General features: G+C 68.5%; 55 protein-coding genes and 2 pseudogenes (2 of these 57 running past the window's edge). 35 read left to right on the forward strand and 22 right to left on the reverse strand.

What is annotated here, in order from left to right:
• From CFB82_RS06700 to CFB82_RS06715, 3 genes are all read right to left on the reverse strand, one after another.
• On the reverse strand, positions 1-727 hold the 5' portion of the coding sequence (locus CFB82_RS06700; protein ID WP_089483680.1) for an ABC transporter substrate-binding protein. It extends 302 nt beyond the left edge of the window; the window shows 727 of its 1029 coding nt (coding positions 1-727); its start codon is at positions 725-727; the stop codon falls past the left edge of the window.
• 75 nt (positions 728-802) lie between these two features.
• Positions 803-1828 (reverse strand): LacI family DNA-binding transcriptional regulator, encoded by a 1026-nt coding sequence (locus tag CFB82_RS06705; protein ID WP_089483681.1) that lies wholly within the window; start codon positions 1826-1828, stop codon positions 803-805.
• Positions 1829-2851: 1023 nt separating this feature from the next.
• On the reverse strand, positions 2852-4324 hold the full coding sequence (locus tag CFB82_RS06715; protein WP_089483682.1) for an HD domain-containing phosphohydrolase: 1473 nt from the start codon (positions 4322-4324) through the stop codon (positions 2852-2854).
• A 248-nt stretch (positions 4325-4572) separates the two neighbouring features.
• On the opposite strand from CFB82_RS06715, the gene CFB82_RS06720 reads away from it, so the two are divergent.
• The gene (locus tag CFB82_RS06720) at positions 4573-5067 is read left to right on the forward strand and encodes a hypothetical protein (protein WP_089483683.1); all 495 of its coding nucleotides are present in this window, start codon (positions 4573-4575) and stop codon (positions 5065-5067) included.
• Positions 5068-5095: 28 nt separating this feature from the next.
• Here CFB82_RS06720 and CFB82_RS06725 read toward each other — a convergent pair whose 3' ends face one another.
• The gene (locus CFB82_RS06725) at positions 5096-6049 is read right to left on the reverse strand and encodes a LysR family transcriptional regulator (RefSeq protein ID WP_089483684.1); all 954 of its coding nucleotides are present in this window, start codon (positions 6047-6049) and stop codon (positions 5096-5098) included.
• Between the two features lie 84 nt (positions 6050-6133).
• Here CFB82_RS06725 and CFB82_RS06730 point away from each other — a divergent pair, with 84 nt between their 5' ends.
• The 7 genes and pseudogenes from CFB82_RS06730 to CFB82_RS06755 all read left to right on the forward strand — a co-directional run bounded on the left by CFB82_RS06730 (position 6134) and on the right by CFB82_RS06755 (position 13719).
• On the forward strand, positions 6134-7165 hold the full coding sequence (locus CFB82_RS06730) for an alcohol dehydrogenase catalytic domain-containing protein (protein WP_179255379.1): 1032 nt from the start codon (positions 6134-6136) through the stop codon (positions 7163-7165).
• 483 nt (positions 7166-7648) lie between these two features.
• The gene (locus tag CFB82_RS06735; RefSeq protein WP_089455926.1) at positions 7649-8881 is read left to right on the forward strand and encodes a 3-methyl-2-oxobutanoate dehydrogenase (2-methylpropanoyl-transferring) subunit alpha; all 1233 of its coding nucleotides are present in this window, start codon (positions 7649-7651) and stop codon (positions 8879-8881) included.
• A 2-nt stretch (positions 8882-8883) separates the two neighbouring features.
• Positions 8884-9924: an alpha-ketoacid dehydrogenase subunit beta gene (locus CFB82_RS06740; protein ID WP_089483685.1), complete on the forward strand. Its 1041-nt coding sequence runs from the start codon at positions 8884-8886 to the stop codon at positions 9922-9924.
• Position 9925: 1 nt separating this feature from the next.
• On the forward strand, positions 9926-11263 hold the full coding sequence (locus CFB82_RS06745; RefSeq protein ID WP_089483686.1) for a dihydrolipoamide acetyltransferase family protein: 1338 nt from the start codon (positions 9926-9928) through the stop codon (positions 11261-11263).
• A 5-nt stretch (positions 11264-11268) separates the two neighbouring features.
• The gene (lpdA, locus tag CFB82_RS06750) at positions 11269-12660 is read left to right on the forward strand and encodes a dihydrolipoyl dehydrogenase (RefSeq protein ID WP_089483687.1); all 1392 of its coding nucleotides are present in this window, start codon (positions 11269-11271) and stop codon (positions 12658-12660) included.
• 111 nt (positions 12661-12771) lie between these two features.
• Positions 12772-12918, forward strand: a pseudogene (locus CFB82_RS44530) (helix-turn-helix domain-containing protein); the annotation flags it as partial.
• Positions 12919-13089: 171 nt separating this feature from the next.
• Positions 13090-13719 carry an NAD-dependent epimerase/dehydratase family protein gene (locus CFB82_RS06755; RefSeq protein WP_089483732.1) on the forward strand — a complete coding sequence of 210 codons (630 nt, stop codon included), beginning with the start codon at positions 13090-13092 and terminating at the stop codon, positions 13717-13719.
• Between the two features lie 24 nt (positions 13720-13743).
• On the opposite strand, the pseudogene CFB82_RS06760 reads toward CFB82_RS06755, so the two are convergent.
• Positions 13744-13986, reverse strand: a pseudogene (locus tag CFB82_RS06760) (LysR substrate-binding domain-containing protein); the annotation flags it as partial.
• A 48-nt stretch (positions 13987-14034) separates the two neighbouring features.
• Here CFB82_RS06760 and CFB82_RS06765 point away from each other — a divergent pair.
• The 4 genes from CFB82_RS06765 (at position 14035) to CFB82_RS06785 (ending at position 18271) form a co-directional block, all read left to right on the forward strand.
• Complete coding sequence (locus CFB82_RS06765) at positions 14035-14487, forward strand: GNAT family N-acetyltransferase (protein ID WP_089483688.1); 453 nt, start codon at positions 14035-14037, stop codon at positions 14485-14487.
• A 141-nt stretch (positions 14488-14628) separates the two neighbouring features.
• A complete protein-coding gene (locus tag CFB82_RS06770) occupies positions 14629-15306 on the forward strand; it encodes an SOS response-associated peptidase family protein (RefSeq protein WP_089483689.1) in 678 nt (225 codons plus the stop codon).
• A gap of 303 nt (positions 15307-15609) precedes the next feature.
• Entirely contained in the window at positions 15610-17040 is a 1431-nt protein-coding gene (locus CFB82_RS06780; protein WP_089483690.1) for a purine-cytosine permease family protein, read from the forward strand.
• Between the two features lie 160 nt (positions 17041-17200).
• Positions 17201-18271 carry a porin gene (locus CFB82_RS06785; RefSeq protein ID WP_089483691.1) on the forward strand — a complete coding sequence of 357 codons (1071 nt, stop codon included), beginning with the start codon at positions 17201-17203 and terminating at the stop codon, positions 18269-18271.
• 58 nt (positions 18272-18329) lie between these two features.
• Here CFB82_RS06785 and CFB82_RS06790 read toward each other — a convergent pair whose 3' ends face one another.
• Positions 18330-19286 (reverse strand): LysR family transcriptional regulator, encoded by a 957-nt coding sequence (locus CFB82_RS06790; protein ID WP_047850454.1) that lies wholly within the window; start codon positions 19284-19286, stop codon positions 18330-18332.
• Between the two features lie 190 nt (positions 19287-19476).
• Here CFB82_RS06790 and CFB82_RS06795 point away from each other — a divergent pair, with 190 nt between their 5' ends.
• From CFB82_RS06795 to CFB82_RS06810, 4 genes are all read left to right on the forward strand, one after another.
• On the forward strand, positions 19477-20787 hold the full coding sequence (locus CFB82_RS06795) for an MFS transporter (protein ID WP_089483692.1): 1311 nt from the start codon (positions 19477-19479) through the stop codon (positions 20785-20787).
• Between the two features lie 31 nt (positions 20788-20818).
• Positions 20819-22090 (forward strand): Zn-dependent hydrolase, encoded by a 1272-nt coding sequence (locus CFB82_RS06800; RefSeq protein ID WP_089483693.1) that lies wholly within the window; start codon positions 20819-20821, stop codon positions 22088-22090.
• A 49-nt stretch (positions 22091-22139) separates the two neighbouring features.
• Positions 22140-23162, forward strand: coding sequence for a histone deacetylase family protein (locus CFB82_RS06805; RefSeq protein ID WP_089483694.1), 1023 nt, complete (start codon positions 22140-22142; stop codon positions 23160-23162).
• Positions 23163-23266: 104 nt separating this feature from the next.
• Positions 23267-23563 (forward strand): hypothetical protein, encoded by a 297-nt coding sequence (locus tag CFB82_RS06810; protein ID WP_143750879.1) that lies wholly within the window; start codon positions 23267-23269, stop codon positions 23561-23563.
• 41 nt (positions 23564-23604) lie between these two features.
• Here the strand turns inward: CFB82_RS06810 and CFB82_RS06815 are convergent, their stop codons facing one another.
• The 6 genes from CFB82_RS06815 to CFB82_RS06840 all read right to left on the reverse strand — a co-directional run bounded on the left by CFB82_RS06815 (position 23605) and on the right by CFB82_RS06840 (position 31620).
• Positions 23605-24567 (reverse strand): Csu type fimbrial protein, encoded by a 963-nt coding sequence (locus tag CFB82_RS06815; protein WP_089483696.1) that lies wholly within the window; start codon positions 24565-24567, stop codon positions 23605-23607.
• Complete coding sequence (locus CFB82_RS06820) at positions 24564-26948, reverse strand: fimbria/pilus outer membrane usher protein (RefSeq protein WP_089483697.1); 2385 nt, start codon at positions 26946-26948, stop codon at positions 24564-24566. Before CFB82_RS06820 ends, CFB82_RS06815 begins: the two co-directional genes overlap by 4 nt.
• A 7-nt stretch (positions 26949-26955) precedes the next feature.
• Positions 26956-27675, reverse strand: coding sequence for a fimbrial biogenesis chaperone (locus tag CFB82_RS06825; protein WP_089483698.1), 720 nt, complete (start codon positions 27673-27675; stop codon positions 26956-26958).
• A gap of 15 nt (positions 27676-27690) precedes the next feature.
• Positions 27691-28194: a Csu type fimbrial protein gene (locus CFB82_RS06830; RefSeq protein ID WP_089483699.1), complete on the reverse strand. Its 504-nt coding sequence runs from the start codon at positions 28192-28194 to the stop codon at positions 27691-27693.
• A 574-nt stretch (positions 28195-28768) separates the two neighbouring features.
• A complete protein-coding gene (locus CFB82_RS06835; RefSeq protein ID WP_089483700.1) occupies positions 28769-29974 on the reverse strand; it encodes an MFS transporter in 1206 nt (401 codons plus the stop codon).
• A 725-nt stretch (positions 29975-30699) separates the two neighbouring features.
• A complete protein-coding gene (locus CFB82_RS06840) occupies positions 30700-31620 on the reverse strand; it encodes a LysR family transcriptional regulator (RefSeq protein WP_089483733.1) in 921 nt (306 codons plus the stop codon).
• A gap of 157 nt (positions 31621-31777) precedes the next feature.
• Between CFB82_RS06840 and CFB82_RS06845 the strand changes: the two genes are divergently transcribed.
• Both CFB82_RS06845 and CFB82_RS06850 read left to right on the forward strand, forming a co-directional pair.
• The gene (locus CFB82_RS06845) at positions 31778-32698 is read left to right on the forward strand and encodes a pyridoxal-phosphate dependent enzyme (RefSeq protein WP_089483701.1); all 921 of its coding nucleotides are present in this window, start codon (positions 31778-31780) and stop codon (positions 32696-32698) included.
• A 52-nt stretch (positions 32699-32750) separates the two neighbouring features.
• On the forward strand, positions 32751-32990 hold the full coding sequence (locus CFB82_RS06850) for a hypothetical protein (protein WP_089483702.1): 240 nt from the start codon (positions 32751-32753) through the stop codon (positions 32988-32990).
• Between the two features lie 65 nt (positions 32991-33055).
• Here CFB82_RS06850 and CFB82_RS06855 read toward each other — a convergent pair whose 3' ends face one another.
• Both CFB82_RS06855 and CFB82_RS06860 read right to left on the reverse strand, forming a co-directional pair.
• Positions 33056-34150 (reverse strand): DUF2242 domain-containing protein, encoded by a 1095-nt coding sequence (locus CFB82_RS06855; RefSeq protein ID WP_089483734.1) that lies wholly within the window; start codon positions 34148-34150, stop codon positions 33056-33058.
• A gap of 115 nt (positions 34151-34265) precedes the next feature.
• Positions 34266-35159, reverse strand: coding sequence for a LysR family transcriptional regulator (locus tag CFB82_RS06860; RefSeq protein ID WP_089483703.1), 894 nt, complete (start codon positions 35157-35159; stop codon positions 34266-34268).
• 108 nt (positions 35160-35267) lie between these two features.
• On the opposite strand from CFB82_RS06860, the gene CFB82_RS06865 reads away from it, so the two are divergent.
• Together CFB82_RS06865 and CFB82_RS06870 are read left to right on the forward strand one after the other, a co-directional pair.
• Complete coding sequence (locus CFB82_RS06865; protein WP_089483704.1) at positions 35268-36023, forward strand: TerC family protein; 756 nt, start codon at positions 35268-35270, stop codon at positions 36021-36023.
• A gap of 93 nt (positions 36024-36116) precedes the next feature.
• Positions 36117-36452, forward strand: a complete 336-nt coding sequence (locus CFB82_RS06870) for a TFIIB-type zinc ribbon-containing protein (RefSeq protein ID WP_089483705.1) — start codon at positions 36117-36119, stop codon at positions 36450-36452.
• An 86-nt stretch (positions 36453-36538) separates the two neighbouring features.
• Here CFB82_RS06870 and CFB82_RS06875 read toward each other — a convergent pair whose 3' ends face one another.
• Both CFB82_RS06875 and CFB82_RS06880 read right to left on the reverse strand, forming a co-directional pair.
• Complete coding sequence (locus CFB82_RS06875; protein WP_089483706.1) at positions 36539-36949, reverse strand: Hsp20/alpha crystallin family protein; 411 nt, start codon at positions 36947-36949, stop codon at positions 36539-36541.
• 16 nt (positions 36950-36965) lie between these two features.
• Positions 36966-37406: an Hsp20/alpha crystallin family protein gene (locus CFB82_RS06880; RefSeq protein ID WP_069247624.1), complete on the reverse strand. Its 441-nt coding sequence runs from the start codon at positions 37404-37406 to the stop codon at positions 36966-36968.
• A gap of 247 nt (positions 37407-37653) precedes the next feature.
• On the opposite strand from CFB82_RS06880, the gene CFB82_RS06885 reads away from it, so the two are divergent.
• Entirely contained in the window at positions 37654-38571 is a 918-nt protein-coding gene (locus CFB82_RS06885) for a 3-hydroxyacyl-CoA dehydrogenase NAD-binding domain-containing protein (protein ID WP_089483707.1), read from the forward strand.
• Positions 38572-38605: 34 nt separating this feature from the next.
• On the opposite strand, the gene CFB82_RS06890 is transcribed toward CFB82_RS06885, so the two are convergent.
• Positions 38606-38890, reverse strand: coding sequence for a DUF4148 domain-containing protein (locus CFB82_RS06890; protein WP_089483708.1), 285 nt, complete (start codon positions 38888-38890; stop codon positions 38606-38608).
• Positions 38891-39056: 166 nt separating this feature from the next.
• On the reverse strand, positions 39057-39905 hold the full coding sequence (locus tag CFB82_RS06895; protein ID WP_069247627.1) for a LysR substrate-binding domain-containing protein: 849 nt from the start codon (positions 39903-39905) through the stop codon (positions 39057-39059).
• Between the two features lie 329 nt (positions 39906-40234).
• Here CFB82_RS06895 and madL point away from each other — a divergent pair, with 329 nt between their 5' ends.
• From madL to CFB82_RS06950, 11 genes are all read left to right on the forward strand, one after another.
• A complete protein-coding gene (gene madL, locus CFB82_RS06900; RefSeq protein WP_006485307.1) occupies positions 40235-40630 on the forward strand; it encodes a malonate transporter subunit MadL in 396 nt (131 codons plus the stop codon).
• 11 nt (positions 40631-40641) lie between these two features.
• On the forward strand, positions 40642-41409 hold the full coding sequence (gene madM, locus CFB82_RS06905; RefSeq protein ID WP_027808885.1) for a malonate transporter subunit MadM: 768 nt from the start codon (positions 40642-40644) through the stop codon (positions 41407-41409).
• A 134-nt stretch (positions 41410-41543) separates the two neighbouring features.
• Positions 41544-43190 carry a malonate decarboxylase subunit alpha gene (gene mdcA / locus CFB82_RS06910; RefSeq protein WP_089445317.1) on the forward strand — a complete coding sequence of 549 codons (1647 nt, stop codon included), beginning with the start codon at positions 41544-41546 and terminating at the stop codon, positions 43188-43190.
• A gap of 10 nt (positions 43191-43200) precedes the next feature.
• A complete protein-coding gene (gene mdcC, locus CFB82_RS06915) occupies positions 43201-43518 on the forward strand; it encodes a malonate decarboxylase acyl carrier protein (RefSeq protein WP_069247629.1) in 318 nt (105 codons plus the stop codon).
• A complete protein-coding gene (locus tag CFB82_RS06920; protein ID WP_089483709.1) occupies positions 43515-44453 on the forward strand; it encodes a biotin-independent malonate decarboxylase subunit beta in 939 nt (312 codons plus the stop codon). Before mdcC ends, CFB82_RS06920 begins: the two co-directional genes overlap by 4 nt.
• Positions 44440-45147, forward strand: a complete 708-nt coding sequence (gene mdcE, locus CFB82_RS06925) for a biotin-independent malonate decarboxylase subunit gamma (protein ID WP_089483710.1) — start codon at positions 44440-44442, stop codon at positions 45145-45147. Before CFB82_RS06920 ends, mdcE begins: the two co-directional genes overlap by 14 nt.
• A complete protein-coding gene (mdcG, locus tag CFB82_RS06930) occupies positions 45134-45802 on the forward strand; it encodes a malonate decarboxylase holo-[acyl-carrier-protein] synthase (RefSeq protein ID WP_089483735.1) in 669 nt (222 codons plus the stop codon). Before mdcE ends, mdcG begins: the two co-directional genes overlap by 14 nt.
• Entirely contained in the window at positions 45799-46665 is an 867-nt protein-coding gene (mdcB, locus tag CFB82_RS06935) for a triphosphoribosyl-dephospho-CoA synthase MdcB (RefSeq protein WP_089483711.1), read from the forward strand. The genes mdcG and mdcB overlap by 4 nt, the downstream gene beginning before the upstream one ends.
• The gene (locus CFB82_RS06940) at positions 46662-47594 is read left to right on the forward strand and encodes an acyltransferase domain-containing protein (RefSeq protein ID WP_089483712.1); all 933 of its coding nucleotides are present in this window, start codon (positions 46662-46664) and stop codon (positions 47592-47594) included. Before mdcB ends, CFB82_RS06940 begins: the two co-directional genes overlap by 4 nt.
• A gap of 117 nt (positions 47595-47711) precedes the next feature.
• Positions 47712-48233 (forward strand): phospholipase D-like domain-containing protein, encoded by a 522-nt coding sequence (locus CFB82_RS06945; protein ID WP_069247634.1) that lies wholly within the window; start codon positions 47712-47714, stop codon positions 48231-48233.
• 123 nt (positions 48234-48356) lie between these two features.
• Positions 48357-49001 carry a phosphoribosyltransferase gene (locus CFB82_RS06950; protein WP_089483736.1) on the forward strand — a complete coding sequence of 215 codons (645 nt, stop codon included), beginning with the start codon at positions 48357-48359 and terminating at the stop codon, positions 48999-49001.
• Between the two features lie 7 nt (positions 49002-49008).
• Here CFB82_RS06950 and CFB82_RS06955 read toward each other — a convergent pair whose 3' ends face one another.
• Positions 49009-50226 (reverse strand): polyhydroxyalkanoate depolymerase, encoded by a 1218-nt coding sequence (locus CFB82_RS06955; RefSeq protein WP_089483713.1) that lies wholly within the window; start codon positions 50224-50226, stop codon positions 49009-49011.
• Between the two features lie 273 nt (positions 50227-50499).
• Between CFB82_RS06955 and CFB82_RS06960 the strand changes: the two genes are divergently transcribed.
• Together CFB82_RS06960 and CFB82_RS06965 are read left to right on the forward strand one after the other, a co-directional pair.
• Positions 50500-51129 carry a glutathione S-transferase family protein gene (locus CFB82_RS06960; protein WP_089483714.1) on the forward strand — a complete coding sequence of 210 codons (630 nt, stop codon included), beginning with the start codon at positions 50500-50502 and terminating at the stop codon, positions 51127-51129.
• Positions 51130-51603: 474 nt separating this feature from the next.
• Positions 51604-51798 carry a hypothetical protein gene (locus CFB82_RS06965; protein ID WP_069249260.1) on the forward strand — a complete coding sequence of 65 codons (195 nt, stop codon included), beginning with the start codon at positions 51604-51606 and terminating at the stop codon, positions 51796-51798.
• A gap of 109 nt (positions 51799-51907) precedes the next feature.
• Here CFB82_RS06965 and proP read toward each other — a convergent pair whose 3' ends face one another.
• The gene (gene proP, locus CFB82_RS06970; protein WP_089483737.1) at positions 51908-53395 is read right to left on the reverse strand and encodes a glycine betaine/L-proline transporter ProP; all 1488 of its coding nucleotides are present in this window, start codon (positions 53393-53395) and stop codon (positions 51908-51910) included.
• 539 nt (positions 53396-53934) lie between these two features.
• On the opposite strand from proP, the gene CFB82_RS06980 reads away from it, so the two are divergent.
• Positions 53935-54267 (forward strand): YnfA family protein, encoded by a 333-nt coding sequence (locus CFB82_RS06980; RefSeq protein ID WP_089483715.1) that lies wholly within the window; start codon positions 53935-53937, stop codon positions 54265-54267.
• A 34-nt stretch (positions 54268-54301) separates the two neighbouring features.
• On the opposite strand, the gene dnaQ is transcribed toward CFB82_RS06980, so the two are convergent.
• Together dnaQ and rnhA are read right to left on the reverse strand one after the other, a co-directional pair.
• Entirely contained in the window at positions 54302-55036 is a 735-nt protein-coding gene (gene dnaQ / locus CFB82_RS06985) for a DNA polymerase III subunit epsilon (protein WP_089483716.1), read from the reverse strand.
• 38 nt (positions 55037-55074) lie between these two features.
• Positions 55075-55084: the 3' portion of a ribonuclease HI gene (gene rnhA, locus CFB82_RS06990; protein ID WP_039347704.1), read on the reverse strand. It continues 434 nt past the right edge of the window; 10 of the gene's 444 nt are visible here — the last part of the coding sequence; the start codon falls outside the window, past its right edge; it ends in the stop codon at positions 55075-55077.

Genomic DNA, 55084 nt, shown 5'->3' on the forward strand with positions numbered 1-55084 from the left:
TCGCGCTGTCCTTGTACTTCGCGCGATACGCGTCGAAGTCGTAGTCGAGCAGGATCGGAATCTCGCCGGACAGCACGCGCGCATACGCGGTCTGCTTCGGCACGATCGGTGCGTTCGCCTTCAGCTTCCTGAACCAGTCGAGTGCCGGCTTGAAGTTGTCGAGGCTGCCGCCGAGCGCCTGGTTCGCGGCCACCGCGCTCGCATAGCCGACGAACGCACTCGACGGATCGAGATAGCCGACCATGCCCTTGTATTCCGGCTTCAGCAGATCGGCCCACGAACGCGGCACCGGCTTGCCGTCGAGCGCGTCCTTGTTCACGAAGAAGCCGAGCGTGCCCGAATGGATCGCGAACCAGTAGCCTTGCGGGTCCTTCAGGTTCGCGGGGATGTCGTTCCAGTGCGCGGGCTTGTACGGCGCGATCACGCCCTTGTCCTTCGCCTGGAACGCCGACGACACGCCGAGGTAGACGACGTCGGCGACCGGGCTCTTCTGCTCGGCGATCAGCTGCGCGATCGACTGGCCCGAGTTCTTGTTGTCGAACGGCACGCGGATGCCGGTCTTCTGCTTGATCGCCGCGATCTGCGCGGCCCAGTCGGCCCATTCCGGCGGGCAGTTGTAGCAGATCGCCGTTTCATCGGCGTGGGCGGCGGGCGCGCCGGCGAGGAGCGCGGCGCAGGCGAGCGGCGCTGCAAGCGCGCGCAGCAGCGAGGTCAGGCGAAAGGACACGGTAGGTCTCCGGGCGAGGGTGAGGCGCTGGGGTGGTGTGGTGGCGTGCTTGTGTACGTGTGTGGCGGCGCGCGTTCAGGCCTTGCGCAATTGCAGGTCGGTGGCCGGCGGGGCGACCGTCGCGCCGTCGCGCACCACGTGCGGCAGGATCAGCGACGTGCGGTCGATCGCCGCGCCGCCGATGCATTCGACGAGACGCTGCCATGCGTGGCGGCCGATGTCGCGGTTCGGCGTTGCGACGCTCGCGAGCGGCGGCGCGAGCAGTTCACCGATCGCGATCCCGTCGAAGCCGAGCACCGACAGGTCGTCGGGAACCGAGAAGCCCGCGCGGCGCAGGCCGCGCATCACGACCATCGCGAGCAGGTCGTTGCTGCAGAAGAGGGCGGTCGGCCGCGTCGCGTGCGCGGTGAGATGCGCGAGCACCGCGTCGGGCAGCTCGGGCGCGTTGAAGTCGACTTCGACCGGCGGCAGCGTGGCGACGCCGATTTCCTCGAGTGCCTGCGCATAGCCGAGATGACGCTGGCGTGCGCGATCCGATGCGGCGAGCGAGCCGGCCAGCATCAGCACGCGGCGGTGGCCGCGCGCGGTCAGCAGCCGCACGCCGTCATACGCGGCACTGCGGTTGTCGACCGAGACCGACGGGCGGCGCTGCGTGTCGTTGTGCATCAGCACGTAGTGCGGGCCGTCGTGGTCGAGCATGTCGAGCAGCGGATGGGTATCCGCATCGGCGACGGTGAGGATCAGCCCTTCGACGCGCTGCTCGCGCAGCGTCTCGATCGCGTGGCGCTCGCGCGCCGCGTCGTATTCGGTCGTCATCAGGATCAGCTTGAAGCCGGCCGCGGTCGCGAGCTCGTCGATGCCTTGCAGGCAGTCGGTGAACACGGGGTTCGACAACGTCGGCACGACGACGCCAACGAGGCGCGTGCGCTCGCCGCGCAGTTGCCGGCCGAGCGGGCTCGGGCGGAACTGCAGCGTGTCGATCGCGGTGCGGATCGATTGCAGCGTGGCGGGGCTGACGGTATGCGGCGCGTTGATCGCACGCGAGACGGTGGCGATCGAGAAGCCCGCGAGGGCAGCGACGTCCTTGATGGTCGAGGTCATGAAACCTTGCGATGTAAACGTTTTCGGCAGGGAAATTATCGAAAACCTTTGTGACTTCGCGATGACGCGGGCGACGCTTGTTTCGCAAAAAGCACGACACAAACGTCTGACGGATAGGGCCGTCGGACGACGCAGACTTGATTGTATCGGGGATGCTGCAGTGCGGGAGGAAATCGTTGGGGGGGGCGGTGTGGTCGCGTCGATGACCCACGAGGATGCGGTGCGGCGGTGGAGGCGTGGTGCGGCGCCGCAGAATAAGGGAACGCATGCGCAAGCAATGGTAGAATCGCGTCCGCCCTCTTGCCGGGGTGATGAAATTGGTAAACATAGCGGACTTAAACGATTGAGTGCCCGGTCGGAAACGGTCGGTGCAGAACCCTTCAAATTCGGTGAAACCCCTGATGCGCGCATCGAGGCAACGCCGAGCCAAGCCTCGCGGCATCCGCGAGGAAGGTGTAGAGACTAGACGGGGGGCGCCTAAGGCGCACGGGCAGCAGGCTAGCCCGCGCGCGACGGCGAAGGCATAGTCCAGCGCACGAACGGCATCGCGCACGCGACGCCGGCTTTGAAAGAAGCAGTGTGACGAAAATCCGCCGCCTTAACTGGCTTGCCGGTTCGAGTCCGGTCCCCGGCACCACGATCGCTTCATCGCGATTCGACGAAGGGACAAAAGCCCGCGAGAAGCCATGCGCTCGCGGGTTTTTTGTTTTTGGGGCGTGGCGTCGGGTGTGATTACCGACGACCGAACGGCGACGCCACCTACATCAGCGGCTCGTCAAATGGACCGGCAGGTGGGTCTGCGGCCGAGTCACGCCGACTCATCACAGCCGCATGGTGGAACTCGCGCCTCCTGACGCAGCCGCGAACCCCACCACGCAACGAAAACGTCGCACCGTGAAGCGACGCGATCCCTACGAATCACCCCCCTCGCGCATGAAGGTCAGATTGCGCGTGCGCGACGTGTCGATGCGAAAGCGCGTCGCTTCGTGACCCGAGCGTTCCACTGTCCGCCTGATGCATCATTCAGATCAGGCCCATCGCCGACGCCTTGAGCGTTGCTGCCGCGCGCGTCGAACATCCGAGCTTGCGAAACACGCTCTCGATGTGCGTGCGCACCGTGCTGGGACTGATGGTCAATTCCCGCGCGGCCTCCTTGTTGCTCGCGCCGCGCGAGATCACGCGCAGCACGTCGATCTCTCGCCCGGACAGGCCGGCACCGGACGGTGCGCTTCTGGATACACGTCTGGCGACGGCGGTGCCTGCCGACGTCAGCACACCGACCGCTTCGCCGCATAGCCGGCCGTGTGCGACCTCGTCCTGCAACAGACGGGCAGCCGCGTCGTCGGTCAGCGCGGCGCGCCACGGTCGCGGCGATCGCAATGCGACCCACGCGACGGATGCCGCCAGCACGCGCGCCTCCAGTGTCAGTGCAGGCGCGTGCGCACCGCGAAAATACCCCGAACCGTCCAGCCGTTCGTAAGCATGCGATGCCAGCAGCGCGGCATGGCGCAGCGCGCCGGACTGTTTGCCGGCGCGCTCCGTCCAGTACGGTACCAGCCGAACCTTCTCCCACGCGCTTGCAGGCAACGCCGTAGGCAGGTTCCAGATGTCGTTGGGTACGGCGGCCCTGCCGATGCCGTGAATCAGTCCGGCCTGGTAGACGAGCGAGCGCCCGACGTCATCCGCTTTGAGTCGCGCGTGACACCCGGCCGCCGTCACGGCGACCGCGCGCGAAAAACCCGTCATCCACGGCACTTTCAGGTCGACGATGTCGGCGATCAGTTCGGCGGAAGTCATCCGTTGCATGTCGGAGGTCGCCAGTGCGATGTCGAACTCGGCCGGCGACGTGCGTTCCAGTTCCGTCAGCCAGGCTTGCGCGTGACGTATCGTCGTCGCGACGAGGTGTGACGGATACCGCGAGTCGGCACGCTGCCCGATCAGTCCCAGTGCCCGCTCGACGCCATACGTGCGACTCAGCACTTCCAGATCGCCGGCAAGCGCGACGACCGGCACGGCTGCGGGCACGCGTTCGCGTGCGAGCTGCGCAGGGAAGCCGCTGCCGTCCCAGGCTTCGAAAATGTGACGCAGCGCCGTTTCGGTCGCCGTCGATAGCCCGAGTAGGTGCGCGACCTCGCCGGCGACTTCGCAGTGAATCCGCGCGAGTTGCGTCATCGAGGCGGCGGCGCCTCCGATTGCCTCGGCCATGCCGGGCCTGTTCTCGAGCATCGCCGTGCGGATCGCGATGTCGTCACCGAACACGTGCGCGAAACCTGCTGCGTTCGCCGTACAACCCGACCAGCGAAGCAGCGACACCTCGCGAACCGTATCGCACGCCGATGCGCCCAGTCCGGCCGCGTCCGCGAGTCGTATACCCAGCCACGCGGTGCGAAGCGAATGGTCGGTCGGCTGCCCCATGCTCAGATCGCCGATGAAGGCGATGGCCCTCACGGAATCGAATATGCGCAGTGCGGCGTGGCTGGCGTCAGCGTCGAACATCGGGCTCGGCTTGGAAAAAACGCAGGGACGAGCGAACGATCATACGCGACGCGGGCACGTGCGCCCCGTTGCATGACGCTGTCCGGGGTCGGTCATTTGACCGATCCCGGACGGCGCGAACGATCGGGACAATCTGGCTGCAAGTGGGGCAAGCGACATGCGACGCCACACGAATGCTTCCTTGCGCCGCCGGTGTCGCCGGAGTCGCGGCGACCGGGGCCCACATTGTCAGAAGGAGTCGTCGTCTTATGCCTCATCCCATTTCCGCCTTGGGTGCCGGTCACACCCTCGTCAGCCTCGTGACGTTCGCCGCAGGGCTCTACAGCTTCGCCCGGTACCAGAAGATCGACAACGCGACCCGGGCCGCCAGGATTTACGTCGCAGGCATGGTGATATCCGTGTTCACGTCGTTCGGCTTGTCCAGTACCGGCGGCTTCAATGCCGGGCATGCGCTCGGCATCCTGGCGCTGATCGCGATATCGGGCGGGCTCCTCGTGCCGCGCATCGAAGCGCTGGGGCGTGCACGGCCGTACCTGGCCGAGTTCGCCTTCTCGTTCAGCTTCTTTCTGTTGCTGGTTCCCGGAATCAACGAGACGCTGACGCGGCTGCCGATCGGTCACCCGCTTGCCAATGGCCCCGCATCCCCCATCGTGCGCGGATCGCTTGCCGCGTGGCTGGGCATCTTCGTGCTTGGATCGGTGTTGCAGCTTGTGCGGCTTCGGTCGTACCGCAGCCGCGCCTGACTGTGCGGAAAGCGGGCGCCGTGGTGCTTCATCGCTCCGCGCGCCCGGCCGTGCCACTTTTCGGGGCGGCACCCGCCGGCCGCACCCGCACCATGTCGATCAGCGCCCGCAGCCCCCCCGAAACGTGGCGATGACCGGGGTAGTACAGGCACAGCCCCGGCATGACCGGGCACCAGTCGGTTAATACACGTTCGAGCCGTCCGTCTTCGAGTGCATCTCGAACGAGATGGTCGGGCACGAAGGCGATCCCGATCCCGTCGATCGCGGCGTCGATCATCAACGGCTGGTCGGTCAGCGTGAGCGGGCCGCGGACGTTCACCGTTTCGACGACGCCGCGGCGCTCGAACTCCCAGCGGTAGAGCGCACCGCTATCGAAGCGAAAGCGGATGCAGTCGTGCCGGTCCAGATCCTGCGGCACGTCGGGGCGGCCGCGCGCGGCGAAATAGGCCGGCGACGCGACGGCGGCGAACCGCACCGGATCGGATACGCGCACCGCGATCATGTCCTGCGGCACGGCTTCGGCCAGCCGGATCCCCGCGTCGAAGCCGCCGGCGACGATGTCGCCGAGCTTGCCGTCGGTCACGATGTCGAGGTGGACCTGCGGGTAGTCGCGCAGGAACCGCGCGAGCACCGGCTTCAGCACGAGACGGATCGCCCCTTCGCTCGCATTGATGCGCACGGTGCCGCTGGGCGTGTCGCGCATCCCGTCGACCGCGAGCATCGCCTCCGCGACCGACGAGATCGCGGGGCGGAGCTTGTCGGCGAGCCGCTCGCCGGCGTCCGTCAGCGACACGCTGCGCGTGGTGCGATTGAACAGGCGAACGCCCAGGCGCTGCTCGAGGCTCTTGATCGAATGACTGATCGCCGACGGCGTGACGTCGAGCTCGACCGATGCCGTGCGGAAGCTGAGGTGCGTGGCCGCGGCGAGGAATACATTGAGCGAGAAGAGATCGCCGCTTTTCAATTGATGAGCTGATTTCATCGTGACATAAAGATTGGCGAGATTGTCATGATAATGCGCCTTTTCTAGACTAGGCCCTGCGTTCGGTTGAACAAGGAGCAGGCAATGAAGATGAAGGCGATCGTGATGACGGGGGCCAACCGGCCCTGGGAAGTGCAGGAAGTGCCGGTACCGGTAGCCGGGCCGGGGCAGGTGCTGGTGAAGGTGCATGCGTCCGGGATGTGCTACACGGACGTGTGGGCCACGCAGGGCTACGGCGGGGACATTTACCCGCAGACACCGGGCCACGAGGTGGTCGGCGAAATCGTCGACGTGGGCGCGGGCGTGCAGACGCGCCGGGTGGGTGACCGGATCGGCACGACGTGGGTGCAGTCCGCGTGCGGGCGCTGCCCATACTGCCGCGAGCATCGTCCGCTTTCCGGCCAGACGGCCGTGAACTGCGATGCGCCGCGGACCACCGGGTTCGCGTCGCAGGGCGGACATGCGGAGTACATCGCCGTCGCGGCCGAGGGCACGGTGCTGTTGCCCGACGGGCTGGCCTATGTCGATGCCGCGCCGATGATGTGCGCGGGCTACACGACATGGAGCGGCTTGCGCGACGCGGCGCCGCAACCGCACGAGAAGGTGGCCGTGCTAGGCATCGGCGGACTGGGCCACGTGGCGCTGCAGCTGTCCCGCGCATGCGGCTTCGAGACCATCGCGATCACGCATTCGGCCGACAAGCGCGACCTTGCGATCGGGCTGGGCGCGGACCGGGTCGTCGCAAACGGCGCGGAACTGCGCGACCTGGGCGGCGCGGATGTCCTGCTGGTCACGACCAACGAGTTCAGTACTGCAGAGGAAGCGATGACGGGCGTGCGGGTCGACGGCCGGGTGATCCTCTGCGGGCTCGACTTCAGCAAGCCGTTCTCGATCGCATCGCAACGCAAGCCGTTCCACATGATGCGCCAGCAGGTCATCGGCTCCACGCATGGCGGCTTGCGCTACCTGAGCGAAGTGCTGGACCTCGCCGCCAAAGGCAAGGTCAAGCCGATCGTCGAGACGTTCTCGCTGGACCAGGCGACCGACGCCTATGATCGCCTCGCGTCCGGGAAGATGCGCTTTCGCGGCGTGTTCACGCCTGCGCAAAGCCACTGACGCTCGAGGGTGCCGGGAGATGCGGGGACGTATCTCCCGGCACGCGCGCGGGGCCGGCTCGCCGCGCTTCGCATCCGCGTGGTGAGCGAATTGGTCACACCGATCGGCGGCGTTCGTCCGCGATCGACATTCCCCCTGACATCGACGGCCGCCCGGTCGGGCGCGGCGTGCCGGCGTTGTCCGGCGCATCCGCTCCTCGCCCGGCATCGGTCGTGGCGGCATCCGCGATTTCCCGTCAGGCCCCGGTTCGCACGGCCGCGGCAATCCCGGGATGCCGGCCGATGCCCGCCTGTCGGCCCTCCCGAGCGCGACATGGCAAATATGCTCACCGCAGTCGAGCGGGTTGGTCATCGACGGCTGGCCCCATATTGCCTAAATTTAATAGATTGACGTGCCTATCCGCACGCCAGTCAGCGCGCAGGCCGGCAACCGGCCGCGCGTTCCCAAATAGCGTGAGACACAATCGAGCGTGGAGACGACACGATGAGCCTGTCAGAGCCATTGCGTCTGCATGTGCCGGAGCCCACCGGGCGCCCGGGCTGCAAGACGGACTTTTCCTATCTGCATCTATCGCCGGCCGGCGCCGTTCGCCGCCCGCCGATCGACGTTGCCGCGGCGGACACCGCCGATCTCGCCCGCAGCCTCGTGCGCGTGCTCGACGACAGCGGCAAGGCCGTCGGCCCGTGGGCACCGGATCTCGACGATGCGCGGCTGATCGCCGGCCTGCGCGCGATGCTCAAGACCCGCATTTTCGACGCGCGCATGATGATCGCGCAGCGTCAGAAGAAAATCTCCTTCTACATGTTGAGCCTCGGCGAAGAGGCGATCGGCACCGCGCACACGATGGCGCTGCGCGACGGCGACATGTGCTTCCCGACCTACCGGCAGCAGAGCATCCTGATCACGCGCGACGTCCCGCTCGAGCGGATGATCTGCCAGCTGATGTCGAACGAAGGCGATCCGCTGAAAGGCCGCCAGCTCCCCGTGATGTATTCGGACCGCGAAGCGGGCTTCTTCTCCATCTCCGGCAACCTCGCGACGCAGTTCATCCAGGCGGTCGGCTGGGCGATGGCGTCGGCGATCAAGGGCGACACGAAGATCGCGTCCGCGTGGATCGGCGACGGCGCGACGGCCGAATCCGACTTCCATACCGCGCTGACGTTCGCGCACGTGTACCGCGCGCCGGTCGTGCTGAACGTCGTCAACAACCAGTGGGCGATCTCGACGTTCCAGGCGATCGCGGGCGGCGAGGGCACGACCTTCGCAGGGCGCGGCGTCGGCTGCGGGATCGCGTCGCTGCGCGTCGACGGCAACGACTTCCTCGCGATCTACGCGGCGTCGAGCTGGGCGGCCGAACGCGCGCGCCGCAATCTCGGGCCGACGCTGATCGAGTGGGTGACCTACCGCGCGGGTGCGCACTCGACGTCGGACGATCCGACCAAGTACCGTCCGAGCGACGACTGGTCCCATTTCCCGCTCGGCGATCCGATCGAACGCTTCAAGCGCCACCTGATCGTCAAGGGCATCTGGTCCGACAGCGCGCACGAAGCGTTGACGGCCGAGCTCGAGGCCGAGGTCATTGCCGCGCAGAAGGAAGCGGAGAAATTCGGCACGCTGGCCGACGACCGGATTCCGTCGCCGGCATCGATGTTCGACGATGTGTACAAGGAGCTGCCCGCGCACCTGCGCCGTCAGCGCCAGGAACTGGGAGCGTGATCATGGCGCAACAAGAGACAGGCACGGCAACGCAGCCGATGACGATGATCCAGGCGCTGCGCTCGGCGATGGACGTGATGCTCGGGCGCGACAGCGACGTGGTCGTGTTCGGGCAGGACGTCGGCTATTTCGGCGGCGTGTTCCGCTGTACCGAAGGACTGCAGAACAAATACGGCAAGTCGCGCGTGTTCGACGCGCCGATCTCCGAAAGCGGGATCGTCGGCGCGGCGGTGGGGATGGGGGCATACGGGCTGCGCCCGGTGTGCGAGATCCAGTTCGCCGACTATTTCTATCCGGCGTCGGACCAGATCGTGTCGGAAGGCGCGCGGCTGCGCTATCGCTCGGCCGGCCAGTTCATCGCGCCGATGACGATCCGCATGCCCTGCGGCGGCGGCATCTACGGCGGCCAGACGCACAGCCAGAGCCCGGAGGCGATGTTCACGCAGGTGTGCGGGCTGCGCACCGTGATGCCGTCGAATCCGTACGACGCGAAGGGGCTGCTGATCGCATCGATCGAGAACGACGATCCGGTGATCTTCCTCGAACCGAAACGGCTGTACAACGGGCCGTTCGACGGCCATCACGATCGGCCGGTCACGTCGTGGCTCAAGCATCCGGCAAGCGCGGTGCCGGAGGGCTACTACACGGTGCCGCTCGATACGGCCGCCGTGGTGCGCCCCGGCAACGACGTGACGGTGCTGACCTACGGCACGACGGTGCACGTGTCGCTCGCCGCGGCCGAGGAGACGGGCATCGATGCGGAAGTGATCGACCTGCGCACGCTGTGGCCGCTCGACCTCGACACGATCGTCGCGTCGGTGCGCAAGACCGGGCGCTGCGTCGTGGTGCACGAGGCGACGCGCACCTGCGGCTTCGGCGCGGAGCTGGTGTCGCTGGTCCAGGAACATTGCTTCTACCACCTCGAGGCGCCGGTCGAGCGCACGACGGGCTGGGATACGCCGTACCCGCATGCGCAGGAGTGGGCGTACTTTCCGGGCCCGGCCCGGGTCGGTGAAGCGTTGCGACGCGTGATGGAGGCGTGAGATGGGGATTCATGTCATCAAGATGCCGGATATCGGCGAAGGGATTGCCGAGGTCGAGCTGGTGGCCTGGCACGTGGAAGTCGGGCAGACGATCAAGGAAGACCAGCCGCTCGCCGATGTGATGACCGACAAGGCGGCGGTCGAGATTCCGTCGCCGGTGACGGGCAAGGTGATCGAGCTCGGCGGCCGGATCGGCGAGATGATGGCGGTCGGCAGCGAGTTGATCCGCCTCGAGGTCGAAGGCGACGGCAACCTGAAGGCCGGCGCACCGGTGCGGGAATCAAAGGTAGCAACCGCACCGGTCGCGGCGGCGCCGTCGAAGGCGGTGGCCGACGCGCCGGCGGAATCGTCCGCCAAGCCGGCTGCGAAGCACGCACCCGCGGAGCCGCGTCGTGCGAAGCATGCCGATCACGCGGAGAAAGTGGAGCCGCCGCGCGCGGCGCTCGCGCCGGGCGAACGGCCGCTCGCATCGCCGGCGGTGCGCCAGCGCGCGTGGGACATGGGTATCGAGCTGCGCTATGTGCGCGGCACCGGCGAAGCAGGGCGGATCCTGCATGCGGATCTCGATGCGTATGCGGGTACCGGCAGCGGTGCGGCGCGCGGATCACATGGAGCACACGTGCACGGCTACGCCGAACGTAACGACGAAACCGACGTACCGGTGATCGGCCTGCGGCGCGCGATCGCACGCAAGATGCAGGAAGCGAAGCGTCGCATTCCGCACTTCAGCTACGTCGAGGAGATCGACGTCACCGAGCTCGAATCGTTGCGGACGGATCTGAACCGTCGCTACGGCGATACGCGCGGCAAGCTCACGCCGCTGCCGCTGCTGATCCGCGCGATGGTGATCGCGTTGCGCGACTTCCCGCAGATCAACGCGCGCTTCGACGACGAAGCGGGTGTCGTCACGCGCTACGGCGCGGTGCACATGGGCGTCGCGACACAGACGGACGGCGGCCTCACGGTGCCCGTGCTGCGTCATGCGGAAGCGCGGGACGTATGGTCGATTTCCGCCGAGATCGCGCGGCTCGCCGACGCAGTGCGTGCGAACCGCGCGCAGCGCGACGAGCTGAGCGGTTCGACGATCACGATCTCGAGCCTCGGCGCGCTCGGCGGCATCGTGTCGACGCCGGTCATCAATCATCCAGAAGTCGGCATCGTCGGCGTGAACCGCATCGTCGAGCGGCCGATGATCCGCGACGGCGCGGTCGTCGCACGCAAGATGATGAACCTGTCGTCGTCGTTCGACCATCGTGTCGTCGACGGCGCGGATGCGGCCGAATTCATCCAGGCCGTGCGCGCGGTGCTCGAGCGCCCGGCACTGCTGTTCGTGGAGTGAGCGCGATGAAGAATGAACACACCACGCTGCTCGTGATCGGCGGCGGCCCGGGCGGCTACGTCGCCGCGATTCGCGCCGGCCAGCTCGGCATTCCGACCGTGCTCGTCGAGCGCGACCGGGTCGGCGGCACGTGCCTGAACATCGGCTGCATTCCGTCGAAGGCGCTGATCCACGTGGCCGACGCATTCGAACAGGCCCGCGGCCACGCGGGCGAGGGCGCGCTCGGGATTCGCGTGCGCACGCCCGAGATCGACATCGCGAAAAGCGTCGCATGGAAGGACGGCATCGTCGACCGGCTGACGCGCGGGGTCGGCGCGCTGCTCAAGAAGAACGGCGTGCGCGTGCTGCACGGCGACGCGCACGTGGTCGACGGCAAGACCGTCGACGTCGTCGGCGGCGGCCACACGACGCGAATCAGCTGCGAGCACCTGTTGCTCGCGACCGGCTCCGAGCCGGTCGCGCTGCCGTCGATGCCGTTCGGCAGGCATGTCGTGTCGTCCACCGAGGCGCTGTCGCCCGAGACGTTGCCGAAGCGGCTGGTCGTCGTCGGGGCCGGGTATATCGGGCTCGAACTCGGGATCGTCTATCGCAAGCTCGGCGTCGACGTGAGCGTGGTCGAAGCGGCGGAGCGCGTGCTGCCCGCGTACGACGCCGAACTCGCGCGGCCGGTCGCCGATTCGCTCGCGCGGCTGGGCGTGCGGTTGTTGCTCGGCCACAAGGTGCTCGGGCCCGCGGAACACGGCGCGGTGCGCGTGCAGGCCGCCGATGGCGCGGAGCAGACGTTGCAGGCCGATCGCGTGCTGGTGGCGGTGGGCCGCCGGCCGCGGGTCGACGGCTTCGGGCTCGAGTCGCTGCCGCTCGATCGCAACGGCCGCGCGCTGTGGATCGACGACGAATGCCGAACGTCGATGCGCAACGTCTGGGCGATCGGCGATGTCGCCGGCGAGCCGATGCTCGCGCATCGTGCGATGGCGCAGGGCGAGATGGTGGCCGAACTGATCGCCGGCAAGCGCCGCAAGTTCGTGCCCGCGTCGATCCCGGCCGTGTGCTTCACCGATCCGGAGATCGTCACGGCCGGCTGGTCGCCGGACGATGCGCGTGCGGCCGATGTCGATTGCGTGAGTGCGTCGTTCCCGTTCGCGGCGAACGGGCGCGCGATGACGCTGCAGGCGACCGACGGCTTCGTGCGCGTCGTCGCGCGTCGCGACAACCACCTGATCGTCGGCTGGCAGGCGGTCGGGCGCGGTGTGTCGGAACTGGCTGCCGCGTTCTCGCAGTCGCTGGAGATGGGCGCGCGGCTGGAGGACATCGGCGGCACGATCCATGCGCACCCGACGCTCGGCGAAGCGCTGCAGGAGGCCGCGCTGCGTGCGCTCGGGCATGCGTTGCATGTGTGACGCGTATCGCGCGTGACATGAAGCCGCCGATGCGTAACGTACGCATCGGCGGCTTTCCATTTGCAGTGCCGGCTCGACCGGTTGCAGGGCGACGGCGCATGCGTCTGGGGCATGTCGGGCGCGGTGCGCAAGATCCGCGCGCAGGCGCCGATCGCGGAAGGGCGGTTGTCGATCAAGGAAATCGCGCAGAACCGGGGATTCAGCGGTATGTCGTCGTTCTCGCAGGCGTACAGGCGCTGGACAGGTGTCGCGCCGAGCGTGTCGAGACAGGGGCGGCTCCTAGCGCGCACCCCGGCGAAGCAGGCACATCCTGTAATTTTTCGAGATGTTGGGAGGTTGTCGTCGGCGAGTCGGCCGGCGATCATGCAGGAAGCCGGAAAGCGGGCCGTTCCTTGCCCCCGACGCCGGCCCCACATGGAAAAACCGGACATGAAATTGCTGCTCGTCGGCGCGACCGGACTCGTCGGACGTCACGTCCTCGAAGTCGCGCTCGCCGATGCGCGGGTCGATCAGGTGATCGTCCTCGCGCGCCGCCCGTTGTCGCCGCACCCGAAGATGCGCGCGCTCGAGGTCGATTTCGATCATCTGCCCGACACGGCCGACTGGTGGCACGCCGACGCCGTGATCTGCACGCTCGGCACCACGATGCGCGCCGCGGGCTCCCAGGCGGCATTCCGGCGTGTCGACCACGACTATCCGCTCGCGGTCGCGCGGCTCGCGCACCGCTACGGCACACCGGCTTACGTGCTGAATTCCGCACTCGGCGCGGATTCGGCGTCGCGCATCTTCTACAACCGCGTGAAGGGCGAGGTCGAGCAGGCGCTCGCCGGCGTCGGGTTCGTGTCGCTCACTTACGTGCGGCCCGGCCTGATCGGCGGCAGCCGCGACGAATTCAGGTTCGGCGAGCGGTTGCTGGTGTCCGCGTTGAACGTGGCCGGACCGGTGTTGCCGGCGAAGTGGCGCGTGAATCCCGCGTCGCGGATCGCCCGCGCGATGCTCGACGCGGCGATCGACGCGCGGCCGGGTGTGCAGGTCATCGCATCGGACCAACTCGTCTGACGCAAAACGGGCGGCGCGCGCCGGTCACTGACCGGCGAAGCCGTCGAGCCCGCCGAACTGTTCGGCGAGCGCCGCCGTGAACGCGTCCAGCGCTTCGCTGCCATCGCAGTTGCGCGGTGTCGCGAGCTGGAATTCGACCGTATGGCTCAGCTTGCTCGCGAGCAGCCGGCGCATCTTGCCCGCGGCAACCCACGGCGCCGCGACGTGGTCGGGCAGGAAGCCGACATGCGCGCCGGACAGGATGAAGATCACGTCGGCGTCGACTGATCCGCCTGTATGCATCGCTCCGGCGGCGAGCCATGGAAAAATCGAACGATGACTGAACTCACCTGGCGCAAGGCCGCTCCCGACGATGCGGCCGCGTGCATCGCACTGCGCGGCAGGACGCGCGAGAACGCATTCACCGAGAGGCAGTTGCGCGACCTCGGCATCACCGTCGAAAGCTGGGCCGACGGAATCCGCGACGGCCTGTTCTCGGGCTACGTCTGCTGCGCGGACGGTCGCATGGTCGGCTACTGCTTCGGCGACACCGCTTCGGGCGAGATCGTCGTGCTCGCGATCCTGCCCGAGTACGAGGGCGCGGGGATCGGCAAGCGGCTGCTGCGGCAGGTGATCGACGCGTTCGCGGCGAGCGGATTCACATCGCTGTTTCTCGGCTGCTCGACCGATCCCGCATCGCGCTCGCACGGCTTCTACCGGCATCTGGGCTGGACGCCGACCGGGACGCTCGACGAAGCGGGCGACGAAATCCTGACGCTGCAGATTTAACAGCACGCGTGACGGCACGCGTCGGGTAACGTCCGACGCGTCATCGATTCGTAAAACTGTTTCGTCATACAAAGCAATAGCGAGGCCACGGCACCCGTGCTGACCTACGATGGAAACATTGCTTCCATCGTCCGCCGAGCCGTGTGCACTCACTACCGCGCCCCCGACGAAGATCCGGGCATCAGCGAACTGAAGATCGGCATCGGCGATCTGTATCGCCGCGACCCGTGGGCACCCGACGTGTATCCCGACTACGCGGCGCCGATCGCGCGTGCCGCCGGCGACGGCCTCGAGGTCGTCGCGGCCGTGTTCGGCTTCTGGCCGAAATTCATGCAGCCGGAGCGAGTCGACGAGAACGGCCGTAAAAGGAAGAAGCTCGACACGATGAACGCACGGGCGGAAACGGTCGGCTCGTCGCGGCTCTACGGCAACGCGTGGCGCAACGGCCAGCGCTGCCTGATTCCGGTGCGCTGGATTTTCGAACCCTGCTACGAAACCGGTCGCAACGTGTGGCAGCGGATCGGCGTCGACGGCTGGCAACCGTACTGCGTCGCCGGCATCTGGCGGCGCTACGAAGGTGACGACGGCCGTGAACGCGTGGGCATGGCGATGCTCACGGTCAACGCGGATACGCACCCGCTGTTCGCGCGGATGCATCGGCCCGGCGAAGAGAAGCGGGGTGTCGTGATGCTGCGTCGCGACGACTACGACGAATGGCTGCATGTGCGCGACATCGAGGCCGCCCGGCGCATGCTGAACCTGCTTCCCGCCGCCGACATGATGGCCGAGCCGGATCAGGCATCGCCTGCGCGCACCTGAGCTTTCATTATTCCGACATCCAGCTTTCGCCTGTACGGGTCGAACGTCTCCCCATTATTCGGACAACTTCGATCATCGGCCGATACCGGGTAATCCCCGATACCTCGCAAGTTGTATATACAAGATCATCCGCTGGCAATGTCGGCACACGTCGTGCCGCTTGCGCGCCAGTGCGCAGACCGTGCGTGCGTGGCGCATGCCGGCGATCCACGGCGCCCCGCACCCGCCGAGCCGAAAGGGCGGCTCGCAGTTTCCCGTCTCGTTCAAACCATTTGTGATCCTTAGTATTTTGGAGATTTCCCCGTGTCAACGAACCCCAGTGGAAAAGCCGGCGGCCTGATCGAAGTCCGTTCGATCGACTTCATTCCCGACGCCGAGCGCCACGGCGGCCTGCTGAGCCAGTTCACGCTGTGGCTGTCGGCGAACATGCAGATCACGGCCATCGTCACGGGCGCACTCGCGGTCGTGCTCGGCGGCGACGTGTTCTGGTCGCTGGTTGCGCTGCTGCTCGGCCAGTTCATCGGCGGCGCGGTGATGGCGCTGCATGGTGCGCAGGGGCCGCAGCTCGGGCTGCCGCAGATGATCTCGAGCCGCGTGCAGTTCGGCGTCTATGGCGCAATGATCCCGATCGTGCTCGTGTGCCTGATGTACATCGGCTTTTCCGCAAGCGGCTCCGTGCTGGCCGGGCAGGCCGTCGCGCAGCTGCTGCACGTCGACGACGCGGCCGGCATCCTGCTGTTCGCGGCCGTGATCGTCGTGCTGACTGTGTTCGGCTATCGCGCGATCCATGCCGTCGGCCGGATCGCGAGCGTGGTCGGCATCGCCGCGTTCGTCTACATGTTCACGCAGTTGTTCGCGAACCACGACATCGGCGCGCTGCTCGCGAACAAGCATTTCTCGCTCGCGAGCTTCCTGCTGTCGATGTCGCTGTCCGCGTCGTGGCAGATCGCGTTCGGCCCGTACGTCGCCGACTATTCGCGCTACCTGCCGCGCTCGACGTCGTCGGTCGCGACGTTCGTCGCAGTCGGCCTCGGCTCGGTGATCGGCGCGCAGGCGGCGATGGTGTTCGGCGTGTTCGCGGCGGCACTGGCCGGCAGCCAGTTCGCGCACCATGAAGTGTCGTATATCGTCGGCCTCGGCTCGACGGGCGCCGTGGCTGCGCTGCTGTACTTCAGCATCGCATTCGGCAAGGTGACGGTGACGGCGCTCAACGCATACGGCAGCTTCATGTCGATGGCGACGATCGTCAGCGGCTTCCGCGGCAAGGGCGCCGTGTCGTCGAAGAGCCGCCTCGTCTACATCTTCGGGATGATCTGCGTATCCACGCTCATCGCGCTCGCGGGCCGCCATTCGTTCCTGAAGGAATTCACCGCGTTCATCCTGTTCCTGCTCGCGTTCTTCACGCCGTGGAGCGCGATCAACCTGGTCGATTACTACTGCTTCACGCGCTCGCGCTACGACGTGCCGGCGCTGTCCGATCCGTACGGCCGCTACGGCCGCTGGAACGTGATGGCGATCACGATCTACGTGGTCGGCATCCTCGTGCAGTTGCCGTTCATGTCGACGCACATCTACACGGGCCCGCTCGTCGACGCACTCGGCGGCACCGACATCTCGTGGATCCTCGGCCTGGTCGTGCCGGCCGTGCTGTACTACATCGGCGCGCGCGCGTCGCGCCGCAGCATTCCCGAACGCCTGATCCTGCCGCTCGAACGCGGCGAAGTTCACCACTGACGACACGTCACGCGCATCGGGCCGGCCGGCTGCCGGCCTGACTGTCGCGCGAGCCGGGCGCCGCCTGCGCCCGGTTCTCTCCCACGTTTCCTTTCCCACGATGCCGGTGCGGCACGACTGCCGCGCACGGTGTCGTTTCATTCTCTGACCATTGAATAGTATGACTAAACAAATGACGGCACACGGAAGCGATTCCCGGGCGCGGATGGTGCACGCCGGTCTTCGCATGACGGTCGCGGTGGCGTGCGTCGCCGGACCGGGCGCCGCGTTCGCGCAGGACGGCGTCACGCTGTACGGCGTGATCGACGAGTTCGCGCAGTACGTGAATACGGGTAACGGCTATACGGCGGCGATCAATTCGGGCGGCCAGTGGGGCAGCCGGTTCGGGCTGAAGGGCGGCGAGGATCTCGGCGGCGGTCAGAAGATCGAGTTCGCGCTGGAGAACGGCTTCAACCCGAACGACGGTTCGCTCGCGAGTTCGGGCAGCCTGTTCAACCGGCAGGCGTGGGTCGGCATCGCGGGGCAGTGGGGCAAGGTGCGCGCGGGCCGCCAGAATTCGCCGCTGTTCAACGACCAGGGCGGCCAGGATGCGTTCGGCGGCGTCACGCAGGCGTCGGGCATGGACAACCTGACCGTGTTCGCGTTCCGCACCAGCAATACGCTGTCGTACCAGAGCCCGGAGATCGCGGGCTTCCAGGGCGGGCTGTACTTCGGGTTCGGCGATGCGGGCGGCGTGCGCTCGGCAGGTTCCAGCCAGCAGTTCGACCTGACCTATGAACACGGGCCGTTCGCCGCGTTCGTCGCGGGCCAGTGGCTAAAGAACGCGACGGCGACCACCACCGATCGCACGATCATGGCCGGCGCGTCGTACGCGATCGGCAAGGCCACCGTGTACGGCGGCTTCTCCGCGGTGAAGTGGGCCGATCTCGGCATCGATTCGCGCGTGTATGGACTCTCGGTCAAATACCAGTTCAATCCGGCGAACTACGTGGCGCTCGGCTACGCGTATCTGCACGACCGGTCGTCGCAGCGCAACCATGCGGACCAGGTCGGGCTGATGTACGAGTACGACCTGTCGAAACGCACGAGCTTCTACGGTGCGCTGTCGTACCTGCGCAACCGCAACCAGGCCGGCTATACGCTCGCCGGTGCGGCGAACCCCGGCCTGCCGCTCGCGTATCCGGGGGCGAATGCTCGGGGTGTGCAGCTGGGTATCGTGCATCGGTTCTGACGCAGCCGACGCGCATGGTCGTGCGCGCCCGGTGCATTTCACGGGCGCGTTCGCGTCGCTACTTCCCCAACCGCTCCGCAAGCGAATAGCGCTGCATGCAGCGCTCCATCGCGTCGAGAAACGCGTGCTCCGCCGCGTTCATCTTGCGATCGCGATGCCACAGCAGGAACACGTCGACATCGACGAGCCCGTCGTCGGGCGGTAGCCGCCACAGCCGTTGCTGTGCGATGTCGTCGCGCACGATGTGCTCGGGCAGGCAGCCGATCCCGTAGCCGGCGAAGATCAGCCGCCGCACTTCCTCGAGGCTCGGCGACGACGCGACGATGCGCCCCGTGAAGCCCTTCTGATCGCGAAACACGGTGAGCGGCGACAGGCTGTCGCCGATCTGGTCGCTCGTGAACGACACGAAATTCTCGGCGAGCAGATCGTCCATCCGCAGTTGCGTCTGCCCGAACAGCCGGTGATGGCGGCCGCAGTAGATCGCATAGCGCTGGCGCAGGAAGCAGCGCATCTCGAGCTTGTCGTGCGGCGTGCGGCACAGGCCGAGCCCGGCCGTGGCCGTTTTCTGCAGCAACGAAGACAGAATGTCCGACGAGCGCATTACTTCGATCTGCAGGTCGATGCGCGGGTACGCGCGATGGAAGTCCGCGAGGAATTCGTCGTAGACGGGCGACTCGATGCGGCTCACCGTCAGCAGCCGGATCGAACCGGTCAGGTCGGCGGTGCTGTCGTCGATTTCGGTTTCGAGGCGGGAGATGCCGCCGTAGATGTCGCTCGCGATCCGGTAGACGGCTTCGCCGGCAGGCGTTGGCGCGAAGTGCGTGCCGCGCCGCTCGATCAGCTTGCGCTCGAGCGTGTCCTCGAGCCGCCGCAAGGCCTGGCTCACGGCCGGCTGTGTGACGTGCAGGCGCGCGGCCGCGCGGCTCACGCTGCGCTCCTGGATGATCACGAGATAGGTGCGCAACAGGTTCCAGTCGAGGCGGTCGTTCAGGAACGGGGCGAGGTCGGGGCGCATCGGGTCTCCGGACGAGCCGTCAAGGTGAATATTAGCTAAATTTATACGCCGAATAATAACTTGAAATTTGACTAATGATTTGCGGTCGCCGATAAAGGAGGGGTGCCGCAGCGTGCGGCCCAAGGCCGCGACAGACGGCCGTCACACGATATTGCGCGTCGCTCCGCAGCGGCGCGCGTCAGGAGCCCGCATGACCCAGTCCCTTCCTTCCGCCCGCCAGCCGGGACGCGCCGCGACGGCCGCGTTCATCGGCACGATGATCGAGTGGTACGACTTCTACATCTACGCGACCGCCGCCGCGCTCGTATTCGGCGAACTCTATTTCCCGTCGCATGACCGCTTCGTCAGCACGATGGCGTCGTTCGCGACGTTCGCGGTCGGCTTCTTCGCGCGGCCGCTCGGCGGCGTGATCTTCGGCCATCTCGGCGATCGTATCGGCCGCAAGAAGGCGCTGATGACGACGCTGATGATGATGGGCGTCGCGACCGTCTGCGTCGGGCTGCTGCCCGATTATTCGAAGGTCGGCATGCTCGCGCCGGTGCTGCTCGTCGCGCTGCGCGTGGTGCAGGGGATCGCGGTCGGCGGCGAATGGGGCGGTGCGGTGCTGATGGCGGGCGAGCATGCGCCGCAGGGGCGCCGCACGTTCTTCGCATCGTTCGCGCAACTCGGCAGCCCGGCCGGGCTGATCCTGTCGCTGATCGCGTTCCGCGCGGTCACGTCGATGGACAAGGCCGACTTCCTCGCCTGGGGCTGGCGCCTGCCGTTTCTCGCGAGTTCGGTGCTGCTCGTGGTCGGCGTCCTGATCCGGCTCGGCGTGAACGAGTCGCCGGAATTCGCGCGCGTGAAGGAAACCAACCGCACGGTGAAGCTGCCGGTCGCGGAAGTGTTCCGGTCCGCGTCGGGGCTCGTGGCGCTCTGCATCGGCGCGAACACGATCGGCATCGCGGGCGTTTACTTCACGAACACGTTCATGATCGCGTACACGACGCAGTACGTCGGCGTCTCGCGCTCGCTGATCCTCGACAGCCTGTTCGCGGTCGCGATCATCCAGTTCGTCGCGCAGCCGATCGCCGCGTGGATCGCCGAGCGCATCGGCGGCGCGCGTTTCCTGAAGCTCGCGGCGCTGCTCGCGATGCTGTCGCCGTATCCGATGTTCATGCTCGTGCAGGGCGGCACGTCCGCGTCGCTGATCGCGGGCATCGCGCTCGCGGTGGTCTGCATGGCCGGCTTCTATTCGGTGATCGCGGGCTTCGTGAGCGACGTGTTCCCCGCGCACGTGCGCTATTCGGCGATCTCGCTCGCTTACCAGATCTGCGGTGCGATCGCGGGCGGGCTGACGCCGCTGGTCGGCACGTGGCTCGCGCATCGCTTCGCGGGCCAGTGGTGGCCGCTCGCGGTGTTCTACACGTGTCTCGCCGGCATCTCGCTGCTGTGCATCGTCGCGCTCGACGCCCGCCGCGCGGCACGTCCGGCCGCCGCCGAAGCGCTCGGCTCGCAGTGACCCTCAACGAACGAATTCATCCGGAGTGCACATGAAAGACCTGCTGGAAATCGACGGCGCCCGCTTGTGGCAGAGCCTGGCGGAGATGGCGCGTGTCGGCGCGACGCCGCGCGGCGGCGTGCGGCGCCTCGCGCTCACCGACGATGACCGTCGCGGGCGCGACCTGTTCGCGCAGTGGTGCCGCGACGCGGGGATGACGGTGAGCGTCGACGCCGTCGGCAACCTGTTTGTGCGGCGCGACGGCACCGATGCGCAGGCAGCTCCTGTGATGATCGGCAGCCATCTCGACACGCAGCCCGAAGGCGGCCGCTTCGATGGCGTCTATGGCGTGCTCGCCGCGCTCGAACTCGTGCGCACGCTGAACGACGCCGGCATCGCGACCGACAAGCCGCTGGAAATCGTGTCGTGGACCAACGAGGAGGGCGCGCGCTTCGCGCCGGCGATGCTCGGCTCGGCCGTGTTCACGGGCGCATTGCCGCTCGACGACGCGCTCGCGAAGCAGGACGCCGACGGCGTCACGCTCGGCGCGGCGCTCGACGCATGCGGCTATCGCGGCACGCGTGCGGTGGGCGGCGCAGTTGATGCGTACTTCGAAGCGCATATCGAACAGGGCCCCGTGCTCGAGGCGAACGGCACGACGATCGGCATCGTCACGGGCGGGCAGGCGATTCGCTGGCTCGACGTGACGGTGACGGGCGTGGCCGCGCATGCGGGCACGACGCCGATGCCGTATCGCAAGGATGCGACTTTCGCGAGTGCGCAGATGGCGCTCGAACTCGAACGGATCGTCGCCGGTTATGCGCCGCGCGGGCTCGCGACGATCGGTCAGGTCGGCATCCGCAATGCATCGCGCAACACCATTGCGGGCGACGTGACGTTCACGGTCGACCTTCGCCATCACGACGATGCGCAAGTCGATGCGATGGAGCGCGACTTGCGCGATGCGTGCACGCGGGTCGCCGCCGCGCGCGGCGTGCAGGTCGCGATTGAAACGTGCTGGCGCAGCCCGGCGACGCCGTTCGATCGCGATTGCGTCGAACAGGTCGCGCAGGCGGCAGCGAAGTTCGGCTACACGAACGAGCGGATCGTCAGCGGCGCGGGCCACGACGCGATCCTGCTCGCGCGCCGAGTCCCGACCGCGATGGTGTTCATCCCGTGCGTCGACGGCCTGTCGCACAACGAAGCCGAGGACGCGCTGCCGGATGACGTGACGCGCGGCACGAACGTGCTGCTTCATGCGGTGCTCGCGCGCGCCGGCGTTGCGGCAGGCGCTACCGTGGCGGCCGCCGCGCAGGACGCATGACGCGGCAAGCCGGTAAGCCGACCAATCGAAAAACCGACGAGGGCGAACGATGAAAACCTATTTCCATCCCGAGCAGTTGCTGCACCATCCGCGCAGCTATCTGTCGCGTGGCCAGATGCGTGAACCGCAGGAGGTGCCCGAGCGCGCGGCGCGGCTCGTGGCGGCCGTCCGGTCGCTCGACTTCGACGTGCGCGAGCCGGCCGACCGCGGCACCGCGCCGATCGCGGCCGTGCACGACATGAACTACCTGCGCTTCCTGGAGGAAGCGCACCGCGACTGGAAGCAGATGCCCGACGACTGGGGCGACGAAGTGATGTCGAACGTGTTCGTGCGCGACCCGAACCCGCTGCGCGGCGTGCTTGCGAAAGCCGCGCGCTACCTCGCCGACGGCAGTTGCCCGGTCGGTGCGAACACGTGGCGCGCCGCGTACTGGTCCGCGCAGGGCGCGCTGGCGGCCGCGGCCGACGTCAACGACGGCGCGCGCGAGGCGTACGCGCTGTGCCGGCCGCCCGGCCATCACGCACGCCGCGATGCGGCCGGCGGCTTCTGCTACCTGAACAATGCGGCGATCGCCGCGCAGTCGCTGGTCGGCCGCCATCGCCGGGTCGCGATCCTCGACACCGACATGCATCACGGGCAGGGCGTGCAGGAGATCTTCTACGGCCGCGACGACGTGCTGTACGTGTCGATCCACGGCGACCCGACCAACTTCTACCCGGTCGTCGCGGGCTATGAGGAAGAGACGGGCACGGGGGCCGGCGACGGATTCAACCTCAACCTGCCGATGCCGCACGGCGCGCCGGAGTCGGTGTTCTTCGAGCGGCTCGACGACGCGCTGCGCGCGCTCGCGCGGTTCCAGCCCGATGCGCTCGTGCTCGCGCTCGGCTTCGATATCTACAAGGACGATCCGCAATCGCAGGTGGCCGTCACGACCGACGGCTTCGGGCGGCTCGGCGGTGCGATCGGCGCGCTCGGGTTGCCGACGGTGATCGTGCAGGAAGGCGGCTATCACCTCGACAGCCTCGATGCGAATGCGCGTGCGTTTTTCGGCGGGTTTGCCGCCGCGCGCTGACCAGCGCGGCGGGGCGCGATCGCGTGCGTGCGGTTGCAGGTTTTCCGCATGCACGCCGATAATTCGCGCCTATGCTGAATGAATGCACGAAGGAGAGCCGCACGATGACAGCAGGCCAAATCAGACGCGGTGCGATCGCGCTCGCGCTCGCCGCGCAAGGCGTCGGGTCGCTCGCGAGCGCATCGGAACCTTCGATTCCGCTGCGCGTCAGTCTCACCATTCCGGAAACCTGCACGATCGGCACCGGCGAGCCCCAGGGCGCCGCCGATGCCGGCATGCCACGCGTCAGTTGCGCGCACGGTACGCCGTTCGTGCTCAGTCACGCGCCGCTGCCCGATGGGCGGTCGGCGCCGCGCAGCATCGGCGTGGGCGCAGCGCCCGCATGGACCGTCACGTTCTGAACGGTGCGGGCGGCGCGTGCGCCCGCTCATGCCATTGAACGCTAGAAACTGATCGTCGCAGTGATCATGTCGCTGTAGTTGCCGGGCGCGGGCGTCGTTTGCGCCGGCACCGCACCGTACACGGTCACGACCTGCGACGTGCCCGTGCCGACACCCGTGACCGTCGAACTGCCGCCCGTGCCGTCGCCCCACGCGATCGAGCGCGCGGCGTCCGTGTAAAGCCCGTACCCGATCGTGCCGCCACCGCTGCTGCGCTGCATCTGGCGCGCCGTCACGTCGCCGCTGTTGCCGCCGCTCAGCGCGATTTTCCACGCGTCGCCGTTGGTGCACTGAGCGGTGATCGTACCCGTTGCCGTGAGTGTGCCCGACAGCTGGCTCGCGGTGCCGAAGCTGACGTTGGTCGCGCTGATGTTGCAATTGTTGATGACGTTGGCGGTCGCGCTGAACGGGAAGGTCCCGTTCGATGTCGTCAGCGACGCGCAGGTCGGCGCACCGACCAGATAGAACCCGGCGTTGATCGATGTCGTATTGCCGCCGAACGTCTGCGAGTAGGTCGTCGTGCTGTTGCCGGTCGTCGGCACGGTCGGCTGGTTCCCGGTGATCTGTCCGTACACGGTGACCGTCGCGGATGCGCTCGTGCCGAGCGCGGGTTTGACGAGCGTGACGGATGCCGGAGTCGTGCCGGAATACACGGAACCCCACGCGACCGAATGCCCGCCGTCGAGATAGAGGTCGTACTGCATCGCGTTGCTGCCGTTGACGAGGCTGCGCGGGCTCGTGCCGCCGAGATTCAGGCATACGACCACGTTCGGCGTCAGCGAGACGGTCGACCACGTGCAGGTGATGCCGACCGTGCCGGTGACGGCGACCGGCGCGTTCGAGATGGGGCTGACCGAGCCGAAGCTCACGTCCGATGCGGTGGCCGTGCAGCTTTCGGCCTGTGCGTGACGGGGCGAGCCGAACCACGCGACGAAGGCAACGAGGACCAGCAGCGCGAGCCTCATGGCGCGGTCCGGCAGGTGAGGGGGCCGAGGGTCGGCAGTGTGCCGTTGCCGGGCGCGGCGAACGCGAAGTCCGCGACGCAGCGTTGCGTGCCGTAGTCGATCACGAGGTGGTTGTCCTCCTTCAGTCCGTCGATGAACGTGAGCCCGTCGTAGCCGACGATCGTATCCGCGCCGCTTTCGGCGTGATGCACGCGCGCACCGGCCGGCAGCGGGCGGCCGTCGGTATCGCGCAGGATCACCGACGCCGCGCGATAGCGCGACACGCCGAACTGCGCGACGACGCCCGATTGCGCCTGCGGCACGACCATCATCGACGTGCGGGCGATCCGCGCATCGGCGGGCAGCTTCATCGCGTCGATCGCGATCTGGTTGTTCTGGTACGCGTTCAGGTCGGGCACGAGCAGGTGCCCCGCGCGATCGGTCGTGCCGATCACGCGGTTTTCGTGCAGCACCGGAATGCCCGCGACGCCATCGGTCGATACCAGCGCGAAGCCGTCGTAGATGCGGCGCGACAGTTGCAGGCTGCTGTCCATGAACACCAGCGCACCGCTGACGTCGAGCGATGCGCCGGTCTGGCGGTCGATGCGCTGCGCGGCCGCGATGACTTCGCCCGCATGACCGAGATAGCGGACTTGTGCCTGCCGGTAGGGCACCGCGCCCGTGCCGCCCGTCTGCACGCCCCAGCCCCAGCCGCCGCCGTAGTCGGGCGGACGGCTCGCGTCGACGGTGTAGCTCGACTGGCCGCGCTGGCGCCCGACGGTCGTATTGATCGACGTGTTGCGCCCGAGCCCGATGTTCAGCGACACGAACGCACCGTTCGCACCCTGCTGCGCGAAGTCGCGGTACGCGCTCACGCTCAGCGACGCGAGATCGCCGAAGCTCAACGTGTACGACACCGTGCCGATCCGCGTGCTCGGGCCTTGCGGCAGCCGGAAGCCGATATAGCTGAGCGACAGCGTCTGGCGGTGCATGAACGGCAGCGCGAGCGTCGCCTGGTCGGTCGCCGCGGGCACCGTCGCGCCGTCGCGCGAGGCGAGGTCGCCGTAGCGGCCGAACGCGCGGATCGTCTGCGCGTTGATCGAGAAGCGTGGTTCGATCAATTGGTAGCCGACGCTCACCTGCGTACCCGGATAGCGGCCGGCGCTGCCTGCGACCGCGCCGCTCACGACGCCCGCATTGCCGAGCCGCAGCAGCGCGCCGACGCCGGTGTTGAGCACGCCGCCGGTCGCTTCCGCGTGCCCCTCGACGGTCAGCGCATCGGTGATGCCGCGCCGCATCGAGCCGCTGACGGCCGGCCGCGCGTCGTAGTCGAACGACTGCAGCCCGTAGTTGCGGCGCAGGAAGCCGGCTTCGAACGAATAGCTCGACAGCCCGGCGGACAGCATGCGCGTATCGACGTAGAGCGGCACCGACGTCGCGACGGTGCGCCCGAGCGCGTCGCGCGTGATGACGGTCGCCTGGCCGGCGCCCGTGATGCCCGGCACGTCGTGGATGATGAACGGGCCGCTCGGCACGTTGCCGGTGTACTGGCGCACATTGTTGATGTACAGGTCGACGGCCGACGGCACGGCCGCGGAGCCTGCGAGCGACGGGATCGGGAACGTCACGAGATCGGGCCGCAGCGCGAAGTTGCTGCGCCACTGGAAGCCGCCGAGGCGCACCGAGCGCGTCCACGCGAGCGATCCCGAGATCGTGTCGCCGATCTGTGTCGTGCTCGGCCTTGCCGGGTCCGAGCGGCTCCATGACGTATCGAAGCGCGTGTAGCGCCGGCGGCCGTCATAGAAGGTCGCGACGCCCGTGGTGTCGAACACGCCGCCCGGATCGAAGTAGCGCACGTCGGTGTAGAGCGAGTACTGCCGGTCGCCGAGCGTCTGCGCGTACGCCTCGTAGTTGATCGCGATGCCGCGCGACGCGCTGGCCGCCTCCGTCGGCCGCAACGCGCGGCTGTCGACCGCGTACGGCCGGCGCAGCGTGTCGGGCATCTGCAGGTCGACGCTCTGGTGCGCCGCGTCGTAGCGGTAGCGCAGGCCGGGAATCGTGTCGAGGTCGACCGTCGTCGCGTCGGCGATGCCGAGCCGGTCGGTCGCGACGCCGATCGTGTGCAGGTCTGCGCCGCTCGCCGACAGGCGGCCGTCGCGTTCGCGGAAGTGCGTGAGCAGCGTCGTGTTTTCACCGTTGACGCTGACTTCGAGGATCACGTCGTGCGTGCTGTCGGTCATCACGAGTGCCGCGGGTTCATCCGCGCGTGCGCAGCCGAGCGCGAGCAGGCCGCCGGCGACGACGGCCGCGAGCGCGGCGCGCGGCGAACGGTGCGGCGTCCTGCGTCCGTTGGCTGGACGCGTGCCGGCGCGTGGCGAAGGGGGAGAGGCCGGGCGGCGCACCGGCGGTCTAGCCCGGCGGCTCCACCTTGACGACCGCACTGGCCGGCTGCGAATTGACGGCCGCGCGCACCGTGACCGTACCGCCGAGCGCGACGCCCGCCGGCAGCGGCACGCTCCACTGGCCCGTGCGCCCCGCGAGCGCATAGCCGAGCAGGCCCTGCGTGAGCGGATACGTGTGGCCGTCGCCGGTCACGAGTTCGACCGATGCCAGTTGCGCGCGCCGCGTGCCGCCGTTGCGCACCCGCAGCACCCAGCCGCCGTTGCCGCGCAGCAGCGTCCAGTCGAGCTGCGGCGCGCCGTTGGTTGCCGGCTCGACGAACACCGGAATCGAATAGCGCAGCCGGATCGACACGCCGTTGGCCGGCGCTTCGCCGGGCTGCGGCAGCTCGTCGATCAGCAGCCGATAGGTCTGCTCGGCGCCGGCGGGCGTGCGCGATGCGCGCACGACGCGGATCAGTTGTTCGGACTGCGTGCCGACTTCGATGAGCGGCGGGCTGGCCAGCAGATCCTGGGTGGGCGTCAGCGTGTCCTGGCCGTCGGCCTGGTCCCAGCGGAACACGCGCACCTGCCCGTACACGGGGCGCCCGCCCGGATTGCGCAGCGTGATGCCGGTGGCCGTGTCGTCGGTGCCGAATTCGATCGTGACCGGGGAGATCTGCAGCGACGCGGCGTGCGCGGCGCCGCCCGCACACAGCAGCGCGGCGAGCGTTCGACGGAGTGCGGACATAGGGAGCAGCGCCGGTCAGAAGTAGACGGTTGCGGTGACGGTCGTCTGATAGGTGTCCGGCTTCGGCGTCGCCTGCGCGGGCACCTGGCCGTAGACGGTAATGGTCTGTGCTGAGCCCGTGCCGGTGCCGGCCACGGTGTCCGTGCCTTGCGTGTTGCCCCAGATCGTCGTGCGACCGGCATCCTGGTAGAGCTGGAAGCCGACGGTCGTCGACGTGTTGCCGGTCGCCGTGCCGGCCATCAGCCGGCTCGCGACGCTCGACCCCGTGACCGTGCCCGCGTCGAGACCGACGTTGTACGGTGTCGTGTTGGTGCAGGTGACGCTCACGGTCGTCTGCTGGTTGATCGCGGTGGCCAGCACCCCGCTGGTGCCGAAGGCCAGCGGGTTCGCGGCGATCGTGCAGTTCGGCTGCAGCGTCAGCGTGACGTTGAAGGTGGCGGTCGCGGTGCCGTTCGAATAGGTGGCAGCGTCGGCGGCGGGAATCGAAAGGCCGATTGACAGCGCGAGCGACAATGTCATGGAAGCGATGGCGACTTTCACACTGACCCCTCATCGATTGTTTTTTTCATTGAATTTATGCCGCGCTTCGCATGCCACGATATCGCAGATGCTGATACGAATCGGCAAGTCTTTCAATCTTTAAATTTACGCTGTTTCATTTTGTTACATTTGACCCGGGCATTGATTGAATAAAACCGGGGAGAGTTGCGTTTTTCGATTTATTTCGGGCGATTCGAGTGAAAGATTATCCCGCGGTGCAGCAACGATGAGTCATTCACGCGGGGCTTGATACGACTTTTGGCTGACTTGGCGAGTGGAGTCGGCCCGTTGGGAACGGGTAATTAACGCGCTGGATGAAATGGAGCGTGCGGGGAATGAATCATTAGAATGGCTTGAGTCGATTTCAGTAATTTTAAAATGAATGGAATCCAGCTCGCTGTGAAATTGATCGATATTCCGGATTTTTTCATCGAGGGATTGTCGAGTCCGAATGGATCGTTGAAAACGAAAACGGCCGCATTGCGCGGCCGTGAGCGTGTGTCGGTACGGATCGGCGGTCCGGCATGCATCGCCGGCGCGCGACGTGTCGCGCTTACGAATTCGCGGCGGCCGGTGCGCGGCGCTGCTGCGCGATCTGCAGGAAGACGAGTGCGAGTCCGGCCGCGGCGATCAGCCCGCCGACGAGCGGCACGGCCGCATAACCGAAGCCTGCCGAGAGTGCCGCGCCGCCGGCCGCCGCGCCGAGCGCGTTGCCGAGGTTGAACGCGCCGATGTTGACGGCCGACGCGAGGCCCGGCGCTTCGTGGGCCGCCCGCATCACGCGCATCTGCAGCGGCGGCACGACCGCGAACGTCGCGACGCCCCACACGAGCAGCGTGACGGCGGCGCCCGCATGCGTGCCGGCGAGCACCGGGAACGCGGCCATCGTCGCGATCAGCAACAGCAGGAAACCGATCAGCGTGCCGTCGAGCGAGCGGTCGGCGAGGCGCCCGCCCGCGATGTTGCCGATCGAGAAGCCGACGCCGATCAGCACCAGCATCGCGGTCACGAAGCCGGGCGTCGCGCCGGTCAGGTGTTCGAGCGTCGGCGCGACATACGTGTAGAGCGTGAACATCGCGCCGGCGCCGAGCACCGTCGTCCCGAGCGCGCCCAGCACGACGGGGCGTGTCAGCACCGAGAGTTCGGCGCGCAGGTCGGGCATCTTGCCGGCTTCGCCCTTCGGCAGCGCGGCGAACAGCCCGGCGATCGCGACCAGGCCGAGGCCCGCGGTCGCCGCGAACGACATGCGCCAGCCGATGATCTGGCCGAGCCAGGTCGCGGCCGGCACGCCGCCGACGTTCGCGATCGTGAGACCCATGAACATCGTCGCGACCGCGCTGGCCTGTTTTTCGCGCGGCACGAGGCTGGCCGCGACCACCGAGCCGAGTCCGAAGAAGGCGCCGTGGTTGAGGCTCGTCACGAGGCGGGCGAGCAGCAGCGTCGTGTAGTCCGGCGCGACCGCCGACAGCAGGTTGCCGATCGTGAAGATCGACATCAGCGCGATCAGCGCCGAGCGGCGCGACCAGCGCGCGAGCAGCAGCGTCATCAGCGGCGCGCCGACCATCACGCCGATCGCATACGCGCTGATCAGCATGCCGGCTTGCGGAATCGACACGTGCACGCCGTCGGCGATCACGGGCAGCAGGCCCATCGGCGAGAACTCGGTCGTGCCGATGCCGAACGCACCGGCGGCGAGTGCCAGCAGCGGTAGCGCGGCGCTGCCACCCGGGCGGGAAGGAGGGGAAGTCGTGGTATTCACGCGATGGGCTCCTGTAGTCGAGAAACAACGAACGGCACGGGCCGTTGAGGACAGGACGAAGTGTGCCTGCATGACTTTTGCGGAAAAAGCCGCGTCCGAACGAAATTATCTTGATTTCATGTCAACAATGCAGCGAGCGCCTGAAGCCCGGTGGTGCGGCGGGTGAAAGAGACGTTTTTTTGTGAAAGATTTTTGTAAAGCTCGGGATGCGGCATGAGGCCGGGAGATTGCGATCCATCGGCGCTTCGACGGTCGCTCCCGTCAGACGAGCCGGAAGCGGTCCACCGACTGTCCGGCGATGGGTGGCCGTGCGGATCGGACGGGCCGGTCAGGCGGCTGGCGCCACGCCGGGCGAATCTCGCATCATCGCTGAAACCTTTTGCAGACAAGGCCCGCGGCCAAAAAAAGCCCCGATCACAGGGGGACCGTGACCGGGGCGGAAAGGCATCCTCTCTTTGGCACGAGGGTTGGATGCGCGCGCAGTATATTTCGGGTCATGACAATTCGAAGCGGCGTTAAACGGCCGTTTTTGGTGTCAATTTAAAAACACCGGCGCTACGGCGTCCGGCGTCGTCGTTTTGAAAGCATTTCGCAAAAAAATGCGGCTGTTGGGCGTGTTTCGGCAGCCGAAGCGACGGTTGGGCGGAAGGGGATTCCGCCCGTCATTCGGCACCGCAAGTCACGTCGCTCAAGTGCCCGGCGCGGTTGCTGAATCTGCTGCCCACTCAGCCCGCTTGGCGGGCTTCACCGGTCGCATCGCGCACGGCCTCGAGAAACCGCGCGACGACGGGCGACGGTGGCACGGCCGCACCGTCGAACACGAACTCGATGTCGAAGCGGCTCGCGAGTTCGTCGAGCGCGATGAGCCGGACCGTGTGCGGGCAGGTCGGCGACGCGCTTTCCGGTACGAATGCACAGCCCATCCCGGCCGCGACGAGGCCGATCAACGTCGGAATGTCGCTGCCGACCTGCGCGATGCGCGGCATGAAGCCGGCCTGCTGGCACTGCGCCATCAGGAACCGGTGGTGCGCGGCGGAGCGCTGCGCGTCGAACCAGACGAACGGCTCGTTCGCGACGTCGGCCAGCGTGCGCGGCGCGGTGAAGCGTCCGCCCGGCGGCGCGGGCATCGCGAGCACGAAGCGGTCGCTCAGCAGCCGCACGCCCGACAGGTGCGGCGCCTCGTCCTGACGCCACGCCATGATCCCGCCGTCGAGCTGGCCGCGCATCAGCGCGTTCGCCTGTTCGGCCGACAGCATCGGCGCGATCGACAGCTTCACGTCCGGGCATGCGTCGCGAAACGCCTTGAGGACGGTTCCGACGACGGGCAGCGGCAGGCAGTTCGGCAGCGCTCCGAGCCGCAGCTCGCCCAGCTGGCCGGCCGCGCTGCGCAGGGCGCGCTCGCGGCTGTCCTGCAGTGTCGCGAGCAGGCCGGTCGCGTCCTGCAGGAAGCTGGCGCCGGCCGCCGTGAGCGTGACGCCCGTTGCGCGGCGCACCAGCAGCGGCGTGCCGATCGCGTCCTCAAGCTCGCGGATCTGTCGCGACAGCGCGGGCTGGACGATGCCGGCCGCGCGGGCGCCGGCCATCACGCTCCCGGCTTGCGCGACGGCCACGAAGTAGCGCAGGTGACGCAATTCGATCTGGCGCATGCGGCCTCCATTCAGGTTCATCGATATACCTGTGGAGCATAACAAACGCCATTCGATGGTATTGGAAAGCATGAGGGGCGTGCCGTACGATGACCGTCATTCCCCGCTCGCCGCTGCGCGTCGCGTGCGTTCTCTCCGTTCCCATTGGTCCCGCCCCATGCCGCTTCATATCCCGACCCCTTATATCCGCTCGCCAATCGCATCCCGCCGGCTCGGCAGGACCATCCGGCTGAAGCTCGACGCGCTGCAGCCGTCGGGCTCGTTCAAGCTGCGTGGCATCGGCGCCGTCTGCGAAGCGCGGCATGCGGCCGGCGCGCGGCGGTTCGTGTCGTCGTCGGGCGGCAACGCGGGCATCGCGGTCGCGTATTGCGGCCGCGAACTCGGCGTGCCGGTGCTCGTCGTCGTACCGGAGAGCGCGTCGGCCCGCGCACGCGAGCTGATCCGCGTCGAGGGTGCCGAGCTCGTCGTGCACGGTGCGAGCTGGGCCGAGGCGAATGCGTTCGCGCAGTCGGCCCTCGGCGAGCATGATGCGTTCGTCCATCCGTTCGACGATCGCGTGCTGTGGCAGGGCCACGCGACGATGATCGACGAGATGGCGGCGGCCGACCCGAAGCCCGACGCGGTCGTGCTCGCGGTGGGCGGCGGCGGGCTGCTGTGCGGCGTGCTCGAAGGGCTGGCGCGCAACGGCTGGCACGACGTGCCGGTGGTCGCGGTCGAAACGGAAGGCGCCAACTGCTATGCGCGCTCGCTCGCGCAGGGGCAGGTGGTCGAATTGCCGGCGATCACGAGCATCGCGACGTCGCTCGGCGCGAAGCGGCCGTGCGAGGCGGCGGTCGAATGGGCCGCGCGACACGAGATTCACCCGGTCGTCGTGTCCGATGCCGAGGCGGTGGCCGCGTCGCTGCGATTCCTCGACGAGCACCGGATCGTCGTCGAGCCCGCGTGCGGTGCCGCGCTGGCCGCGCTCGAGCGGCCGGTGCCCGTGCTCGCGTCAGCGAAGGATATCGCCGTGATCGTCTGCGGCGGCGTGACGGCAACCGTCGAGCAGATGCAGACGCTGCGCGCGACGTTGCGGTAGGTGGGGCGGGCGGCGTTGGCCGGTTTGTCGTGGGACGGCTGGATGGTGGTCGATGACGGATATCTCTGCGATCGTCAGCGATGACGCGACGGCGACCGTCGAGCCGACGCAGACGCTGCGTGCGACGTTGCAGAAGACGGGGCGGCCGGCACTAGCCGGCGTGTCGGATGACGGCCAGGCGGCCGTCGATCCCGGCGAACGTCGGCATCGGCCACGTGTGCCCGTCGCGCAGCATCGAAGCTACGTCAGCGACACGACGAGCGGGCCGCCGGCGGCGCAGCAATTCCTGTGACGAATGAGGGGGCGTATCGTCGCGCGGCGCCGGATGGGGTCGGGCGCGACGATACGGATGGCCTGTCAGTGTGCGGCCGGTGCGCTCGCGCCGGACGGTGCGGACGAGGCGACGGGGTTGGCGGCGGCAGGCGCGGGCGATGGGCTCGAGGGCGCCGATGCCGATACGGGGGCCGAGGCGGTGGATGCAGGCGCCGGCGCGACCGGTGCCGGTGTTGCAGCGGCCGGTGCCGAAACGGCAGGCGTCGATGCTGCTGCAGGTGACGATGCCGGGCCGGACGCGGAAGCCGGCACGGGAGCCGAAGCCGGCGTGGATGCCGGCCCGGACGCCGGTGCGTGCGTCGACGACGCGGCCGATGCAGGCGTCGCACCCGACGCCGCCACCGGCGCGGCAGCCCGCATCGCCGCCGGCGCGACCACGGCCGACGCGGCGGCCGGCACGGCGTTCGCCCCCGACTCGGGCGCGACCGCCGGCAACGAAAGCGGCACCGGCGCCGCGGGCGGCGTCGGCACGACCGGGGTCGTCATCTTCATCGGCTCGCCTTGCGGCGTCGGCGCGGGTTCGGGCAGCGGCGGGACGGGCTCCTTCTCGGCGGCCTTGACGGTCGCGCGGTCGCGGCGGGCCGGGTCGATCTTCAGGAAATGCTCGACGAGATTGAAGAAGCGCTCATAGAACACGCCGGCGGGAATCGTCTCGCTGGCGGTCTTGACGAGCGCGTCGTCGCTCGACCCGATCGGCAACGACAGCGAGCCGAACACGCTCAAGCCGACGCTGGCCGACGTATTCGACTTCTTCAGCGTGTAGCGATCCTGCACCGCGTTCACGTACGCGATGCTCGACGAGCCGTCCGCGTTCGCGTCCGCACACACGACGTGAAATTCGATCACGACGTGCATGTCGTTGTTCGGCTGGAAATTCTTGCTGCCGTCGACTGCATCGTTGCGCGACGACGACACCACATAGCCCTGGCTCAGCAGCGCGCGCCGCGCGGCCTCGCAGGCCGCGTCGGATTTCGAGTGGAACGTATGCGCGTACGGGCTGGTAGTCGCGTCGAACTGTTCCTGCTGGTAGATCGGCTTGGGCGGCGACGAGCATGCCGCCAGCACGGTCGCGGCCGCGAGCGCGCACGAAACGGAAAACAGGCGAAATCGGTTGTGCATGGCGTCTTTCAGAAGGCTTGGCGAGAGGTCGCGCAACGGCGGTGCCTGGATGAAGCGCGCGGCAATCTCGTAAGGCCGGGGCGTCATTATAGTTTCCTTTGATGTCGCGCTCGCTTCAGGCGGCCGGTGCGCCGCGTGCGGCGGCCAGCAATCGCGACGTCAGCGGATGGTGTTCGCCGCGCCGCGAGCGGATCGCGTGGATCTCCTCGGTCACGTCGCCCGCGCGCCCGAGCCGGCGCAAGCCGCGCAGCAGCGACGCATCGTTCGCGCCGAGTTCGCTCAGCGGGAACACGCCAAGGCCCCGCGCCGCGAACACGGCCATCAGCGCGCTGTCCTCGAATTCCCCCGCCACGCGCGGGACGATCCGTTCACCCTCCAGCCACTGGTCGAGTCGCGCGCGCAGCGCCGAATGCGCGGTCGGCAACAGCACGGGCAGATCGGCGAGGCACTGCGGAAAGTGCTGCCGCGCGGCCGGCGTGACGAGCGCCGCGGGGCCATACCAGTCGACCGGCGACGCGACGAGCCGCTCGCTCGTCACGCGCAGGTTCGAGCCGGACGGCGCGCCCTGGCCGGCCAGCACGAGATCGAGATGATGCAGCGCCAGCTCCGCGAGCAGCGCATCGTGCTCGCCTTCGTGGCACAGCAGCCGCAGCGTGGGGGTATCCAGCACGGGTGCCAGGATCGCATGCGCGGCGAGCTTGGAGATGCCGTCCGCGAGGCCGACCGCGAGCCGCACGGTCGGCTGGCTGGCCGCCGCGCGCACTTCGTCGGGGATCAGCCGCCCCATCTCGAAGATCGCCTCCGCGCGCGCAAACGCGGCCTGGCCGGCGTCGGTCATCGTGACGCCGCGCCCGGCCGGGCGCAATAACTGGTGCCCGAGCGCTTTTTCGAGGTCGCGCACCTGCGCGCTGATCGTCTGCACGGCCATGTCGAGCCGCGCGGCCGCACGCGCGAAGCCGCCTTCCTTCACGACGACCCAGAAGTAGTACAGATGGCGGAAATTGAGCATCGGATCGTAATTTCGGAAAAACCGAACCAAAAATCAGATTCTGTCTGATTTTTTCGAAGTTCGGGGCGGCCTATGATCTGGCTTTCCACTTTCGTATCGGCCCATTTCATGGACTACCTGCTGACACTTGCCGCCGACCCCGCCGTCTGGGCGGCGCTCCTGACGCTCGTCGTGATGGAAGTCGTGCTCGGCATCGACAACCTGATCTTCATCTCGATCCTCAGCAACAAGCTGCCCGAAGCGCAGCGCGCCCGCACGCAACGCCTCGGCATCGCGCTCGCGCTGGTGATGCGCCTCGCGCTGCTCGGCAGCGTCGCGTGGATCGCGAGCCTCACCGAACCCGTGTTCACGCTGTTCGACCATGCGTTCTCGTGGCGCGACCTGATCCTGCTGTCGGGCGGCCTGTTCCTCGTGTGGAAGGCGACCACCGAGATCCATCACCACGTGTCGCGCGACGGTGACGGCGCGGGCGGTTCGGGCGGTGCGGTCGGCCTGACGATGTGGGCCGCGATTGGCCAGATCGTGATGCTCGACATCGTGTTCTCGATCGACAGCATCGTGACCGCGATCGGCATGACCGAGCACGTGCCGATCATGTTCGTCGCGGTGATCGTCGCCGTCGCCGTGATGTTGTTCGCCGCGCAGCCGCTCGCACGCTTCATCGACCGCAACCCGACCATCGTGATGCTCGCGCTGTCGTTCCTGGTCGTGATCGGCATGACGCTGATCGCCGAAGGTTTCGGTTCGCATGTGCCGAAGGGCTATATCTACGCGGCAATGGCGTTCTCGGCTTTCGTCGAAGGCATGAACATGCTGGCGCGGCGCGCGAAGGCGAAGCGCTCGGCACCGACGGATGGCCACTGAGCCAGCGCGCGTGACACGGCTGCCGCTGCGGTGGCCGGCGTCACGCGCCTCATAGGGAATCCAGACGAAATTCGCACGGAAAGGAGAAGCGTGATGAAATGCCCAGTCTGCAAGACGCCCGACCTGCTGATGGCCGAGCGCCAGTCGATCGAGATCGACTACTGTCCGACCTGCCGCGGCGTGTGGCTCGACCGCGGCGAACTCGACAAGCTGATCGCACGCGAAACCGGCGACGCGCCGGTGCGTCGCGACGCGGTGCCCGTGCGGCACGATGCGCAAGCGCCGCGCGGCCATGACGGCGGGTGGGGGCGAGATGCTCGCTCTTACGACGACCGTGACAGACACGATGACCGCTCGCACGACGATCGCTACAAGCACGACGGCCAGCGTCGCAAGAAATCGGTGTTCGACCTGTTCGACTTCGACTGATTGCGCTGCACGTCGTAATAAAGCCCCGCCGGGCGCGTACCCGGCGGGGCTTTTTCATGCGTGCGGGATGACCGCCCGCGTGGGGCTTATGCGTTGCCGGCCGTCACGTCGATGCGGCGCGGACGCGTTTCCTCGCGGCGCGGAATCGTCAGCGTCAGCACGCCGTCGCGCAGGTTCGCATCGATCCTCGACGTGTCGAGATCGGGGCTCAGCACGAAGCTGCGCGCATAGCGCGTCGCGCGGATTTCGGCGTGCCGCACGCGCAGGTCGGCCGGTATGTCGAGATGCGTGTCGGCTTCGATCGTCAGCGTGTTGTCGTGCACCTTCACGTCGAGGTTCTCGCGCGGCACGCCGGGCAGGTCGGCCCGCAGCGTGACGCCGAGATGATTCTCGACGATGTCGACGGCCGGCGTGATCGCGGGCCGGCGGGCCGCTTCGGCGGCAGCGGGGTGGACGGTGTTCGTCTGACGCTCGGCCAGGGTCGGGTTCGCATTCATGTCGGTATCCTGAGTATTATTGAATGGTGATCGCACGCGGCTTCGATGCCTCGCGCCGGCCGACGCGAATCAGCAGGCAGCCGTTTTCGTAGCGGGCGCTGACCTGGTCGGGATCCGCGTCCCGCGGCAGCTCGACGACACGGCGGAATGCGCCGTGGAAGCGTTCCTGTGCATAGGTGCGCAGATCGTCGCCTTCGCCGCGCGGCGCAGGCTTGCGCTCGCCGCTGATCGTCAGCAGGTCCTTGTCGATCGAGACGTCGAAGTCGGCTGCGGCCATGCCGGGCGCGAACGCAACGATCTCGATGGCACCGTCGGTGGCGCCGACGTTGAGCGCGGGAAAGGCGCCGGGCCGTACCGCGCGGATGCCGGCCGGACGATCGCCGAGCAGGTTGGCCACTTGCCGCTGCACGCGGGCGAATTCGTCGAACAGGTCGCTGCCGAAATGGATACCGCTCATGTTGGTCCTCCTGAACAGGGAACGCGGGAGACGTGACGGCGCGACGCCTGCGGCGGGCGCGTCGTGGATGCTCCACTGGATCGAAACGGGAGCAGTGCGCTGCATGTTGCACTGCCCGACGACGCGTAATTAGTGGCAGCCGAAGCGCATTTCAAGAGGGAATCTGCAATCTGCGTCAATGCAGGCCCGCGCGATTCGATGCGACAATCGCCGCGATCTGTTTGCAGACCAACGACACGGGACAATCATGGACATTCGACGCATCGCGATCGTCGGCGCCGGCGTGATCGGCGCGAGCTGGGCCGCTTTCTATCTGACGCAGGGCTTCGACGTCGTCGCGACCGATCCGGCGCCGCAAGCCGACATGCGGTTACGCGACGCGCTGGCTGCGTTTCTCGGCGACCGGGCCGCCGAACTTTCCGCGCGGCTGTCGTTCGACGCCGATCTCGTGCGTGCGCTCGACGGCGTCGACTTCGTGCAGGAGAACGGCCCGGAGCGGCTCGACCTGAAGCGCGCGTTATACCGGCAGATGGACGACGTGCTGCCCGCGCACGTGCCGATCGCGTCGAGTTCGTCGGGCCTGAAGATGTCGGACATCCAGACCGCGTGCGACAAGCATCCGGAGCGTTGCCTGATCGCGCATCCGTTCAATCCGCCGCACCTGATTCCGCTCGTCGAGCTGGTCGGCGGCGATGCCACCAGCCAGGACGTGATCGCGCGCGTGAAGGATTTCTACGATGCGCTCGGCAAGCAGACGATCGTCCTCAACAAGGAAATGACCGGCCACGTCGCGAACCGGCTCGCGGCCGCGCTGTTCCGCGAGGTGTATCACCTCGTCGGCGAAGGCGTCGTGAGCGTGGCCGATGCGGACAAGGCCGTCGCATGGGGGCCCGGCCTGCGCTGGGGGCTGATGGGGCAGTGCCTGACCTATCACCTCGGCGGCGGCGCGGGCGGGATCGCGCACTTTCTCGAACACCTGTCGGGGCCGATCACGAGCTGGTGGGACGATCTCGGCACGCCTTCGTTCGATCCGGACGTCGATCGCAAGCTGAACGACGAATTGCGCGCGATCCAGGGCGAGCGCTCGATGCAGGAGCTCGCGGCCGAACGCGACCGCCTGCTCGTCGAGCTGATCGACGCGCGGCGCCGTAGCTTCCTGCCGTGATCGCGCCGCGACGTCGCGTACGGGCCGCGGCCGGCTACTGCTGCGCGGCGGTTTGCGGTGCCTGCGGCGTCTGCGCCAGCCACGCCGGGCTCACGGCCTGCACGAGTTCGCGGTTGCGCGAACGTGTCGCGGCGTCCGGCGGGTAGTTGCCGTCGTTGGTCGGCAGTTCGCCGTCGAGATAGGCCTGCTTGAGCTGGTCGATGACTTCCGCGCGTGTCAGGCCCTGTTGTGCCGGGGCCGAAGCGTCGGTCTGGGCAAAGGCGGGGGAGAGCAAGGTGGCTGCAGCGGTCGCGACGGCGAATCGCAGGACGTTGTTCATGGCGTGCTCCGATCAAGGGGACGGGTACCGGACGCGCGCGGCGATGCGCGGTGCGTTCCGATGGGTCCCATTGTCGCGAGCGGGTGCTGCGTGGACGATGACGCGTTCCGGGCAAAGCTGTCAGGTGCGGGCGCGGCCGCACCTGCGTCGGTCGCTCCCGATGCGGTTACAACTCCGACGCCGCCGTGATCAGCGTCGCTTCGAGTGCGAGCGTCGAACGCGACGCGGCCGCTGGCCGGTCGATCACGTATTCGAGTTCGCCGAGTTCGGGCAGCCCGGCCTCGAGCCGTGCGAGCCCGGCCGGGATCACGTAGCCGGCGAACGCGCTGACGCCGAGCCCCGCGCTCGCGGCGGCGCGCAACACCGCGACGCTGCTGCTCACGACCGCGATCCGGTACGGCCGCCCGACGGCCTCGAGCGATTCGAGCACGCGGCGGCGCGACACGCTCGGCTCCGGATGCATCGCGAGCGGCAGCACGGCCTCGTGGCCGGTGATCCGCGAATCGGGGCCCGTGCACCAGTACAGCGGCTCGCTGCGGATCACGCGGCCGCGCCGGCTGCCGGCGATGCGCTTCGCGAACACGAGATCGTGCCGCCCCTCGTCGAGCGCGTCGAACAGGTCGCCCGACAGCCCGGTCGAGATCGCGAGCTCGACTTCCGGATTGCGCTGCACGAAGCTCGCGAGCGCGGCCGTCAGGTGCGCCGACGCGAAATCCTCCGACATCGCGAGCCGCACCTTGCCCGACAGCGGCGGCCCGCACACCGACGTGACGGCCTCGTCCATCAGTTCGAGGATGCGCACCGCGTAGCGGAACAGCGCGTCGCCGTGCTGCGACAGGTGCACGTTGCGCGTGTCGCGTTCGAACAGCGGCCGGTCGAGCAGCTCCTCGAGGCGGCGGATATGCTGGCTGACGGTCGACTGCGACAGGCTCACGCGCTCGGATGCGGCGGTGAAGCTGCCGGACTGGGCGACGGCGACGAAGCTGCGCAGCAGCTCGGGCGGTAACGGGCGCATTGCTAAATCCACTGAATCGGTTTCGACAACTTCATAAATGGCCGCATTTGGCGGCGCTAGTATCGGATCACGCGCCAGTGCGGCCTCCGCGAACGAGGGGCACCGGACGCGTAGCCCGTGTCGTGCCGCCGATGGCATCGGTCAGTCTAAGCCATCCGGCGTCCGGCCCGAAACCGCATCATCCCATCGACCCCGAGAACGCGCTCGCACGACGAGCCGCCGGGCCGCGGCGCCCCGCCGCAGGAGACAGACAGTCCGCCCGGGATCGGCGTGCGGGCCTGGCTCCCGCACGCGTCAGGCGCCCGTCACGAAGAGACTGGAGATGACTCATGATCATCTACGGAACCGCGCTGCTGGCGTTCTGCCACCTGGCCGGACTGTTCCTCGGCGACCTGCTCGGCAGCGCGATCGGCGTGAAGACGAACGTCGGCGGCGTCGGCATCGCGATGCTGCTGCTGATCTGCCTGCGGCTCTGGCTGCACCGGCGCGGCTGGCTGCCGAAGGAGACCGAGGCCGGCGTCGGTTTCTGGGGCGCGATGTACATCCCGGTCGTCGTCGCGATGGCCGCGAACCAGAACGTCGTCGCCGCGCTCAAGGGCGGGCCGGTCGCGCTGCTGGCCGCCGTCGGCGCGGTCGCGATCTGCGCATGCTGCATCGCGGTACTCGCGCGCACGGGGCGCGACGACACGGCCTTCGCGGGCGTGCCGCAATTCGAAGAACAGTGAAGGAGGCCGCCATGCTGCAGATGCTCGAAAAAACCGTCGCCCACAACGGGCTCGTCGCGTCGTTCGCGCTGGTCGGCCTGATCATGTGGCTGTCGTCGATCGCGTCGCGCAAGCTCACGTTCGGCCGCGTGCACGGCTCCGCGATCGCGATCGTGATCGGCCTCGTGCTCGCCTATGTCGGCGGCGCATTCACCGGTGGCGAGAAGGGGCTGGCCGACGTCAAGCTGTTCGCCGGCATCGGCCTGATGGGCGGCGCGATGCTGCGCGATTTCGCGATCGTCGCGACCGCGTTCGAAGTGCAGCCGACCGAGGCGCGCAAGGCCGGGCTCGTCGGCGTCGTGTCGCTGCTGCTCGGCACCGTGCTGCCGTTCATCGTCGGCGCGTGCGTCGCGCGCGCATTCGGCTATACCGACGCGGTCAGCATGACGACGATCGGCGCGGGCGCCGTCACCTACATCGTCGGTCCCGTCACGGGCGCGGCGATCGGCGCGAGTTCCGACGTGATCGCGCTCAGCATCGCGACGGGCCTCGTCAAGGCGATCATCGTGATGGTCGGCACGCCGGTCGCGGCCAACTTCATGGGCCTGAAGACCCCGCGCTCCGCGATGATCTTCGGCGGCCTGGCCGGCACCGTCAGCGGCGTGAGCGCGGGGCTCGCCGCGACCGACCGCCGGCTCGTCCCGTACGGCGCGCTCGTCGCGACGTTCCACACGGGCGTCGGCTGCCTGCTCGGGCCGTCGCTGCTGTTCTTCACGACGCGCGCGCTGGTCGGCGCATAGGCCCGACCGATGGGCGGCTCGAGAGCGGGCCGCATCCATCGCCGCGTCCTCTGAGTCGCATTCGTCAACATCATCAATCGGCGGCGGCGCCAGGCTTAGAATGCCGCTGAACCATCGAAGCGGGAGAACTGTTCATGACGGGATGGAATCACGCGCGGCAGGCGCGCGATGCACGCCTCGCGGCCGGCGCGGCTTACGCGCAGGGCAAGCGGGTCGATGCGCGCGACACCGTGGCGTTGCTCGAAGCGGTGCTGCGGCCCGGCGACCGCGTCTGCCTCGAAGGCGACAACCAGAAGCAGGCCGACCTGCTCGCGACGGCGCTCGCCGACGTCGACAGTGCGAAGGTGCACGACCTGCACATGGTGCAATCGGGCGTCGTGCTGCCCGAGCATCTCGACGTGTTCGAGCGCGGCATCGCGAAGCGTCTCGACTTCGCCTACTCTGGCCCGCAGTCGCAGCGGATCGCGAAGCTGCTGTTCGGCGGCAAGATCGCGCTCGGCGCGGTGCACACCTATCTCGAGTTGTTCGCACGCTACTTCATCGACCTCACGCCGCAGGTCGCGCTGATCGCCGCGGTCAGCGCGGATCGCGACGGCAACCTGTACACCGGCCCGAACACCGAAGATACGCCGACCGTCGTCGAGGCCACCGCGTTCAAGGACGGCATCGTGATCGCGCAGGTCGACCGCATCGTCGACAAGGTGCCGCGCGTCGACATCCCGGGCGACCGCGTGCATTTCGTCGTCGAGGCCGGCCGGCCGTTCTACGTCGAGCCGCTGTTCACGCGCGATCCGGCGGCGATCACCGAAACGCAGATCCTCACCGCGATGCTCGCGATCAAGGGCATCTACGCGCCATACGGCATCAAGCGCCTGAACCACGGGATCGGCTTCAACACGGCCGCGATCGAGCTGCTGCTGCCGACCTACGGCGAGAAGCTCGGGCTGAAGGGCAAGGTGTGCTCGCACTGGGCGCTCAATCCGCATCCGACGCTGATTCCCGCGATCGAGTCGGGCTGGGTCGAGCAGATCCACTGCTTCGGCTCGGAAGTCGGGATGGACGACTACATCCGCGCGCGCTCCGACATCTGGTTCACGGGCCCCGACGGGTCGCTGCGCTCGAACCGCGCGTTCTGCCAGACCGCCGGCCTGTATGCGTGCGACATGTTCATCGGCTCGACGCTGCAGATCGACCTGTCCGGCCATTCGTCGACGGTCACGGCCGAGCGCATCGCCGGTTTCGGCGGCGCGCCGAACATGGGCAGCGACGCGCGCGGCCGGCGCCATCCGAGCGAGCCGTGGCTGAAGGCCGGCGCGGAAGCCGATCCCGACACGCCGGCGGCGCTCAGGCGCGGCCGCAAGCTCGTCGTGCAGATCGGCGAGACGTTCGGCGACAAGAACGTGCCGATGTTCGTCGAGAAGCTCGACGCGCTGAAGCTCGCCGACAAGCTGCAGCTCGACCTCGCGCCGATCATGGTCTACGGCGACGACGTCACGCACATCGTCACCGAGGAAGGGATCGCGAACCTGCTGATGTGCCGCGACAAGGACGAACGCGAGCACGCGATCCGCGGCGTCGCCGGCTATACGGAAGTCGGCCGCGGCCGCGACCGGAAGATGGTCGAGCGGCTGCGCGAGCGCGGCGTGATCCGTCGCCCGGAGGATCTCGGTATCGATCCGCTCGACGCCGATCGCCGCTGGCTCGCCGCGCGTTCGATCAAGGATCTCGTGCACTGGTCGGGCGGCCTGTATGCGCCGCCGGCCCGGTTCCGCAACTGGTAAGGACAAGGGCATGGAACAGTTGAACTATCGCTTCACCGCGCGCGAACGCGCGAAGGGCGAGCAGGCCGCGGCGCTCGTCGGCGTGGTGGCATCCGGCAATCTCGAAGTGCTCGTCGAGCGCGTGCTGCCGGGCAACGAATGCGAGATCGACATCCGCACGGCGGCGGTCGGGTTCGGCGCGGTGTGGCAGGCCGTCGTCACGGATTTCGTCGAGCGGCGCACACCGGGCGGCCTGAAGCTGTCGATCAACGACGGCGGCGCGCGGCCCGACATGGTGTCGCTGCGGCTCGCGCAGGCGGTGCGGGCGATCGAGGGAGAGGCAGCATGAACGACGTGAAGCACGATCACGACGCCCCCGCGTTCGTCGCGAATGCCGCGAGCTGGTACGAAGCATCGGCGCGGCAGCGCATCGACGGGCTGCTGGACGCGGGCAGTTTCAGCGAATTCCTCGGCCCGGCCGAGCGCGTGACGAGCCCGCACCTGCCGCTGTTCGACCTGCCGCAGCAGTTCGACGACGGGATGGTGGTCGGCCACGGCCGGCTCGACGGCCAGCCGGTGTTCGTCGCCGCGCAGGAAGGCCGCTTCATGGGCGGCGCGTTCGGCGAAGTGCACGGCGCGAAGCTCACCGGGCTGCTGCGGGCTGCGCGCGAAACCGGCAAGCCGGTGCTGATCCTGTTCGATACGGGCGGCGTGCGGCTGCAGGAAGCGAACGCGGGCGAACTCGCGATCGCCGAGATCATGCGCGCGCTCGTCGAAGCGCGCACGGCCGGCGTGCCGGTGATCGGGCTGATCGGCGGGCGCGCGGGCTGCTATGGCGGCGGTGGGTTGCTCGCCGCGTGCTGCTCGGCGCTCGCGGTATCGGAACAGGGCCGCATCAGCGTGTCGGGCCCCGAAGTGATCGAGACCAATCGCGGCGTCGAGGAATTCGATGCGAAGGACCGCGCGCTGATCTGGCGCACGATGGGCGGCAAACACCGGCGGCTGATCGGCGGCGCGGATCGCTACGTGGCCGACACGCCCGAAGCGTTCCGCGCGGCGGCGCTCGAGCTGATCGGCCGTGCGCCGAAGTTCGATGCGGCGATGCTGCGCGCGGAGCAGGCCCGCCTCGAAGCGCGCGTCGAACGGTTCGGCGCGTGCAAGGATGCGCTCGACGTGTGGCGCACGCTCGGTGCAAGCGCACCGGAAGCGATTCCGGGGATGCCGGACGATGCCTTCGCCGCGCTCGCGGACCAACTGCAGGAGAGCTCGCATGACGCTCGATGAAGTCCTGGATTCACTGTTCCCGCAAGGCCATTCGATCGCCCGTCACGGCGGCCTGCTGACCGGCCACGCGGAACTGGCCGGCACGCGCGTCGACGTGATCGGCGTCGCCGACCGTTTGCCGTTCGGCATCGACGAGGCGCTGACGCTCGCGGCGCGCGTGCTCGACACGATCGAGCGCGGCGGCGACACGCCGATCCTCGTGCTGGTCGACAGCGACAGCCAGCGGATGAGCAAGCGCGACGAGCTGCTGGGCCTGAACGAAGGGCTGTCGCATCTCGCGAAGTGCCTGATGCACGCGGATCTCGCCGGGCACCGGACGATCGGCGTGTTGTATGGCCACACGGCCGCCGGCGCGTTCATCGCGACCGCGCTCGCGACGCGCACGCTGCTCGCGGTGCCGGGCGCCGAGCCGGAGGTGATGGACCTGCCGTCGATGTCGCGCGTGACCAAGCTGCCGATCGACGTGCTGAAGGAGATGTCGCGCTCGACGCCGGTGTTCGCGCCGGGGCTCGACAATCTCGTGAAGATGGGCGCCGTCGACGCCGTGCTCGATCCGGCCCGCGCGCTCGACGCGCAGGTCGGTGAATGGCTCGGCAAGCCGGCCGACCGCGCCGACCCGCGTGCCGCGCGCGGCCGGCCGGTTGCCGCCGATGTCGCCCAGCGCGTCGAGGCACTCGCGCGTGCCGCACGCTGAGCTGCCGCTGCGCCGCCACACGCTCGTCACGCTGACGGCGGCGGGGTGGGGCGCGGCATTCGCGCGCGATCCCGCGCTCGCGGCCGATCCGCTCGTGCAGGCGTGGGCCGAACGCGGCTGGCCGCTGATCGTGCGCCGCGCGTCGCCCGACGAGGCCGATGCCGGCCGCGTGCCGCTCGGCCTGCCGCTGCCGCCTTCCGCGGGCAAGCGGCGCATCGCGCTGAGCGCGGCTACCGACGCGCTCGCGGCGGTCGGCCCGCTGCCGGCGTTGTCCGACGTGCTCGCCGCCGCGCCCGAAGCGTGGCGCACGGCGTTGCGCGAACTCGATGCGCTCGGTGCGCGTTACGGCGTGCAGGGCCGCGTGTTCGGCAGCCTTGCATGGCAGGCGCTGACGGGCGAACCCTATCTGGGGGCGTCGTCCGATCTCGACATCGTGTTCCCGCTGCCGGACCCGGCGTCGCTCGCGCCGCTGCTCGACGGCCTCGCGGCGATCGACGCGCGCGCGCCGATGCGCATCGACGGCGAACTGCTGCGCGACGACGGCGCGGGCGTCAACTGGCGCGAACTGCATACGCGGCAGCCTGAAGTCGCGGTCAAGACCGCGATCACCGTCGAACTGATGCCGGCCGACGCATTCATCGGAGGTGCGCGATGAGTGCATGGGCTGCCTGCCGCGTACCGGCGCCGTCCGAAGCCGAGCGCATCGCCGAACTGGCCGAGCGCAGCCTCGTGCTCGAAATCGCGACCTTTCCGAAGCCGGGGCTCGTCAGTCATGTCGACACCGGCAGTCACACCGACATGGATGCCGCGACGTTCGCCCGCAGCGCCGCCGTGCTGCGGCCGTATTTCGCCGAGTTGGCCGACGCGGGCGCACGCGATGCGGACATGGCTGTGCTGCGCAAGATCGGCCTGCGTGCCGAGCACGCGATGCTCGCCGCGACCGGCGGCGTCAACACGCATCGCGGCGCAATCTTCGGGCTCGGGCTGCTGTGTGCGGCCGCGGGCCGCCGTGCGATGCCGGGGGCCGTGCCGGTCGGAATGACGCTCGGTGCGTTCGTTTCGCGCCGCTGGGGTGCCGATATCCTCGGCGGCCCGCGCTTGCCCGACAGCCACGGCGAACGCGCGAGCCGCCGCTACGGCGTCGGCGGCGCACGTCGCGAGGCGGCCGACGGTTTCACGACCGTCTATGCGGTCGGACTGCCCGCGTTGCGTCGCGCGCAGCGTGACCTGCCGGGCGACCCGGAAGCCGCGCGCGTCGATGCATGCTTCTCGCTGATCGCCGCGCTCGACGATACGAACCTGCTGCACCGGGGCGGGCAGGCCGGCCTCGACTTCGCGCGGGCGACCGCACGCGCGTTCGTGGCACGTGGCGGTGTGCGTGCGCGCGACTGGCGGCTGCGCGCGGCCGCCGCGCATCGTGCGTTCGTGGCACGGCGGCTGAGCCCTGGCGGCGCGGCCGACCTGCTCGCGATGAGCGTCTTCGTCGATGCGTTCGACGTTGACGAGGGCGCGCGATGACGCTGGCCATCCTCTGTTCGGGACAGGGCGCGCAGCGCGCCGACATGTTCGACCTGACCGGCGCCGCGCCGCAGGCCGACGCGCTGTTCGCGCATGCCGGCCGGCTCCTCGGCGACGATCCGCGCGCATGGGTCCGGCAGGCCGGGCCGGACGCGCTGCGCGAAAACCGTGCCGCGCAGATTCTCTGCACGGTCCAGGCGCTCGCCGCCGCCGTGCTGCTCGACGCGGTGTGGCCGCGCCGGCGCTGCGTCGCCGGCTACAGCGTCGGCGAAGTCGCGTCGTGGAGCGTCGCGGGAATGATCGAGCCGGACGCCGCGCTCGACCTGGCCGATGCGCGTGCGCGCGCGATGGATGCCGCGAGCGGCGGCGACGAGCGGATGGTGTTCGTACGCGGCCTGACGCGCGCGCAACTCGCGCGGTTGTGCGACGGTCGCGACGCGGCGATCGCGATCGCGAATCCCGGCGACGCGTTCGTGGTCGCCGGGCGGCAGGCCGATGTCGATGCGGTGGCCGACGACGCGGCGCGCGACGGCGCGCTGCGCGTCGCACCCGTCTGCGTGCGGATCGCGTCGCACACGCGCCGGCTCGCCGCGGCCGTGCCAGTGTTTCGCGCGTCGCTCGCCGCGACGCCGGTGCGGCGGCCGCTGCCCGGCGCGCGGCTGTTTTCGGGGATCGATGGCGCATCGGTGCTCGACGTCGACGCCGGCCTCGACAAGCTTGCGCGGCAGATCGCGGAGCCGGTCGAGTGGGCGGCCTGTCTGGCCGCCTGCGTGGAGGCCGGTGCGACCGCGTTCCTCGAGCTCGGTCCCGGCCGCGCGCTGGCCGAGATGGCGGGCGGCGCCTATCCGGCGCTGCCGGCGCGCAGCCTCGCGGATTTCCGTTCCGTCGACGGCGTGGCGAGCTGGCTCTCACGCGTCGCGGCGGGCTGATCGACCGCATGAAAAACGGGCTGTAACCCGCGCATCGGGCACCGGTTTTGCGCTGTGTGTTGCGCCGGCGCAGCAGCATCGCAGGTGGTGCTTGCCACGCGAAATGGCGTCGCTAAAATGGCGCCCGCCATGAGACCAGCCGCCTTCCTTCTCGCCGCGCTTTGCTGCGCGGCGAGCGCCCACGCCGCCCAGATTCCGTCCGATGCCGCATCGGTCGGCACATACTTTTCGTATGACAATGCGGCGGCCGACGCGACCGTCGACCTGATCGGGCAGGCGCAGCGCCGTGTGCTGCTGGCCGGTTACACGCACGTGCCGCCGGCGGTCGCGAGCGCGCTGCGCGCCGCCCGCGCGCGCGGGGTCGAGGTGCGTGTCGTGCTCGTGCGTTCGCCGCGCGCGGGCAGGTACAGCGGCGCGGGCTATCTGAAATCCTCCGGTATCGACGTGGCGATCGATTCGCGGCACGGCGATCCTGCGCCGCGCTTCGTGATCGTCGACGACAGCGTCGCGCTGACCACGCTGTCCGAAGGCGCGGCCGCGCATGCGGAAACGGTGAACGTGTTCCAGCGTGCGCCCGAGCTCGCGCAATCCTATGCACAGTCGTTCTGGCGGCTGTACCGGCAGGCCGGCGGCCTCTGACCTTTCCCTCGGCGCCGCGCGTGCCGGTGTGACCCTGCTTGCATCGGCGCGGCCGATGAACCATGCTCGTTGACAGGCGCCGCGCGGGTTTCGCGCATCCGGCGCAACGGCAGGGAGCCGATCGTGTTCGAGTGTTTTGCCGATCGCACCGATGCCGGCTGCCAGCTGGCCGGCGCATTGGGTGATTACGCAGGGCGTGGCGATGTCGTCGTGCTCGCGTTGCCGCGCGGCGGTGTGCCCGTCGCGTATCCGGTCGCGTGTGCGCTGCATGCACCGCTCGACGTGCTGGTCGTGCGCAAGCTCGGCGTGCCGTACGATCCCGAGCTCGCGATGGGCGCGATCGCGACGGGCGGCGCGATTCATCTGCAGCGTTCGGTGCTCCGCTCGATGAACGTATCCGACGAACAACTCGCCGACGTGGTCGCGCGCGAGACCGCCGAACTGCATCGGCGCGAAGCGCTGTATCGCGGTGCCGCGCCGCCGCTGCCGGTCGAAGGGCGCATCGCGATTGTCGTCGACGACGGCGTCGCGACCGGCGCGTCGATGCGCGTCGCGCTGCAGGCGCTACGCGAGCGTCACCCGGCGCGGATCATCGCGGCTGCCCCGGTCGCGCCGGCGGGTACACGGCATGTGTTCGACGATCTGGCCGACGCATTCGTCGCGGTGACGCTGCCGCTGCCGTTCTTCGGGATCAGCCAGTTCTACGCGCGCTTCGAGCAGACGAGTGACGACGAGGTGCGCGCATTGCTCGACGCGGCGCGGCGCTGATTCGGCGTCACGTCCGCCTGATGCGGCGCGGGCGAGGGCGGCGGGATTCGGCCCACGCGAACACGCGCTGCAGCATCGGATGCACATCCCCGTGCCAGCGCGCCCCCGTAAACAGCCCGTAGTGATCGCAGTCGTCGATGTCGATGCGGAAGCGCTCGTCGTCGGCGAGGCCGCTGCACAGGTCAAGCGCCGCGTGCGTCTGGCCGGCGCCCGTGACCTTGTCGCATGCACCTTCGACGGTCAGCAGGACGATGCCGCGCAAGGCCGCCGGCTCGACGCGCTGGCCGCCCACGTCCCACGTGCCGAGCGCAAGGCTCATGCGCTGGAACACGATGTCGACCGTATCGAGGAAATACTCGGCCGGCATGTCGAGCAGCGCCGTGTATTCGAGCAGCGCGCGCCGCGCGCCGGCGAGCCCGGTCATGTCGAAGCGCGACGCGGCCAGCGCGTACGCTTCGATCAGCGACAGGAAGCGCTGCGGGTACACGAGCGCGATCTCGCCCTGTTGCAGATAGGTGGGAAACACGTGGCGGCCGTGTCCCGCGAAGCCGGGCGGCACGACGTCGATCAGGTGGCGGCGGCACCAGCCGAGCGAATGCGCGGCAGCGGCTGTGCCGAGCGCACTCGGATTCCGGCGCGCGTCGAGCGGGCCGCCGATCAGCGTGATGCTCGCGGGCGAGGGGAGACCGCGGGCCGCCCGCAGCGCGAGCGCGCCGAGCGCCGGCACGGTCGCCTGGCACACGGCGACGACATGCAGCGGCCGGTCGTCGTGCGCGAGCCCGTCGACGAAGCCGTCGAGTGTCGCGACGTACTCGTCGAGCCCGAAGCGGCCTGACGCGAGCGGCACGTCGCGCGCATTGCGCCAGTCGGTGATGCAGACATCGCCGTCCGCGAGCAGCGTCTCGACGGTTTCCCGCATCATCACGGCCGCGTGCCCGGCGAGCGGCGCGCACAGCAGCACCGTGCGCCGCGCGTCGGCGCGCGTGAAGTGCCGCAGGTCGCAGAACGGCGTGCGCGCGACGACGCGCTCGCCGAGCGCCGGCCAGCCGATGTCGAAGTGCGGGGGGGCGTCCGGCGGCCCGAGCAGCGGCTCGATCAGGTCGTCGTAGCACGATGACGCGGCATGCGGCAGCGTGGCCGCGGGCCACGCGTCGAACGCGTGCCGCGTCGCGGCGCGCCAGGCGCGCATCCATTCCCGCTGCTGCTCGACGAGGGCATACCACATGACGAACCTTGGGGCGGAAGGGGCGTGAACTTGCATTATGGTCACTGTGGCCGGACAACGTGAGCCCCGTGCGCGGCCGGTTGATGTGCATCAGGCGCACGGGCGCACGGGCGCGAAGGCCGGCCGCGCACGTTCCGCTATGTCGGCAAACGCATTCGTGGCGCCGGCGCCGGCGCCGGCGCGGGTCCGGTGCCGGCGGCGGCGGGCGCTAGGCGAAGCCAGACGACGCTGCTACAGTCGTCGTTCCCATTCCCCTCAAGCGGAGCGTTCGCGATGAAGCTGATCGGCATGCTGGATTCCCCGTTCGTGCGTCGGGTCGCCGTTTCGGCGAAGCTGCTCGACCTCCCGTTCGAACACGAGTCGATCTCGGTGTTCCGTCATTTCGAGCAGTTCAGGGCAACCAACCCGGTCGTCAAGGCGCCGACGCTCGTGACCGACGACGGCGCGACGCTGCTCGATTCGTCATTGATCGTCGACTATCTCGATCATCGGGTCGCGCCCGAGCGGCGCTTGCTGCCCGATACCGCCGATGCACGGCTGCGCGCGCTCGTGCCGGTCGGCTTCGCGCTGGCGGCCGCCGAGAAGACCGTGCAGGTCGTCTACGAGCAGGCGCTGCGTCCGGCCGACAAGCAGCATGCGCCGTGGCTCGAGCGCGTGCTGAGCCAGATCGAGGGCGCATACGGCGCACTGGAGCCGCTCGTCGCGGCCGCGAACGGCTGGTTCGGCGGCGCGCGCCTGCTGCAGTCCGACGTGACGGTCGCGGTCGCATGGCGCTTCACGCAGTTCATGGCCGCCGACTACCCGGTGCTCGCGCGGATCGATCCGGCCCGTTATCCGGCACTGGCCGCGCATTCGGCGCGGGCGGAAGCGCTGCCGGCGTTCGTCGAAACACCGCTCGTCTAGGGCCTGTTCACGCTAATAACGGGCTTGCGCTGGCCACCAGAAGGGCCGAGCGCAAGGATTGCGACGAAGCGAATACTCGACGTATTCGCGAGGAGCATGACGCGGCGATCGGCCCTTCTGGTGGCCAGCCCCACGAATGAACTTTCCCGAACAGGGGAACGCGCCTTGCCGGCCGTATTGCGGCGTCGATCGTCGCTTGTTTGGCTCGGCCAAACGGCGCTCCTCACTCCTTGCACTACGACCGGCAAGGCGCGTTCGCAAGCCCGTTATTAGCGTGAACAGGCCCTAGGCGTCGCGGCGACGTGCGGCGGAGCCCCGCGCCGCTGCCCGTCGCCCGCTCAGCCTTGTCGGGCATGCCGTTGTCGATTGTTCTCGGCGGCTGACAAGTGACTTCGCATTCGCGCTGTTTATCCGGACGCGGCCGGTCCCTAGAATCCACTCCATCGAATGACGCCTTGCCTGATGGAGCCGCAGATGAAAGCCCTGATCGAATCGAGCCTGTACCACCCGTCCCTCGTGTTGCCGCTTGCCGCGCTGACGCAGCTGATGGTCGAGCGCGATTTCAATCTCGGTCAGGTCGGGCTGATCGTCGCGGCGCGCGGTGCGCAGGCCGCCGTGTCGCGCTCGCGAGCGCTGATTTTCTGCCGCCACTGCGAAGCGCAGGCATGAGCGCGCTGGCGTCGAATGGATGAAAAAAAGCCCGGCCGGCGCAAGCCGGTCGGGCGGATCGGGTTCGATCGAGCCCCGGCTTCGGCCGGGGCTTTTTCATGGGTGACGCTCAGGCGCGTGCCGGCGACGCGACACTGTAGATATCCGACTCGTCGTCCTCGCGCATCTGGCCCACGAGCTGGTGGGCTTCGCGGCGCGACGCGACGGCCGGCGGCGAGCCCTTGAGCGGCTGGCGCGCGGTTTCGGCGAGCGCGACGACCGACACGATGCCGATCACGGCGGCGCCCATCATGTAGTACGCGGGCATCATCAGGTTGTGCGTGACGTCGACCAGCCAGGCGGTCACGAGGGGCGTCGTGCCGCCGAACAGCGACACCGACACGTTGAAGCCGATCGCGAGCGCGCCGTAGCGGATCTCGGTCGGGAACAGCGCCGGCAGCGCCGACGGCATCACGCCGGTAAAGCACGACAGCAGCACGCCGAGGATCAGCAGGCCGCCGAACACCGACGCCGTGGTGCCTGCGTGGATCAGCATCATCGACGGGATCGACAGCGCGAGCAGGCCGACGCAGCCGGCGAGCATCACGGGCTTGCGGCCGATCTTGTCCGACAGGCGGCCGGCGGCGAGCGTCAGCGGCATCATCAGGACCATCACGATCAGCACGAGCACGAGGCTGTGCGATTCGTCGAAGTGCAGCGTCGACGACATGAAGCTCGGCAGGTACGACAGCACCATGTAGTCGGTCACGTTGAAGATCAGCACGAGGCCGACGCACAGCAGCAGGGCGCGCCAGTTGCGCATCAGCGTTTCGCGGAAGCGCGCCTTCGGCACGGCCTTGTCCTGCGCTTCGCGCTCTTCGGCCTGGCGCTTGAACGCGGGCGTTTCCTCGAGCCTCATCCGGATGTAGAGACCGATCAGGCCGAGCGGGCCGGCGATCAGGAACGGCACGCGCCAGCCCCACGACAGCAGCGCTTCCTGCGACAGCGACGCGGTGAGCAGCGCGACGACGCCCGCGCCCATCACGTAACCGATCAGCGTGCCGAACTCGAGGAAGCTGCCCATGAAGCCGCGGCGCTTGTCGGTCGAGAATTCGGCGATGAAGGTGGCCGCGCCGCCGTATTCGCCGCCGGTCGAGAAGCCCTGCACGAGGCGGGCGACGAGCAGCAGCACGGGCGCCATGATGCCGATCGACGCGTAGCTGGGGATCAGGCCGATCGCGAAGGTGCCGACGGCCATCATGATCATCGTGGCGGCGAGCACGCGCTGGCGGCCGATACGGTCGCCGAGCGGGCCGAACACCATGCCGCCGAGCGGGCGCACGAGGAACGCGGCCGCGAACGTGCCGAAGGTCGCGAGCAGCTGCGCGGACGGGCTGCTGGACGGGAAGAACACCTTGCCGAGCGTGACGGCGATGTAGCTGTACACGCCGAAGTCGAACCATTCCATCGCGTTGCCGATGGCCATGGCGCTGACGGCGCGCTTGAGGAGGCTCTGGTCGACGACGGTGATGTCGTCCGCGACGAGCGGGGCTTCGCCGGACGACGAAGCGGTGGAAGAGGCAGCGGTCGGGCTGACGTGTGTTGCGGTCAAGGTCATGCACTCCTTTGACTGCGCCGAACGGGCGAGCCGTCCGACACGGTTTGCCGGCGAGCGCGGTGTCGGGTGCGGCGCGTCGGGGCAGACCTTTAAGCACTTACTGCACAATGGGCGGTAAAGGGCCGTAAGGGGCTGCTTCGACGCGGGCCCGATGGGCCGTCGCGACAGTGCGCTCATGAAGAATGGGCCGCGTGATGCAGGCGGCAGCTGCCGGTGCGGACGGTGTCCAGCGTTCCGGCAAGCGCCCCGGAGGGGCAACGAAACGAGAAAAGCGGGCCTGTCGGGCGGGCTTTCCTGTGTGTGCAATTTCGGTCGAAGCGCCGGCCCGCAACGCGCGGACGGACTTCTCTCGAAATCGAATAGACAGAGATTGAATGTTGAAACAGGCGACATGATAGCACGATGACGGATGATCGTGCAAATTGCCGGGAAACGCCCGGCTGGCGGGGCGTCCGGCGGGGGCGGCTCGGGTATGATCGGCGGCGCACGGCGGGGCCGTGCGGCTCCTGGTGGCGGGGGCCGAATTCACGAGGAACCGGATGACCGAACTGATGAGGATCGCGGCGCTGTTTGCCGCTACCGCGCTGGCCGAAATCGTCGGCTGTTACCTGCCGTGGCTCGTGCTGAAGGACGGCCGGCCGGTGTGGTTGCTGGTGCCGGCCGCGCTGTCGCTCGCGCTGTTCGCATGGCTGCTGACGCTGCACCCGAGTGCGGCGGGGCGCACTTATGCCGCGTACGGCGGCGTGTATATCGCGGTGGCGCTGGTCTGGCTGCGGGTGGTCGATGGCGTTGCGCTGACCCGCTGGGACGTGGCCGGCGCGATGCTTGCGCTCGGCGGAATGGCGGTCATCGCACTGCAGCCGCGCGCGTGAGCGCGGCCGCGGCGCGAGCCGCCGGCCGCCTGCTTCAAGCCGCTTCGGCGGCGCCTGCGTCGGCGGACGTGCGCCACACGCAGGTGCCCTTGACCGATTTGTCGAGCTCGTCGAGCTGCGCCTGGTGCGCGGCGAGTTCGTCGTCGCTCGCGGCCACCACGGCCAGGTCGAGCGCGGCGAGCGACACACGCTGGCCGTTGGCTGCACCGCCGTCGGCGCCCGCGTCGTCGAGCATGTCGATCACGAGGCTGTCCTGGCCGCGCGTCATGGCCAGATACACCTCGGCGAGCAGCTCCGAGTCGAGCAGTGCGCCGTGCAGCGTACGGTGCGCGTTGCTGATGCCGAAGCGGTCGCACAGCGCGTCGAGCGAGTTGCGCTTGCCCGGGAACATCTGCTTGGCCTGCACCAGCGTGTCGATCACGCCGCCGCAATGCTCGGTGAACGGCGGCAGGCCGAGCCGCGCGAATTCCGCGTCGAGGAAGCCAAGGTCGAACGGCGCGTTGTGGATGATCAGCTCGGCGTCCTTCACGAAGTCGAGGATCTGGTGGGCGACTTCCGCGAATTTCGGCTTGTCGCTCAGGAATTCGGTCGTGAGGCCGTGCACCGCCAGTGCACCCGGATCGCTGTCGCGTTCGGGGTTCACGTAGAAGTGCAGGTTGTTGCCGGTGAGCCGCCGGTTCAGCAGCTCGACGCAGCCGATTTCGATGAGGCGGTCGCCCGTGCGGGCGTTCAGGCCGGTGGTTTCGGTATCGAGAATGATCTGGCGCATGTCGGGAAAAACAAAGGAAACAGGGGAGCGGCCCGCGTTCAGGCCGTG

This window comes from Burkholderia sp. HI2714, assembly GCF_002223085.1.
Lineage (GTDB): Bacteria > Pseudomonadota > Gammaproteobacteria > Burkholderiales > Burkholderiaceae > Burkholderia > Burkholderia lata_D.

Excerpts from the sequence above, each read along its gene's own strand:
- CFB82_RS06705 (WP_089483681.1), bottom strand. The coding sequence starts at position 1,828 with ATGACCTCGACCATCAAGGACGTCGCTGCCCTCGCGGGCTTCTCGATC.
- CFB82_RS06715 (WP_089483682.1), bottom strand. The coding sequence starts at position 4,324 with ATGTTCGACGCTGACGCCAGCCACGCCGCACTGCGCATATTCGATTCC.
- CFB82_RS06720 (WP_089483683.1), top strand. The coding sequence starts at position 4,573 with ATGCCTCATCCCATTTCCGCCTTGGGTGCCGGTCACACCCTCGTCAGC.
- CFB82_RS06725 (WP_089483684.1), bottom strand. The coding sequence starts at position 6,049 with ATGAAATCAGCTCATCAATTGAAAAGCGGCGATCTCTTCTCGCTCAAT.
- CFB82_RS06730 (WP_179255379.1), top strand. The coding sequence starts at position 6,134 with ATGAAGATGAAGGCGATCGTGATGACGGGGGCCAACCGGCCCTGGGAA.
- CFB82_RS06735 (WP_089455926.1), top strand. The coding sequence starts at position 7,649 with ATGAGCCTGTCAGAGCCATTGCGTCTGCATGTGCCGGAGCCCACCGGG.
- CFB82_RS06740 (WP_089483685.1), top strand. The coding sequence starts at position 8,884 with ATGGCGCAACAAGAGACAGGCACGGCAACGCAGCCGATGACGATGATC.
- CFB82_RS06745 (WP_089483686.1), top strand. The coding sequence starts at position 9,926 with ATGGGGATTCATGTCATCAAGATGCCGGATATCGGCGAAGGGATTGCC.
- lpdA (WP_089483687.1), top strand. The coding sequence starts at position 11,269 with ATGAAGAATGAACACACCACGCTGCTCGTGATCGGCGGCGGCCCGGGC.
- CFB82_RS06755 (WP_089483732.1), top strand. The coding sequence starts at position 13,090 with ATGAAATTGCTGCTCGTCGGCGCGACCGGACTCGTCGGACGTCACGTC.
- CFB82_RS06765 (WP_089483688.1), top strand. The coding sequence starts at position 14,035 with ATGACTGAACTCACCTGGCGCAAGGCCGCTCCCGACGATGCGGCCGCG.
- CFB82_RS06785 (WP_089483691.1), top strand. The coding sequence starts at position 17,201 with ATGACTAAACAAATGACGGCACACGGAAGCGATTCCCGGGCGCGGATG.
- CFB82_RS06790 (WP_047850454.1), bottom strand. The coding sequence starts at position 19,286 with ATGCGCCCCGACCTCGCCCCGTTCCTGAACGACCGCCTCGACTGGAAC.
- CFB82_RS06795 (WP_089483692.1), top strand. The coding sequence starts at position 19,477 with ATGACCCAGTCCCTTCCTTCCGCCCGCCAGCCGGGACGCGCCGCGACG.
- CFB82_RS06800 (WP_089483693.1), top strand. The coding sequence starts at position 20,819 with ATGAAAGACCTGCTGGAAATCGACGGCGCCCGCTTGTGGCAGAGCCTG.
- CFB82_RS06805 (WP_089483694.1), top strand. The coding sequence starts at position 22,140 with ATGAAAACCTATTTCCATCCCGAGCAGTTGCTGCACCATCCGCGCAGC.
- CFB82_RS06810 (WP_143750879.1), top strand. The coding sequence starts at position 23,267 with ATGACAGCAGGCCAAATCAGACGCGGTGCGATCGCGCTCGCGCTCGCC.
- CFB82_RS06815 (WP_089483696.1), bottom strand. The coding sequence starts at position 24,567 with ATGAGGCTCGCGCTGCTGGTCCTCGTTGCCTTCGTCGCGTGGTTCGGC.
- CFB82_RS06825 (WP_089483698.1), bottom strand. The coding sequence starts at position 27,675 with ATGTCCGCACTCCGTCGAACGCTCGCCGCGCTGCTGTGTGCGGGCGGC.
- CFB82_RS06830 (WP_089483699.1), bottom strand. The coding sequence starts at position 28,194 with ATGACATTGTCGCTCGCGCTGTCAATCGGCCTTTCGATTCCCGCCGCC.
- CFB82_RS06840 (WP_089483733.1), bottom strand. The coding sequence starts at position 31,620 with ATGCGCCAGATCGAATTGCGTCACCTGCGCTACTTCGTGGCCGTCGCG.
- CFB82_RS06845 (WP_089483701.1), top strand. The coding sequence starts at position 31,778 with ATGCCGCTTCATATCCCGACCCCTTATATCCGCTCGCCAATCGCATCC.
- CFB82_RS06850 (WP_089483702.1), top strand. The coding sequence starts at position 32,751 with ATGACGGATATCTCTGCGATCGTCAGCGATGACGCGACGGCGACCGTC.
- CFB82_RS06855 (WP_089483734.1), bottom strand. The coding sequence starts at position 34,150 with ATGCACAACCGATTTCGCCTGTTTTCCGTTTCGTGCGCGCTCGCGGCC.
- CFB82_RS06860 (WP_089483703.1), bottom strand. The coding sequence starts at position 35,159 with ATGCTCAATTTCCGCCATCTGTACTACTTCTGGGTCGTCGTGAAGGAA.
- CFB82_RS06865 (WP_089483704.1), top strand. The coding sequence starts at position 35,268 with ATGGACTACCTGCTGACACTTGCCGCCGACCCCGCCGTCTGGGCGGCG.
- CFB82_RS06870 (WP_089483705.1), top strand. The coding sequence starts at position 36,117 with ATGAAATGCCCAGTCTGCAAGACGCCCGACCTGCTGATGGCCGAGCGC.
- CFB82_RS06875 (WP_089483706.1), bottom strand. The coding sequence starts at position 36,949 with ATGAATGCGAACCCGACCCTGGCCGAGCGTCAGACGAACACCGTCCAC.
- CFB82_RS06880 (WP_069247624.1), bottom strand. The coding sequence starts at position 37,406 with ATGAGCGGTATCCATTTCGGCAGCGACCTGTTCGACGAATTCGCCCGC.
- CFB82_RS06885 (WP_089483707.1), top strand. The coding sequence starts at position 37,654 with ATGGACATTCGACGCATCGCGATCGTCGGCGCCGGCGTGATCGGCGCG.
- CFB82_RS06890 (WP_089483708.1), bottom strand. The coding sequence starts at position 38,890 with ATGAACAACGTCCTGCGATTCGCCGTCGCGACCGCTGCAGCCACCTTG.
- CFB82_RS06895 (WP_069247627.1), bottom strand. The coding sequence starts at position 39,905 with ATGCGCCCGTTACCGCCCGAGCTGCTGCGCAGCTTCGTCGCCGTCGCC.
- madL (WP_006485307.1), top strand. The coding sequence starts at position 40,235 with ATGATCATCTACGGAACCGCGCTGCTGGCGTTCTGCCACCTGGCCGGA.
- madM (WP_027808885.1), top strand. The coding sequence starts at position 40,642 with ATGCTGCAGATGCTCGAAAAAACCGTCGCCCACAACGGGCTCGTCGCG.
- mdcA (WP_089445317.1), top strand. The coding sequence starts at position 41,544 with ATGACGGGATGGAATCACGCGCGGCAGGCGCGCGATGCACGCCTCGCG.
- mdcC (WP_069247629.1), top strand. The coding sequence starts at position 43,201 with ATGGAACAGTTGAACTATCGCTTCACCGCGCGCGAACGCGCGAAGGGC.
- CFB82_RS06920 (WP_089483709.1), top strand. The coding sequence starts at position 43,515 with ATGAACGACGTGAAGCACGATCACGACGCCCCCGCGTTCGTCGCGAAT.
- mdcE (WP_089483710.1), top strand. The coding sequence starts at position 44,440 with ATGACGCTCGATGAAGTCCTGGATTCACTGTTCCCGCAAGGCCATTCG.
- mdcB (WP_089483711.1), top strand. The coding sequence starts at position 45,799 with ATGAGTGCATGGGCTGCCTGCCGCGTACCGGCGCCGTCCGAAGCCGAG.
- CFB82_RS06940 (WP_089483712.1), top strand. The coding sequence starts at position 46,662 with ATGACGCTGGCCATCCTCTGTTCGGGACAGGGCGCGCAGCGCGCCGAC.
- CFB82_RS06945 (WP_069247634.1), top strand. The coding sequence starts at position 47,712 with ATGGCGCCCGCCATGAGACCAGCCGCCTTCCTTCTCGCCGCGCTTTGC.
- CFB82_RS06955 (WP_089483713.1), bottom strand. The coding sequence starts at position 50,226 with ATGTGGTATGCCCTCGTCGAGCAGCAGCGGGAATGGATGCGCGCCTGG.
- CFB82_RS06960 (WP_089483714.1), top strand. The coding sequence starts at position 50,500 with ATGAAGCTGATCGGCATGCTGGATTCCCCGTTCGTGCGTCGGGTCGCC.
- CFB82_RS06965 (WP_069249260.1), top strand. The coding sequence starts at position 51,604 with ATGAAAGCCCTGATCGAATCGAGCCTGTACCACCCGTCCCTCGTGTTG.
- proP (WP_089483737.1), bottom strand. The coding sequence starts at position 53,395 with ATGACCTTGACCGCAACACACGTCAGCCCGACCGCTGCCTCTTCCACC.
- CFB82_RS06980 (WP_089483715.1), top strand. The coding sequence starts at position 53,935 with ATGACCGAACTGATGAGGATCGCGGCGCTGTTTGCCGCTACCGCGCTG.
- dnaQ (WP_089483716.1), bottom strand. The coding sequence starts at position 55,036 with ATGCGCCAGATCATTCTCGATACCGAAACCACCGGCCTGAACGCCCGC.